This is a genomic window from Colwellia piezophila ATCC BAA-637 (genome assembly GCF_000378625.1).
Classification (GTDB): Bacteria; Pseudomonadota; Gammaproteobacteria; order Enterobacterales; family Alteromonadaceae; genus Colwellia; species Colwellia piezophila.
In genome coordinates, this window is the sequence record NZ_KB905168.1 from 115,343 (window position 1) to 173,013 (window position 57,671).

At 39.7% G+C, this 57,671-nt stretch carries 37 protein-coding genes (2 of these 37 running past the window's edge); 23 read left to right on the forward strand and 14 right to left on the reverse strand.

Annotation, left to right across the window (positions count from 1 at the left end; all coding sequences use genetic code 11):
• The 9 genes from F580_RS0115655 to F580_RS0115695 form a co-directional block, all read left to right on the forward strand.
• Positions 1-208 carry the final stretch of an exonuclease domain-containing protein gene (locus F580_RS0115655; RefSeq protein WP_019028690.1) on the forward strand. It extends 509 nt beyond the left edge of the window, so the window shows 208 of its 717 coding nt (coding positions 510-717); the start codon falls outside the window, past its left edge; it ends in the stop codon at positions 206-208.
• Positions 209-485: 277 nt separating this feature from the next.
• A complete protein-coding gene (locus tag F580_RS0115660) occupies positions 486-1,859 on the forward strand; it encodes a leucyl aminopeptidase family protein (RefSeq protein ID WP_019028691.1) in 1,374 nt (457 codons plus the stop codon).
• A 533-nt stretch (positions 1,860-2,392) separates the two neighbouring features.
• Entirely contained in the window at positions 2,393-4,471 is a 2,079-nt protein-coding gene (locus tag F580_RS0115665) for a S9 family peptidase (protein ID WP_019028692.1), read from the forward strand.
• A gap of 411 nt (positions 4,472-4,882) precedes the next feature.
• On the forward strand, positions 4,883-7,069 hold the full coding sequence (locus tag F580_RS0115670; protein WP_019028693.1) for a TonB-dependent siderophore receptor: 2,187 nt from the start codon (positions 4,883-4,885) through the stop codon (positions 7,067-7,069).
• Positions 7,070-7,352: 283 nt separating this feature from the next.
• Positions 7,353-8,930 carry a methyl-accepting chemotaxis protein gene (locus F580_RS0115675; RefSeq protein ID WP_026301477.1) on the forward strand — a complete coding sequence of 526 codons (1,578 nt, stop codon included), beginning with the start codon at positions 7,353-7,355 and terminating at the stop codon, positions 8,928-8,930.
• Positions 8,931-9,174: 244 nt separating this feature from the next.
• On the forward strand, positions 9,175-10,272 hold the full coding sequence (locus tag F580_RS0115680) for a DcaP family trimeric outer membrane transporter (protein ID WP_019028695.1): 1,098 nt from the start codon (positions 9,175-9,177) through the stop codon (positions 10,270-10,272).
• A gap of 226 nt (positions 10,273-10,498) precedes the next feature.
• The gene (locus tag F580_RS0115685) at positions 10,499-10,717 is read left to right on the forward strand and encodes a hypothetical protein (RefSeq protein ID WP_019028696.1); all 219 of its coding nucleotides are present in this window, start codon (positions 10,499-10,501) and stop codon (positions 10,715-10,717) included.
• The gene (locus F580_RS0115690; protein ID WP_019028697.1) at positions 10,718-13,654 is read left to right on the forward strand and encodes an ATP-binding protein; all 2,937 of its coding nucleotides are present in this window, start codon (positions 10,718-10,720) and stop codon (positions 13,652-13,654) included.
• A gap of 130 nt (positions 13,655-13,784) precedes the next feature.
• Positions 13,785-15,419, forward strand: a complete 1,635-nt coding sequence (locus F580_RS0115695; protein ID WP_019028698.1) for a methyl-accepting chemotaxis protein — start codon at positions 13,785-13,787, stop codon at positions 15,417-15,419.
• Between the two features lie 287 nt (positions 15,420-15,706).
• Here F580_RS0115695 and F580_RS0115700 read toward each other — a convergent pair whose 3' ends face one another.
• Both F580_RS0115700 and F580_RS27150 read right to left on the reverse strand, forming a co-directional pair.
• Positions 15,707-18,094, reverse strand: a complete 2,388-nt coding sequence (locus F580_RS0115700) for a Tex family protein (protein WP_019028699.1) — start codon at positions 18,092-18,094, stop codon at positions 15,707-15,709.
• A 297-nt stretch (positions 18,095-18,391) separates the two neighbouring features.
• Positions 18,392-18,514 (reverse strand): hypothetical protein, encoded by a 123-nt coding sequence (locus F580_RS27150; protein WP_281167229.1) that lies wholly within the window; start codon positions 18,512-18,514, stop codon positions 18,392-18,394.
• A 352-nt stretch (positions 18,515-18,866) separates the two neighbouring features.
• Here F580_RS27150 and greB point away from each other — a divergent pair, with 352 nt between their 5' ends.
• Positions 18,867-19,352 (forward strand): transcription elongation factor GreB, encoded by a 486-nt coding sequence (gene greB / locus F580_RS0115705; protein ID WP_019028700.1) that lies wholly within the window; start codon positions 18,867-18,869, stop codon positions 19,350-19,352.
• A gap of 42 nt (positions 19,353-19,394) precedes the next feature.
• Here greB and traF read toward each other — a convergent pair whose 3' ends face one another.
• Together traF and F580_RS0115715 are read right to left on the reverse strand one after the other, a co-directional pair.
• Positions 19,395-20,924, reverse strand: a complete 1,530-nt coding sequence (gene traF, locus F580_RS0115710) for a conjugal transfer protein TraF (RefSeq protein WP_019028701.1) — start codon at positions 20,922-20,924, stop codon at positions 19,395-19,397.
• A 222-nt stretch (positions 20,925-21,146) separates the two neighbouring features.
• Positions 21,147-22,019: a peptidylprolyl isomerase gene (locus tag F580_RS0115715; RefSeq protein ID WP_019028702.1), complete on the reverse strand. Its 873-nt coding sequence runs from the start codon at positions 22,017-22,019 to the stop codon at positions 21,147-21,149.
• Between the two features lie 90 nt (positions 22,020-22,109).
• On the opposite strand from F580_RS0115715, the gene F580_RS0115720 reads away from it, so the two are divergent.
• The 10 genes from F580_RS0115720 to F580_RS0115765 all read left to right on the forward strand — a co-directional run bounded on the left by F580_RS0115720 (position 22,110) and on the right by F580_RS0115765 (position 34,420).
• The gene (locus F580_RS0115720; RefSeq protein ID WP_019028703.1) at positions 22,110-22,820 is read left to right on the forward strand and encodes a DUF445 domain-containing protein; all 711 of its coding nucleotides are present in this window, start codon (positions 22,110-22,112) and stop codon (positions 22,818-22,820) included.
• Between the two features lie 243 nt (positions 22,821-23,063).
• Positions 23,064-24,254, forward strand: coding sequence for an amino acid aminotransferase (locus F580_RS0115725; protein WP_019028704.1), 1,191 nt, complete (start codon positions 23,064-23,066; stop codon positions 24,252-24,254).
• 258 nt (positions 24,255-24,512) lie between these two features.
• Positions 24,513-25,169 carry a guanylate kinase gene (gene gmk / locus F580_RS0115730; RefSeq protein WP_026301478.1) on the forward strand — a complete coding sequence of 219 codons (657 nt, stop codon included), beginning with the start codon at positions 24,513-24,515 and terminating at the stop codon, positions 25,167-25,169.
• A gap of 376 nt (positions 25,170-25,545) precedes the next feature.
• Positions 25,546-25,833 (forward strand): DNA-directed RNA polymerase subunit omega, encoded by a 288-nt coding sequence (gene rpoZ, locus F580_RS0115735; RefSeq protein ID WP_019028706.1) that lies wholly within the window; start codon positions 25,546-25,548, stop codon positions 25,831-25,833.
• A gap of 376 nt (positions 25,834-26,209) precedes the next feature.
• Positions 26,210-28,318 carry a bifunctional GTP diphosphokinase/guanosine-3',5'-bis pyrophosphate 3'-pyrophosphohydrolase gene (spoT, locus tag F580_RS0115740; RefSeq protein ID WP_019028707.1) on the forward strand — a complete coding sequence of 703 codons (2,109 nt, stop codon included), beginning with the start codon at positions 26,210-26,212 and terminating at the stop codon, positions 28,316-28,318.
• Positions 28,319-28,434: 116 nt separating this feature from the next.
• Positions 28,435-28,824 (forward strand): RidA family protein, encoded by a 390-nt coding sequence (locus F580_RS0115745; RefSeq protein WP_019028708.1) that lies wholly within the window; start codon positions 28,435-28,437, stop codon positions 28,822-28,824.
• 187 nt (positions 28,825-29,011) lie between these two features.
• A complete protein-coding gene (trmH, locus tag F580_RS0115750) occupies positions 29,012-29,719 on the forward strand; it encodes a tRNA (guanosine(18)-2'-O)-methyltransferase TrmH (protein ID WP_026301479.1) in 708 nt (235 codons plus the stop codon).
• 16 nt (positions 29,720-29,735) lie between these two features.
• Positions 29,736-31,829 (forward strand): ATP-dependent DNA helicase RecG, encoded by a 2,094-nt coding sequence (gene recG / locus F580_RS0115755; protein WP_019028710.1) that lies wholly within the window; start codon positions 29,736-29,738, stop codon positions 31,827-31,829.
• A gap of 94 nt (positions 31,830-31,923) precedes the next feature.
• The gene (locus tag F580_RS0115760; protein WP_019028711.1) at positions 31,924-33,300 is read left to right on the forward strand and encodes an SLC13 family permease; all 1,377 of its coding nucleotides are present in this window, start codon (positions 31,924-31,926) and stop codon (positions 33,298-33,300) included.
• Between the two features lie 202 nt (positions 33,301-33,502).
• Positions 33,503-34,420, forward strand: coding sequence for a substrate-binding periplasmic protein (locus tag F580_RS0115765; protein WP_157443138.1), 918 nt, complete (start codon positions 33,503-33,505; stop codon positions 34,418-34,420).
• A 51-nt stretch (positions 34,421-34,471) separates the two neighbouring features.
• Here F580_RS0115765 and polA read toward each other — a convergent pair whose 3' ends face one another.
• The 4 genes from polA to F580_RS0115785 form a co-directional block, all read right to left on the reverse strand.
• Positions 34,472-37,261, reverse strand: coding sequence for a DNA polymerase I (gene polA / locus F580_RS0115770; protein WP_051092100.1), 2,790 nt, complete (start codon positions 37,259-37,261; stop codon positions 34,472-34,474).
• 651 nt (positions 37,262-37,912) lie between these two features.
• A complete protein-coding gene (locus tag F580_RS0115775; protein ID WP_019028714.1) occupies positions 37,913-41,137 on the reverse strand; it encodes an efflux RND transporter permease subunit in 3,225 nt (1,074 codons plus the stop codon).
• A 15-nt stretch (positions 41,138-41,152) separates the two neighbouring features.
• Positions 41,153-42,484, reverse strand: coding sequence for an efflux RND transporter periplasmic adaptor subunit (locus F580_RS0115780; RefSeq protein WP_019028715.1), 1,332 nt, complete (start codon positions 42,482-42,484; stop codon positions 41,153-41,155).
• A gap of 296 nt (positions 42,485-42,780) precedes the next feature.
• Positions 42,781-43,128, reverse strand: a complete 348-nt coding sequence (locus tag F580_RS0115785; protein ID WP_019028716.1) for a DUF2946 domain-containing protein — start codon at positions 43,126-43,128, stop codon at positions 42,781-42,783.
• Positions 43,129-43,439: 311 nt separating this feature from the next.
• Between F580_RS0115785 and F580_RS0115790 the strand changes: the two genes are divergently transcribed.
• The gene (locus tag F580_RS0115790; RefSeq protein WP_019028717.1) at positions 43,440-43,880 is read left to right on the forward strand and encodes a DUF4399 domain-containing protein; all 441 of its coding nucleotides are present in this window, start codon (positions 43,440-43,442) and stop codon (positions 43,878-43,880) included.
• An 89-nt stretch (positions 43,881-43,969) separates the two neighbouring features.
• On the opposite strand, the gene gorA is transcribed toward F580_RS0115790, so the two are convergent.
• The gene (gene gorA, locus F580_RS0115795) at positions 43,970-45,334 is read right to left on the reverse strand and encodes a glutathione-disulfide reductase (RefSeq protein WP_026301482.1); all 1,365 of its coding nucleotides are present in this window, start codon (positions 45,332-45,334) and stop codon (positions 43,970-43,972) included.
• A 258-nt stretch (positions 45,335-45,592) separates the two neighbouring features.
• A complete protein-coding gene (locus F580_RS0115800) occupies positions 45,593-50,179 on the reverse strand; it encodes an EAL domain-containing protein (protein ID WP_040357472.1) in 4,587 nt (1,528 codons plus the stop codon).
• Positions 50,180-50,475: 296 nt separating this feature from the next.
• Between F580_RS0115800 and prlC the strand changes: the two genes are divergently transcribed.
• Both prlC and F580_RS0115810 read left to right on the forward strand, forming a co-directional pair.
• Positions 50,476-52,527 (forward strand): oligopeptidase A, encoded by a 2,052-nt coding sequence (gene prlC / locus F580_RS0115805; RefSeq protein ID WP_019028720.1) that lies wholly within the window; start codon positions 50,476-50,478, stop codon positions 52,525-52,527.
• 80 nt (positions 52,528-52,607) lie between these two features.
• A complete protein-coding gene (locus F580_RS0115810; RefSeq protein WP_019028721.1) occupies positions 52,608-53,339 on the forward strand; it encodes a DNA-3-methyladenine glycosylase I in 732 nt (243 codons plus the stop codon).
• A 156-nt stretch (positions 53,340-53,495) separates the two neighbouring features.
• On the opposite strand, the gene F580_RS0115815 is transcribed toward F580_RS0115810, so the two are convergent.
• The 4 genes from F580_RS0115815 to F580_RS0115835 form a co-directional block, all read right to left on the reverse strand.
• Complete coding sequence (locus tag F580_RS0115815) at positions 53,496-54,977, reverse strand: ArnT family glycosyltransferase (RefSeq protein WP_019028722.1); 1,482 nt, start codon at positions 54,975-54,977, stop codon at positions 53,496-53,498.
• Positions 54,978-55,415, reverse strand: a complete 438-nt coding sequence (locus F580_RS0115820; RefSeq protein WP_019028723.1) for a GtrA family protein — start codon at positions 55,413-55,415, stop codon at positions 54,978-54,980.
• Positions 55,408-56,385 carry a glycosyltransferase family 2 protein gene (locus F580_RS0115825; RefSeq protein ID WP_019028724.1) on the reverse strand — a complete coding sequence of 326 codons (978 nt, stop codon included), beginning with the start codon at positions 56,383-56,385 and terminating at the stop codon, positions 55,408-55,410. The genes F580_RS0115820 and F580_RS0115825 overlap by 8 nt, the downstream gene beginning before the upstream one ends.
• Positions 56,386-56,509: 124 nt before the next feature.
• Positions 56,510-57,671, reverse strand: partial view of a mannose-1-phosphate guanylyltransferase/mannose-6-phosphate isomerase gene (locus F580_RS0115835; protein WP_026301483.1) — the 3' portion only. It continues 260 nt past the right edge of the window; only the last 1,162 of its 1,422 coding nucleotides appear in the window; its start codon lies off the right edge, out of view — the gene reads right to left on this strand; the stop codon is at positions 56,510-56,512.

Below are 57,671 nucleotides of genomic sequence, written 5' to 3' on the forward strand. Positions count from 1 at the left end.
ACTGGCTAAACGTCGTCTGGATAAGCGCGATGTTGCCTACGACCCTTCTGAGCTTCGTCTAACAAATTTACGCCATAAGTTTCACTTACCTGAGCACCATGCCCACAATGCTCTTAATGATGCTATTGCCACCGCAGAACTATTTCTAGCACAAATGAGTAAAACGAATAAAGACGGTAAAACCACCTTGAAAGAAGTATTGTTGTAAATTCCCAACCAACCAACCAACCAACCAACCAACCAACCAACCAACCAACCAACCAACCAACCAACCAACCAACCAACCGTTAACCCATGCGATAGAAAAGTAAAATCAGTCGATTTAATTGATTCGGCATTACTGGTCTCTCTTTAATCGCATTGACACCTTCGATGATAATTGTCCATAAATCGATAAAGAATTGACCTTATATAGCTTTTTCTGTAGCCGTCTTGGGTTACAATCTTGGTATTATCAAGATGGCCAATAGATTTAAAGGATACTCATGAATAACTTACTGAATGCGGAAAACAGCGGCACACCGTTACACATCATTGAAAAATCTACTTACCCAACTTGGCTTGCCGGCCAAGATAATCATAGCCAAACTTGGTTAGAAAACACCCAATTTAGTGGCACTGGTTTAAGCCTAATTCCGAATAACCAAGGCGAATTGAGCCAAGTATTATTCGTCGTTGCCGATGCCAGTGATTATTTTGCTTGTGGCGATTTAATAAAACAGTTGCCACACGGAAAGTTTTTATTACAAGCTGAGCCTGAGCATGTTGAAGCAATTAGTTTCGGTTGGTTAGTGGGTGCTTACCAATATGATAGATATATCACTAACAAGTCAGCTAAAACCTTAGCTGGCTTGTCTATTTCCGATGCGGAAGGTAATAGCGATATTGTTGCCAGTGCCATTAAATTTGCCCAAGCAACCGCTTTAACTCGCGATTTAATCAATACACCTGCTGCCGATATGATGCCGGAAGATATAGCCCAAGCATCGTTAGCGCTAGCTGAACAGTTTGGCGGTGAAGTTAAACAAATTATTGGTGATGAATTGCTTGTTCAAAATTACCCAACTATTCATGCGGTTGGTCGCGCCAGTATTCATACCCCACGTTTAGTCGATTTAACTTGGGGTGATAGTAAAAACCCACAAGTGACTTTAGTCGGTAAAGGGGTTTGTTTTGATAGTGGTGGTTTAGACATGAAACCGGCTGCTGGCATGCGTAATATGAAAAAAGATATGGGCGGTGCTGCGCATGTTTTAGGCTTAGCCCAGTTGATTATGGCGTTTAACTTACCGATTAATTTACGTGTACTCATTCCAGCAGTAGAAAATGCAGTCTCTAGCAATGCACTTCGTCCAGGTGATGTCGTAACAACGCGTAAAGGCCTTACGGTTGAGATTCATAATACTGATGCCGAAGGGCGTTTGGTGTTATGTGATGCCTTAGCTGAAGCTGAAAACGATGAACCTGAATTAATTATCGATTTCGCTACCTTAACTGGCGCTATGCGTATTGCCTTGGGCACTGAATTACCGGGTTTCTTCTCAAATAGCGATAAAGTAGCCGCTGATATTACTGCCGCCGGCCTGAAAAATAGCGATCCGGTATGGCGTATGCCATTGCATAGTCCTTATGACGATTTATTCAAAAGTACTATTGCCGACATGACCAACTGCCCAACGCAACCGTTTGGTGCTGCCATTGCCGCTGCTCTATATTTACAGCGTTTTGTCGACAAAACAGACTGGGTTCATTTTGATGTCATGGCCTTTAACGTTCGTCATTTATCAGGTCGCCCATTAGGTGGTGAAGCGTTTGGTATTCGCACGGTGTTTGATTATTTACAAGCTAGATTTAAGTAGCATTGAATCGGTAAATTAAATTATTAATTAGACGCCATTAATAGGCGTCGTTACTTAAGTTACCTCTAGGCGCCCCTTAAATAGTGAAGTCTTTGGTATTCGCACTTAACTCCTATGGGATTAGTGATTATTTAGCAGCTAGATTTAAGTAATACTGACTCGTTAGTTTAAACGAAATGTAGACGTTTTATCTTTGTGCCGAATACTACCTTTAGTATTCGGCACTATTCACTTGTTACTCACTGCTTGCGGTAATTCTACCCCCCATGCTTTATCTGGATCATAAAAAAAACGGCCTTTGTTGACGCAAGTATTATCAGACTGTTCACTCGCCTTTTAATTAGCTGATGTTACTTTTTATACGATTTGTGCTTGTTATAACCTATGCAGTACATCATACGATTAGATTAACTCTATTTAATCTCGATTTTTGCTCTTTTCATCGAATTTAATACTCTTTCCATTGGTTTCACGCTCAAAAAAACATAAACTCGAAGGGTTAAAATTTTTCGAATAGACCTCTAGGACTAGAAATGAAACTAAAAATAAACTCGTTAAAACAAGCCTTAGCGATCAGCTTAGGTTTGCTTACTTGTTCGGTAGCTACCGCTGCACAGACAAGCAAAGTCATTACCGCTGAAAACCTCGCGACACTGCAATCAGTTAGCAGTGCACAAGTCAGCCCAAGTGGTGAGCATATTGCTTACACTCGCTCAGTTCCTCGTGAGATCTATGTTGAAAAAGATGGTAAAAATTGGGGTGAACTTTACCTAGTTAATGATAAAGGCGAAGAGCGTGCTTTTATTACCGGTAAAGTAAATGTTAGCAGTATTCAGTGGTCTGCTGATGGTTCATTGATTTATTTCTTAGCGAAAATGAACGACGATAAATACACTAACCTTTATCAAATCCCTGCCAACGGTGGCCAAGCGCAAAAAGCCGTGGTATTAAAAGACACTAGCATTGGCAGTTATTCACTTAGCAGTGATAATAAACAAATTGCTATCCTAGCGAAAAAAGCCAAAGACAAGTCAGTAAAAACACTGAGCGGTTTAGGTTTTAAAGCCGAAGTTTTTGAAGAGCAACTGACTAATCAGCTTTTATATGTAACCGAGCTTACTCAGTCTGATAAAGCCATTACTCCTGAAGCATGGGATATCAACGGTTATGTATCTGATGTACATTTTTCACCTACCGGTAAAGAGTTATTAGTTAAAACTCAACCGACTGCGTTAATTGATGACAAATACATGAAGTCACAATGGCACATTGTCGATATCGCTAAAAAATCAGTGAAAATCTCTTTTGCCACTGAAGGAAAATTAGGTGCGGCTGAATTCTCTTACGATGGTAAATATGTTGCCCTACACGGTGCTCAAGACAAACATGATCCAGCAACAGGTCGTTTATTTATTGCCAATGTTAGCACGGGTAAAGTTGCTAACTGGTTACCAGACTTTAACGGTCACGTAAGTGATTTTGAATGGTCTAATAAACGTAATGAATTATATTTCATCGCCAACATTGGTACCCAGTCTGTTGTTGCCAAAATCAAACCTGGCTCTAATAAATATAAAACTGTGGTTACCGGTGGTAAATTCATCGCAGGTAACTTAAGTATTTCTGACTCAGACAAAACGATTGTCGTTAAAGCTAACACCGCTCAGCACCCTAACGAAGTATTTATGGTGCGTGGTAAAAAGCAAACGCGTTTAACTGACTCAAATACTTGGTTAAATGAGGTAGCACTAGCTAAACAAGAAAGCCTTACCATAAAAGCCCGTGACGGCGTTGAGATTGGTGGTATTTTAATTTATCCACTTGATTACAAAAAAGGTCAACGTTACCCGTTAATTATGTCTGTTCATGGCGGTCCAGAAAGCCATGATAAAGATGGTTGGTTAACCGCTTACTCTCGTCCTGGCCAATTAGCGGCGGCACAAGGTTACGCAGTATTTCACCCTAACTATCGTGGTAGCACAGGTAAAGGCGTAGATTACTCTAAATTAGGTCAAAACGATTACGCCGGTAAAGAGTTTGATGATTTAGTAGATCTTAAAAACCATCTTGTTAACATTGGTTTAGTGAATGAGCAGAAAGTTGGTATCACCGGTGGTTCATACGGTGGTTATGCTTCAGCTTGGGGCGCAACCAAATTAACTAAGCATTTTGCTGCCAGTGTTATGTTTGTGGGTATTTCTAACCAGTTATCAAAATTTGGTACTACCGATATTTCTAACGAAATGAACTTAGTTCATGCTCGTTCATATCCTTGGGACAAATGGCAATGGTACTTAGAGCGCAGCCCGATTTATTGGGTAGAGCAATCTGAAACACCACTCCTGATTATGCACGGTAAAGCCGATCCTCGCGTACATCCAGCACAATCGATGGAAATGTACCGTTATATGAAAGTTCATGGCAAGGTGGTGCGTTTAGTTTATTATCCGGGTGAAGGCCATGGTAATAAACGTGCTGCTGCTAAGTACGATTACAGCTTACGTTTAATGCGTTGGATGGATAACTACCTAAAGCATGACAATAAGCCAATGCCTGCACATGACTTACCTCATGCCGCTAACTTAACAGCACAAAAAAAAGCTGATAAGTAACCTCAACTATGGATAAGCAATATTACACAACAAAGCTATTTTAACCGCTTTCAGCGTTATTTTTCCTACCAATAGCCAGCTATTGGGTACGTAAAAATGCCTTGATAACGACTAAACTAACATCATTGTGTATAACGTGTAATTTACTATCTAAATTTCATAGTGTTATAACATTCATTAACCAGTGTTCAGGTTAAGTAATAAAAAAGCAGACGCTTTAGTTACGCACATACATTTGAAAAGGTCAGCTTAGCTGGCCTTTTTTATTGCCATAAAAACCCCCTTAAATAATCTAAATCTACTACCTGACAAATAAAAACAAAACAATTATTGCAAATGATAATGATTCTCATTAGAATTCGTACTTATTTTATTTCCCTGTTATTTTATTCATTAAGGTTTTAGTTATTTATGAAGTTTTCTCCAATTTTTTTAGCCGTAAGTGCGGTTCTTTCCTCAACGGCAGCTTTTGCCAATACCGCTGCTAATCCCGCTGAGGATCCAACAGACCCGGTCGTAGAAAAAATTACTAAAAACGCTGCACAGAGTCAGTCTTCAGAAGCTAAGGCCCTTAAAGACATTGAAGTTATTCAAGTAAAGGGCAGCTATTTCAATGGTTATAAAGTGGATAATGCCAATGGTGCCATGCGCGCAAATATCTCCTTATTAGAAACAGCCCAATCGGTCACCGTTATTCCAGCTACCGTTATTAACGAACAATTAGCCACAACGTTAGGTGAAGTACTTGCCAATGACGCCAGCTTAACCGCAGGTTCAAAGCAACGTAACCGCGAAGTATTCAATTTGCGTGGTTTTGAGCTAAGTTCTTCAAATGGTTACCTCCGCGACGGTCATCAGCATTGGTCACATTACCAACAACCGATTGAAACGCTAGAGAGCATTGAAGTCATCAAAGGGCCATCAAGTATTTTATACGGCCAGTCAGGCCCGGGTGGTTTAGTAAATATGGTCACTAAAAAACCAACGACTAACAGTATTTTCAACTTAGGCGTAGATGTTGATCAAGAAGGTTCGTCCCGATTAACACTTGATGCTGGCGGCGCAATTACGGCAGATGAATCTCTGCGTTATAGAGCTAACTTAGTTAAGCAAGATGTCATTTATCAACGTGAATACCAAAACGGTGAACAAAGAGAGCGTGAACGTTTCCTTGGCGCTTTGGTTGTTGATTATGATATCAGTGACGATTTATTAGTGAGTCTTCATTATGATAGAACCAATGATAAAGCAGGCTTAGATACCGGGGCTTGGCTTGATGATGAAGGCAATATTATTGGCGATGATAAAACCATTCGTGATATGTCATGGGCCTTTACTGACATTACCGTAGAAAACTATGGTGTTGATGCCAATTATATTTTAAGTGATTCATGGCAAGTAAAGTTTGGCTATAACGAACAAACATTTGAACGCCAACGTTTTGAGTCTGCGCCTAAAAAACCGAGTGGTTTTGTTGAAGGTGATTCGTATACCTCAAAGCCTTATGATCGCTATGATGATTGGCAATTTACTACCACGTTTATCGACTTTACCGGTGAATTTGAACTGGCCGGTGTAGAGCATAACTTACTTGTCGGTGCTAACTACCTTGATTATTACTACGGCCAATTGAAAGTAAAGGGTGACTCGTTTGAATATTCAGCAGGTCAAGGTGAGCCACCTCGCCCAGACATTAGCTACACCACCGATGACAGCCTTTATACTAGCGAATATGATTATTATGGTATTTATATCCAAGACTTGATCACCATTAACCAAGAGTGGCAAGTGATGATCGGTGGCCGTTACGATAAACAAAGCAAAACCGGTGCTGACAATGAATCACTACTGCCGAAAGCCGGTGTACTTTACCACCCAAATGACAATACAACTTTTTACGGCAGTTACAGCGAAGGCTTTGAACCACAAAGCAGTGAAACCATCCATAATGATCAAGACTTAAACGATGGCATGGAGATAGATGCCATGACCTCAAAACAATATGAAGTAGGCGCTAAGTGGCAGCTATTAGATGACCGGTTATTACTAACGACGGCTTTATTTGATATTACCAAGTCGGGTGTTTTGGTGACCGAAGACTATCAAGGTGAAAATGAAAATATCACCACGGTTACCACTCAAGTAGGCGAACAACGTCATAAAGGCTTTGAAATGGCAGCACAAGGTGCAGTAACCGATAAGCTTTTTGTTATGACCTCGATGATGTATTTAGATGCTGCTTATGGAAAAAATCAAGATGGAAATAAGAACTATACCGGCATGACCCCTGTTGATGCCCCCGAATGGTCAGCGTCAATTTGGTCACGTTATGAACTTACCGAAGACCTAGCAATTAATGCTGGTGCTTTTTATCAAGGTGAGCGTTTTGCTGATGGAAATAACACCATAGTCAAAGATGCTTATACCCGTATTGATATTGGCGCGACTTATAAAATTAACGTTAGTAATACCGACATTAACTTACGTTTTAATGTGCAAAACTTATTTGATACTGACTACCTCGCGGGTGGCGGTACTTCTAATGTGACCGTTGGTGATGGCAGAAGCTACCGCCTTGCCATGCAAGTAGCCTTTTAATCAACCTGAAAATAACAAACCAATGAATAGCCAAGGATAAACAGATCATGACTGTTTGCCCCTTGGCTTTTTTGTCAAATCTCTCCTCTAAATACTTCAACGCAGTTTCCTATTCAACACTAAAGTCTAATGCCCGCACCATTGTTTTTACTCTACTTAGTGTTAATCTGATTTACTAGTTATCGCTATATTTTCAAAAAAAACAGGGAAGTTAACATGTATATGGAGTTTATTTAACCCGACTTTGTTTCGTTTAAAGCGCATGGTCATTAGTGAGAGTAAAATGAATAAAAAACTGTACCCTACCATTGTTTTATTATCTACTTTAATAACCTTGTTGGCTTATTTGAGCCATATCTATATAGCCTCCGCACTCATTACGGCACTTTTTATCTTCACTGTTAGCTGTATTACGTTCTTAGTTATGTCCAACATTATAATAAAAAAAAACCAACGTTCTACTGAAAAATTAGCAGAAACAACACATAGCAACATTGAGCTAGGCGTAATTGGCGGGAAAATTAATAATAAAGCCAGTGAGCTTGCGATTAATTCTGCCGAAATTAGCTTTTTCTTAACCCTGCTAAGTGGTGCAATAAATAACTCCAGTGAAGATGTTGACCGTCTCGCCACTGCAGCTGAGCAAATGTCAGCAAACAGTAAACAAATTAACGATAATGCCGTACTGGCTTCTCAACAGGCCAGTCATGCTATGACGGCAAGCACCACGATCTCCGCTCAGTTAGGTGACAATATCAACATTGTCAATCAGCTAAGTTTATCGGTAAATAATGCCGCAGATAAAATACATTCCTTGCAAAAAAAAGCACAAGCTATTCAAAGTATTACTGATGTAATTGATGGTATTTCATCACAAACCAATTTACTTGCGCTTAATGCCGCAATCGAAGCTGCTCGTGCTGGGGAGCAAGGTCGTGGTTTTGCGGTTGTCGCTGATGAAGTCAGAGCACTAGCAGGAAAAACAGCCGACGCTACCGCACAAATAGGTGAAATGCTTAAGAAAACCAGTGACGAAACCAGTGAAACAACTCAAGTGATGGAAAAAATTGTTGAACAAACAAATAGTGTCGTCACCACCATGACAGAGTTGGCGCACGGTTTTGCGGAAATTGATCAACTAATGACAGACTCTTCTGCCGCAAGCGATCAAATTAGTCATGCGTTAAAGGAACAAGACTTTGCTGCTGAAGAAATTTCAACGTCCGTAGTTCGTTTGCATGATTTTTTATTAAGCAAAGGTAGTGAGACACAAGCGGCATCCGTGCAAGCGCAAACGTTGTCCAATAGTACCGAGTCAATTTTCGTCCATATTTCGTCTTTTGAAAGCAACTCTCTTATTGCTAACATGTGTCAACAAGCACAGCTTGCTGCCAGTCAAGTAAGTCAATTATTTGAGCTAAGTATTGAAAAGAGCCTTATTGCTCAGCAACAGTTATTTAACTTCAATTACCAACAAATAGGTAACAGTGACCCGAAAAAATACAGTACCACTTTTGATAAATTTACCGATCAACACCTACCTAAAATTCAAGAGCCTTTGTTAGTACAGTTTCCTGAGATGATTTACGCAGGTGCTGTTGATATCAATGGTTACTTTCCTACCCATAATAAATGCTTCTCTAAACCACTTACCGGTAATACAGCAACAGATGTTATCAATAACCGTACAAAACGCATATTTGATGACCCAACGGGTATTCGCTGTGGCAAACATACCGATAAATTCCTATTGCAAACTTATAAGCGTGATACGGGAGAAATTATGCATGACGTGTCCGCGCCAATATTTGTTCAAGGTAAACATTGGGGTGGCTTTAGAATTGGCTTTAAAGCCAAATAAGCATCTCAAAAGGTTAGAACTCATTAGAAATCGACTAATGTCTACCCAAATTTTTAACAATGTAGACTTAGGTCTAATTCCTTTTGTTCACTTTACACACTAAGTTATCATTCAATAACAAAAAGTAACAACCAAACGAGTTATAAAGTAAAACGATAAGAGGCATTTAAGATCTCAACAAAGTCTAAACACTTAAAACATATAATAAGTCATATTAAAATAAATAAATAAAATGGGGAATACCATGTTTAAAAATTCATTATTTAAGGTTAAAAAACTAGTACTAGCAACCAGTTTATTAGCAGTTACAGGTGCCGCGAACGCCGGTTATACCATTACATTAGATGACGGTGACAGCATCACTTTTGGTGGTTACATAAAAGTTGATGCTCGTTATACCAGTGGTAATATTGCTGCAAACGATTACTGGTACGGTGGTGGTACTGTGCTAGATAGCGACATCTCTAACTTTGGTTTTGCCGCCAATGAAACCCGCTTTAACACTAAATATGTGCATGGTGATGTCACTGGTTTTATTGAAATGGATTTTTACGGTGATGCCGTCTCTGGTGGTGGTAATGAAATTATCTCCAACTCTTCCAAGCCACGTTTACGTCATGCCTTTGTTAAGTACAAAAATGTATTAGTTGGTCAAACCTGGACCACTTTTCAAAACACCAGTTCTCTTGCTGAAGCCGCCGACTTTGGTGGCCCGTTAGTAGCTTCTGCCTTTATTCGTCAAGGTCAGGTTCGATATACCAATGGCGGTTTACAACTATCTATCGAAAACCCTGAAACCTACAAAGGTGTTCATGGCGATGATTCTGTGCCCGACTTTATTGGTAAATATACCTTTAAAGGCGACTGGGGTAATGTTTCTGTTTCAGGTTTAGCTCGACAATTACAAACCCTTGATGGCTCAGAATCTGCGATAGGTTTTGGTATTGCCGGTCGTATTAATACCTTTGGTAAAGATGATTTTCGCTTTCAAGTACATGGTGGTCATGTCGGCCGTTACGTGGGTGTTACCGCTTCTACAGACGTAGCCAAAAATAGTAACGGTAGTTGGGCAGCAGAAGAGACTACCTCTATCATGGTCGCTTATCGTCACTTCTGGACAGACGATATGCGTAGTACAGCATTTTATGGTAATACCACAACTGATCTTCGTGATACAGATCGGTCTCATTGGGGAGTCAACATCTTTAAAAACGTAACTAAGCAATTATCTTTTGGTTTAGAAGTGGGTAATTTTGAGATGGCAAATACCACATCTGGCTCAGGTAATACTATGGGTGGTGACTCTAATTACGTACAATTCTCAACTAAATACGTATTATAGTTTTATCGTCTGAGTCATAAAGACAAGAATAAGACATTTACCTTTTGATATAACACCTTGCGTTAGTTAACCTCTTTGAGGTTATTTTATAGGGAAGCATATGCTTCCCTTTTTTTATACTAAAAATAACCTTGGCTATTTAATATCGCGGAAATATTAAAAGTCCCCGTTGAAACGAGTTTTATACCTATACTAAAGTAATATCCTCACCCTAAAGACAAATAATATGCCGACCAATATAGTAAAAAGTGGCTTTCTGGCGATACTCACCTTCCTTACCTTTATTCTGCCCTTGCTGCTAGCTGATGAAGTATCTTTGTTAGCAAACTGGTTATTCATTTTTATTAGCTGGTCATTAGTCATTTTGTTATCTGCATTGAGTCCCGCACAGATCGATAATAAAACCAGCGAGAAAACTGATTTAGCGCTAAAGGAATCACCTTAATTGATTTCATCTAGCCAGGTAGTCATCTTATTAGCCATTTATATGATCTCGCTCTTTTTCTTGGCTCAATGGGGTCAATCGGACAGTAAAGCCGCGAAACGAATACGTAACTCTGCCAACACTTACGCCTTAAGTCTGGCTGTTTTTTGTACTTCCTGGACGTTTTTTGGAAATATTGCCGTCTCGACTAAACAAGGCCTTTTTCCTATTTCCTTATATCTGGGTACTACGCTAACTTTTATTTTTATGACTCCCCTATTAAAAAAAATGGTGCTGCTAAAAAATGAGTTTCACTCAACCAGTATTGCCGATTTCATCTCGGTTCGTTATCGCAGATCTCAAGGGTTAGCGGCCTTAATTAGCTTACTTTGCTTAGTCGGTATCATCCCCTATTTAACCATCCAATTAAAATCGGTTATTGATAGCTTTCTAATACTGACAGCGAACTCCGAACAATCATTAGCCTTTATTGATTATTTAGATGTAATTATTGTCTTGATGATGGCATTTTTCACCATTGTTTTTGGTGTTCGTCATATAGATCCAACAGAAAAACATCCAGGAATGATGGTAGCACTGGCCGGTGAAAGTATTCTAAAGTTATTAGCGATGCTTATTGGCACCCTGTGGATTTGTTATATCATCAACCCTGGGGTGTTTAGTATCTTTGAAAAACTTTCCACCCAAGCACAACTCAACCCTAACGTACTGACTATATCTACCCAGCAATGGCTCAGTTTTATGTTAATTGGCGCTGTGGGCGTAATTACCCTACCCAGACAATTTCATGTCGGTATCGTCGAATGCCGTGATGCTAAGTTTTTAGATAGAGCTAAATGGCTTTTTCCACTGTATTTATTACTGATCAATTTATTCACTTTCCCTGTTGCACTCGCGGGTTTAATTACACCAGGAGCACTTGAGTCGTCAGGTATATTATTGTTAACTCAACCGTTAGCAAATCATGCACCTTTTATTGCTCTCATTACCTTTCTCGGCGGTTTTGCCGCCGCTACGGGCATGATAATGATTAGTGCGATGACGCTTTCAACCATGTTAACCAATCATATATTAATGCCTGTTATCATGCAGACCCCTAGTTTGTCGGCTTTTAAGCGCCAGATTTTACCTTTACGTTGGTTAATGGTCTTCGCAATACTTTTTTTAAGCCTATTTTATTATCGCGTCATTGGTGACTCCCAACTGATTGTTAATATCGGTAGCATAAGTTTTGTTGCCACCGCGCAATTTGCACCGATATTGATAGGCGGATTAATTTGGCGTAAAGGTAATTTAGCCGGAGCATATAGCGGACTTACCGTCGGTGCTTGTTTTTGGTTTTATTGTTCATTATTACCATCTTTAATTCGTTCTGGCTGGTTAGACTGGACAATACTCTCTCAAGACAGTGGTTTCTTTTATTGGTTTAATCCAGAGCAACTTTTTGCCATACAAGGAATTAGTACCTTAACCAATGGCTTGCTGTGGAGCTTGCTCGCTAATATTCTTTGTTACGTCGGGGTTTCTTTATTTACTAAAATGTCAGAAGAAGAACAAAAAATTTCCCATCAATTTGTTGATATTAAAAATATTTATTTCAAAAACGACTTTGACGACACAACCCCTGCCACTATTGAGCTGCACAGTAAGAAACGCCTGATCACAAAAGTTTTCCAGCAATATCTTCCTGAAGATTTAGCTAAATTAAAATTACAACAATCATTAACCAAAGCTGAAATACGCGACCAAGACCACATCAACATTGTCGAACTGTCATCATTAAAAAATTCGGCACTGAATAGTTTAGCGGGTGCTATTGGTATGGCTTCCGCCTACAAAGCTTTTAATAACATTAATTTAATTAATATCGATGAAGAGCAACAATTAGCCAGTTATTTCTCACAGTTTTTCGCGCAATTACAACTATCTCCTAAAGAAATGTTTGAACAAGTGAATTTTCATCAACAAAAACGCGAGCTACTCGAGAGCCATGCTAAACAGCAACTCGACACTATAATAAAATTAGAAACTGAGATAAAACAGCGTTTAAAAGCAGAGCAAATAGCTAAGTCATTGAACGAAGATTTAGAGCTCAGAGTAACAGAAAGAACCCAAGCGTTAAGCCAGAGTAATAACGAGCTGAATAATACCCTCGAAGAATTAAAACTTACCCAAGGACAACTACTAGAAAATGAAAAAATGGCATCACTTGGCGGGCTTGTCGCAGGCGTTGCTCATGAAGTGAATACCCCTATTGGTATAGTCCTTACTTCTATCAGTTTTATGAAAGATAAATGCTTCACTATTATTAACGCGATGGATGACCAAACGCTAAGTGTAAAACAATTATCAAAATTTACTGATGATTTAAATCAGGGTTTTGACCTTTCACTGCGCAATATTAGCCGTGCGGTCAAGTTAATTGAGGGTTTTAAACTCATTGCTGTTGATAGTGTTGTTGATGATGAGCGCATGATCAATGTGCATGATTATTTAGCAGACGTTATTCGATCATTACGACCAAAAGCGAAACAGGCACAGGTGAATATAAAGCTCACTTGCGCTCAAGATGTATTAATTACCTCATACCCTGGCGCCATAGCCCAAATCACTAATAACCTGATTATCAATAGCTTAGTACATGCCTTTACTGATGTGACTGATGGCAGTGGTGAAATAACCATTGACGTTAAGCGCTTAGCTCAAAGTATTGAATTGAACTTCTCTGATAACGGTTGCAAGTTAAATGAAGAGACTAAATCTAAGTTATTTGAACCCTTTTATACTACCAAAAGAGGTCAAGGAGGCTCAGGCTTAGGGGCACATATTGTCTACAACTTAGTTACCCAAAAGTTAAAGGGCACCATAGAACTGATAACTGACCAAGCTCACGGGAAAACCTTTAAGATATCTATCCCTGACTCTATTAATCCATAACTAATGAAAACCTGTAGGAATGTCATGCGTGTTTTTTTTAAACGGTCATCTCTTTATATTTTATTTTGCGTGATTATGAGAATAATTGAACTAAACTGTTAAATAGTGAAGCAATTTTAAAGGGTAACCTATGGGTTTTTTGCGAAAATTTACCATACAGCAAAGATTAGCCATGCTGGTGGTATTAATCATTATTGGCCTTAGCACACTAAATGTCATGAACTTGTTCGAAGAGTATAAATCCTTAATTTCCCAAAAAAAAATCACTACTAACGAGTTAGTCGATAATACTTACGGCATCATTGAACACCACTATGCATTACAGCAACAAGGCGATCTCAGTGAAGTGAAAGCAAAAGAGCAGGCGCTGAGCATCATTGCCAACTTGCGCTACGATACCAACAATTATTTTTGGGTTAACGACTTTACCCCTAATATGATAATGCACCCAATAAAACCGCAACTCAACGGTAAAAATATTGCAGGTGTAAAAGACCCTGATGGTAAAGCACTCTTTGTAGAAATGGTAAATATTGTCCAAGCAACAGGAGAGGGCTTTATTAACTATAAATGGGCAAAACCAGGCTTTGATGACCCCGTAGACAAAATTGGTTTTGTAAAAGGTTTTATTCCTTGGCAGTGGATTATTGGCACAGGCACCTACCTAGATGATATTGATGCTACCTTTGCCGAGCACCGCAATAGAGTGATATTAGATAGTGTAATTATAACCTTAATTATTGTTGGGCTAAGTTACATTATTGGTAAAAGTATCTTAGTTCCAACCCGCTCAGCGGCAGAATTAATGAAAGATATCGCCCAGGGTGAAGGTGATCTGACCAAATCTTTAGATGCCAGTGGACAAGATGAGATATCTCGGCTATCGACCTTTTTCAATGAATTTACCGGTAAGATGCGCCAGTTATTACAAGATGTCGCCGATAATACCTCACAAGTTTTAGACCATGCAGAAGCAGTTTCTGGTGCTAGTAATACCACTCAGTCATTAATACAAAACCAAAACGACATTACCGCGCAAGTTGCCACGGCAATGGAAGAAATGACCTCACAAATTAAGGAAGTTAGTGATAATGCTAGCTCTGCTGAACAAGCCGCAAATGATGCCAGAAATAATACCTCTGAAGGTAAAGAAATCATCTCTCATACCATTGCCCAAATGCAATCTCTGTCGAGCAACATTGATGATGTTAGCCAAGTGGTCGCTAGCCTCGCTTCTGAAAGTGACAATATAGGCTCAGTGCTTGATGTGATTAGAGGTATTGCTGAGCAAACGAACTTATTAGCGTTAAATGCAGCGATAGAAGCAGCACGCGCCGGCGAGCAAGGCCGTGGTTTTGCCGTAGTGGCTGATGAAGTACGTACTTTAGCCAACCGTACGGAGCAAAGTACCAATGAAATTCAACAAATGATTCAAAAATTACAAGCGGGTGCTCAAGAAGCCGTTGCCGCGGTGAAAGTCAGCCAAGATATCTCCTTGAAAACCGTTGAACAAACAGCAAAAGCAGATGATTCTCTTTCTGAAATTGATCGATTGATGGAAGTCATCTCTGATATGAACACACAAATAGCAAGAGCTACCGAGCAACAAAGCCAGGCGGCTGACGAGGTTAATTTACGTATTAATGATCTAGCGGGTATGACTGATCAATCACTGGCAACAACCGAACAACTTAGTGAAACTAGCCAGCAATTAAAAGTCAGCAGTAATGCTATGTCAGAGGTTGTTGGTCGCTTTAAAATTTAGCGATACTTTCATCGACATAAAAAAGCCAGTAACACATTGCCATCAAGAAAATGTTACTGGCTAAACCATCAAAAATTTTAACGTGAATTGAACTGAGCAGAACTCTGTAGAACTCCAAAGTGGTCACTTAGTGGTTATGTGTCCTGGAGCATAACCACTAAGTTCCGTACCTTTCTGTTACCTATTTAGTGAGAGAGCATTCACTGCCTAAGCAACGAAATGAATGATAATCATTCTCATTAAGATAGTCAACGTTATTTTAACAATTAATTTGAATTAACTGTTTTTTATTTCTTCAACTTGGCAAAAGCATCGGCGAAGGCGTTACCCATAACGGCGTTGTCTACCTTTTTAGCTTTTGCTTTATTATGTTGATTAGATGACTGTCCTTGCTGGTTTTTATTATTCGGCTTTGCTGGCTTATGTTTAGCCTTGCTATCACGATTGTGCGCTTGAGTAGGCCTTTGAGCTTGAGCAACCGCTTGTTCATCTAAGCGCATTGTTAAACTAATACGTTTACGAGCAGCATCTACTTCTAATACCTTCACTTTAACTATATCGCCAGCCTTAACGACTTCTCTTGGATCACTAACAAACTTATCTGTTATTGATGAAATGTGTACTAAACCATCTTGATGCACACCAATATCAACGAAGGCACCGAAATTAGCGACATTTGACACCACTCCCTCAAGAATCATACCCAAGGTTAAGTCGGCCATGGTAGTAACGCCTTCGGCAAAATTAGCACTTTTAAAGGCCGGCCTAGGATCTCGACTCGGTTTTGCTAGCTCCTTAATAATGCCTTTTATGGTAATTTCACCGATATCATTATTCGTTAACTGACTAATATCTAGTGACTTCAATTGCTCATCATTATTAAGGATTTTGTTAACATCGAGCTTTAATTGACTGATGATCTGCTCGACAATAGGGTAACTTTCAGGGTGCAGTGCTGATTGATCCAAAGGGTTATCACCATCGCTAATACGTAAGAAACCGGCCGCTTGCTCAAACGCTTTTGGCCCTAGACGAGCGACTTTTTTCAATTGCTTTCTATTGGTAAAGCGACCTTGGCTATCTCGAAAAGCGACAATGTTATTAGCCATCGTTTTGTTTAACCCTGAAACACGGGTTAATAACGCAGCTGAAGCACTATTTAAGTCCACACCCACCGCATTGACACAATCTTCGACCACATCATCGAGCGTTTTACTGAGCTGGCTTTGGCTAACATCATGCTGATATTGGCCAACACCGATAGCTTTCGGATCAATTTTAACTAATTCTGCTAATGGATCTTGTAGTCGCCTAGCAATAGAAACCGCGCCACGTATAGACACATCTAGATCTGGAAATTCATTCGCGGCAAATTCCGAGGCAGAATAAACAGAGGCCCCTGCTTCACTGACAATCACTTTAGTTAATTGCAACTTAGTTTCATCGGTTTTAAAGGTTTGGATAACCTCAGCAAGCAACTTGTCACTTTCACGTGAGCCGGTACCATTACCAATAGCGACTAACTCGACTTTATATTGGCGACAAATATTAACCAAAGTTCGAACCGACTTATCCCAATGATTTTGTGGCGCATGAGGGAATATAGTAGTGGTGTGTAATAGCTTACCAGTGCCATCAACAATGGCAAGTTTACAACCGGTTCTTAAGCCTGGATCTAAACCCAAGGTGACTAATGCCCCCGCTGGTGCTGCCATTAACAAGTCGGTAAGATTATTAGAGAATACATCTATTGCTTTGGTCTCGGCTTGCTCACGCAAGCTAGTTAGCAATTCAGTCGTTAAACTGATACTGAATTTAGCTTTCCAAGTTAATTGTACTACCTTGGTTAAAAACTCAGCGCCTGCCTGTTTCTTACCTTCTGAAAAGCACCGCAACGTTAAGTGCTCACTAATAATTTGTTCAGCACTACTGCTTGTTTTTACCTCTTGCCCTGGGTCAACATCAATATGAAGCTGTAAGAAACCTTCATTTCTACCGCGCAACATAGCCAGCATTCGATGAGAAGGCACTGTTCTTAGTTTTTCACTATGTGCAAAGTAATCACGAAACTTAGCTGCCGCTTTATCTTGGCCTTTAACCAATTTACTAGTCAAATGAGCTTGTTTAAGTATATGACGGCGTAATTTGGCGATTAAGTTGGCATCTTCACTAAAGCGTTCGGCTAAAATATAACTAGCCCCATCAAGCACTGACTTAACATCCTCGAAACCTGCCGCTTTATTAATAAACGCTTTCGCTTCTTCTGTGGGAACAAGTTGCCAGTTATTAAATAATTTATTCGCTAGCGGTGCCAAGCCTGCTTCTGTGGCTACTTTACCTTTAGTGCGACGCTTGGGTTTAAAGGGCAAATAGAGATCTTCAAGTCGAGTTTTACTATCAGCTTGCTGAATTGACTTTTCTAATGCTGCGCTCAGTTTATCTTGCTGCTTTATGCTCACTAAAATAACTTGTCTGCGGTCTTCTAACTCACGTAAATAACTTAAACGCTGAGCTAAATGACGAAGATGGTTATCATCTAAACCTTGGGTCGCTTCTTTACGATAACGCGCAATAAATGGCACCGTGGCACCACCATCAAGTAAGGTAATAGCGGCATGAATTTGTACCGCGTTAACATTGAGTTCTTGAGCGATTTGCTCGGCAATAGTTAACATTAAATTGAGATTCCAGCAGGGTAATAAATAGCTTGGCATAATAACAGAAAACTATTGTGACTAACATTGTCGCGCGTTAGCCAACAATATTACCCGGAGCAAGTTCATTTTAACTTTACGGTTTTTCTATATTTCATTGTTGCTAATGTAAGGTAACTATGCGACCACAAGTAATTCAGCATTACTGAGTAAACAAGCGAGACGTATATACCGTCATGCTTGTGATACTCGCTTTTATCACCTCCGCAACTCCCTACATTACCTAGATGTTCGTAACTGCTAATACTTTCAAATACGTCAATTAAGCACCAAAGTAGCCAAAATCACCGAATCTGCGTGGTAAAACCCTGAAATGATTGAAAGTGTGCAGGTGTTTTCATCAGGGATGATGAAAAAGCGGCGTTGGACAGGGATGTTCATTAACGCGGCTCCTCGAAACACTTGATTGAATGAAAGATTAGGTTTTGTTCGCAGCGCCGGGAGAGTCCAGAGAGGGCTCGGCGATAGCCCTCTCTGGGTGTAGTCGCCACCGCGACGCGAAAGAAGTTATGAATCCAGCCGTATTTTAAAGACCATATGACATCAAGATATATACAATAAGGGCCTAAAATTCGCTTGCCCTTCATTATTACCTTAATAAGTGCTCGAGTTCATAGCCAACAAATACTATTTACTAACTAAAAAGCTGGGTTGTTGAATAACAGGAATAACAAAGTAGTGACTATTTTTGATATTATCAGTAAAACTAGTCTTTTATTATTAAAAATATCCGATGAAAAAATCAAACTATATAACCCGCGCGGGCTGGGATCGCTTAGATAAAGAATTAAAATACTTATGGAGGGTTGAGCGCCCCCAAGTTACTCGCACGGTAAGTGAAGCGGCTGCGCAAGGTGATCGCAGTGAAAATGCCGAATACCAATACGGTAAGAAACGTTTACGTGAAATTGATCGCCGCGTTCGATTTTTAATGAAACGCACTGAAGATCTCAATATTGTTTACCCTGATCCCCAGCAAGAAGGGCGAGTCTTTTTTGGTGCTTGGGTTACGTTAATCAATGAAGAGGATATTGAAGTCGTTTATCGCTTAGTTGGCCCGGATGAATGGGATGTTAAACGCGGAGAAATAAGTATCGACTCCCCCATGGCCCGAGCATTATTAGGTAAAACCGTTGATGATGAAGTCGTAGTGAAAACCCCGGAAGGTGAACGTATATTTGATATTATAGCTATTCGTTATAAGGCGATAGCGAAATAATAGTTCCAGATTTTGAACTTTCAGAGCTAAATTTTGAGCAGGTTAATAATCGAATTGTACCCCTAAGCGCAGGTTTAGGCCTCGGCGCATCTCATTTCCATCTAAGGTGACTGTATCTAGGGTAGTAGCGACATCAAGATTAATAAACTTCATGACGGTAACACCCGCATTGATATAACCTAAGCCGGTGCCCGCTAAATTTCTGCTGATACCTAAACGTGCACTAGGTAACCACCAACTATCCGCAGCATAACCCGCGGTTAGCGTAAACCACTGATATTCATCATGCATGGGGTCAACGACGGGGTTGGCATCAAATTCAACACCCAAGCTCCAATGACGTTGGTCGGTGAAAATCCCCGCCTCAATTTTTAACTGCCGCTCCATGGTATAGACTTCATGTTGGTTTAATTGACTGAGGATGTTTTCTGAGCTAAATCTGTTTCTATCCAACTCTGGAAATTCATAGGTATGCTCGAACACGCTCGTCAGTGACGCACCGAGTTGATAATGTTCCGCCGCCCAGACAAGTCCCACATCCATATCGAAGCCGTTTTCATAAATAAAGTCAGCATTTTTTATATCATCAAATAAAGCTTCGGTATCGGTAATATCGCCAATACGGGTGCCAACATTGGTTAAGCCAACGCGGTAAAAGTTCGGTTTAACGCCCCAATATAAATTGCCAACATCACTTTCCAGAGCAATATGGCTGTAAGATAAAGAAAATTGGGTGACTTTTGCGGCTTTAATTAATAGCAGGCTGTCATTATTCACGGTCATTTTGACTTTATTATTGGCCGGATTATAAAACAAGGTAATGCCTCCGGAAAGGTCGAGTTCTTGCACCGGATCATGCTCATCAAAGCCGGGAATAGTTTTTAATTGCGCTTTAGCTTGGTCTGAGTCAAAGTTAATATCCTCAAAAATCCCCACCGCTTTAGAATTTCCCTTAAAGGATGCGCCAAATAATAAAGTGCCGCCAAATAAATCTTCACTGACAACAAAACTAGCATTACTCGTTGCTTCAGCTTTACCATAACCCTCGGTGGCAATAAGTGCTAAAAGCCCAGCGGTAGTGGCTACTTTGCGTTTCACCAGATCGAGACGGTCTTCTAATTCAGGGTACTCGGCAAAGAGATCTTGCCAAGTATAATCTCTAATTGGATTTTCTGGAGAGGGTGGTGGCACGACACCATCACTACCGTCGACACCATCACTACCGTCGTCGCCTTCACTGGGTGGATTGAACAATAAAGATAATTCATCTATCTTAGTAAATAGTTCATCGAGATCACCGTATTCAATACCGCCACCCAGCTCAATTGAACCTCCGGTCATAACATGAGGGTCTTTCCTTGCAACAATGAGTGCTGCAGCCGCCGGATTGCCCGCATTTGATAATGCTTTTTGTGAATAGTTGAGACTAGCACTACGGGGCTGAATATCGGCCCAAGCATTACCACTTAGCGCTGATAAACTAAAACCAAGAACCAAAGCAGCGAAGACATGGTAGTTAGCTAATATGTTAAGCAAGCCTGTTTTGAATAAAAGTAATAATGAAAAAGGCAAAATGTCGCCCCTAATTAGCTGTTAATGAAAGGTGATGTGTACAATTTACCACCTATATTAACATATCGACCACATACGAACACCTACAACAAGCTTAAAATTACAAAGTCATTACAAGTTTGTACACTTGGGCGTTATTCATATTCACCACGCAATTGTTATACCAATTCCAATAAGTTTCTTCACTCTGAGTGGGAACTAACTTAATGGACTTGGTATTAATTAATTAATTAACCGACTTCTAATTGGAATTTGACAGACATCAAGTACAGGTGGTGGTTTTTTATAGAAAAAGTCATTATCACGATCACGACGTTTTACTAAGCGCTCAGCAAATGCCGTCGCTTCAGTATTTTCTACTTCCAGATGAATTTGATCTACTTTTGCGACATCACTCATCAACTGCATACTCATTATCTGAGTGAAGCGACTAGGATCCACCGCATCATCGCCCTCAATCACGGCTGTGCGCTGTATCGCTTGAATATGCTGCATGCCATACACCACACGACCAAAAATTGACATAATGCCATCTAAATAACGCGGCGCTTGACCAATAACAAAATAAAAATGACTTGAGGCAGAGTCCGCTTCATTATTTCTCGCCATGGCTAAAGTCCCCGGACAATGGGTTAACCACGCCTTACTCTCATGGGTATTTTTAGCTTTTTTATAGGCCAGAGCAAAGCTATCTTTAAAGCCCGTATGCTCGGCAAATAAATCTTGATTTTGTACTGGCGTATAGGTCCAATTTTCAGTGACTTTAAATTCTGCTTCCATGGCAAGTAAAGCTACCGATTGGTCTTTTTTACTGCCGTCTTTAGGTCCAGCCTGAGCAACAAAACCGTCAATGACCCGATAAAATTTAGTGCCATCATAAAAGCCTTGTTTGGTTAATTCTCTAAACTGACTGACATGCTTAGGGGCAAACTGCGGCGCTAATTCAATAACCACTTTTCCGTGCGGCAGGGTTAATAGCACGGAATTATTGAGCGCGACTTTTCGCCATGCCAATTCAGTGGCACTTTGCGCTCCGCAAGCACCGATAAAAAATAACGCGGTTACTGTAAGTATGGTTTTTAAATAAACTCTCATGGCAATTCATTTTTCTATTTTAAAGGTGAGTAAATTAAATGCTATCATAGCCACCGGTAAAATTTAACTATATCCACCTTGGAGTATTTCGTGAACAAAAGCCTTATCACCAACCTTATTGCATTAGCTTTGACTTTAGGGGGCTATTTTAGCGAACATCATATTCTTTTTACGCTAGGCCTTTTTGCTTTATCTGGTGCCATCACTAACTGGCTTGCCGTACATATGCTCTTTGAGAAAGTACCGCTACTTTATGGCTCAGGGGTGATCCCAGCGCGTTTTGAAGAATTCAAAGTGGCTATTCGTCAATTAATGATGGAACAATTTTTTACTGAACAAAATATTGACCGTTTCCTTTCTGACAGCTCAGGTAAAGCCAGCACCATTAATTTATCGCCGGTTATCGATAAAGTCGATCTTAGTCCTGCGTTCAAGAGTTTAGTGGAAGTGATTGAAGAATCATCATTTGGGCCAATGCTTGCCATGGTTGGCGGTAGTGAAGCAATACAGCCAATGAAAGAACCCTTTATTGAGAAAATGAAACTCGCCATGCAAGATATCGTGCAAAGTGAGCAATTTAATACTCTGCTGAGAGAGGAATTAGAGCAGCCGGATATAATTTCCGGCATGCGGGATAAAGTCAGCGACATTATTGAAAAACGTCTCGAGGAATTAACCCCTCAGTTAGTTAAAGAGATCATCCAAAAAATGATCAAAAAACATTTAGGCTGGTTAGTGGTGTGGGGTGGTATATTTGGTGGTGTTATTGGCGTAGTTGCCGCACTCACTAATAACTTTTAGCTATATGACTCCTCTGGCAAGTGTAATTTACAATATTTGATAAATAAATTTACACTTATAAACTAATCACAAAAAATCCTAAAAATTAATCTTAGTTTTGTCACTATATGGCATAAAAATATCTTTAATTACGCCCTACGTTTACGTTATGCTTGAGTGATTAAAAATTAGAGAGTTTAGACTCATAAGCGCGATGATGCCTTATTGAGGTAACTCTCCTCTAACATAAGGTAAACTTCTGTCATGTTTGGTAGTTTAAAGGCTTTGCCTGCCGATCCAATTCTTGGATTATTGGCTAAATATAGAAAAGATAACAACCCAAATAAAATCGATTTAGGTGTTGGCGTATACAAAAACGAAGCAGGTCACACTGCGATACTTAATTGTGTAAAAAAAGCCGAACAACATCGCTTAACGACAGAAGACACCAAAGTTTATATTGGTCCTACTGGCTCAGAGTTATTCAACGATGAAATGGCTAAGCTTATTTTTACCGCTGAGCATAAAGTCTTAAACCAAAATCGTGCTCGTACCGTATCTACCCCTGGTGGTACTGGTGCTTTACGTGTTGCAGCTGAGTTTATCAAGTCTTGTAAAGCCGGCGCGACCATTTGGGTAAGCAATCCAACCTGGGCAAATCACACCGGTTTATTCCAAGCTGCCGGTTTAAACGTTAAAACTTACCCTTATTACGATCATGAGAACAAAAGCTTAGACTTTGATGGCATGTTAACTGCGCTTAAAGCAGTTAGCAGTGATGATGTAGTGTTATTACACGCTTGTTGTCATAACCCAAGTGGTATGGATTTAAACAAAGAACAATGGCAACAAGTTGCTGAAGTCGCTAAAAGTGTTGGTTTCACGCCGTTAATAGATATGGCTTACCAAGGTTTTGGTTCTGGTTTAGACGAAGATGCTTACGGTTTACGTTTAATGGCGGAAACAGTTAAAGAAATGATCGTCTGTAGTTCATGTTCTAAAAACTTCGGTCTATACCGTGACCGTATTGGTGCTTGTACCATCATTGGTGAATCAAGCACAGCGGTTGATATCGCTAAGTCGGTCTTACTTTATGTGATACGTGTTATTTATTCTATGCCTCCAGCACATGGCGCGGCTATTGTAGAAACCATCCTAAGTTCAGATGAATTACGTAATGAATGGTATGGCGAATTAAAAGAAATGCGTGATCGCATTAATGGCAACCGCAAATTAATCGTTGATAAGCTTGTAGAAAATGGCGTAACTCGCGACTTTAGCTTTATTCAACGTCAAAATGGTATGTTCTCTTTCTTAGGTATTACCCCTGAGCAAGTGCAACAGTTACAAGATGAATACAGCATTTATATGGTCGGTTCTAGCCGTATGAGTATCGCTGGCATTGCCAATAGTAATGTTGATTACTTAGCGAAATCTATTGCTAAAATATTGTAAAGAGCGCGAACAAGTTCCCGCCTACTGGCAATAACGGTAGGCGGCTTATTTTTAAGAAAAGTAATCGCGCAAATACGAAAATTAATATGGATTACCGTCAGACAGGCTGAGCTTTTTTTATTCTAATAGAGTAAAATATGCTTCAGCCTTTTTTATTGGCAAAATTTATAAGCAGTGGACTAATACCCAAAGGTATCGTTAATGACTCCACTTGTTACTACTTATATGAGATTCAAGTTTGTTTTAAAGGAAAAACCTGTGACTGTTCCCGGTAATTTATTTATTCTTTCTGCGCCAAGTGGTGCCGGAAAATCAAGCCTTATCAATGCGTTACTAAAGCAAGAAAATCAAGCATCTAGCAGAGCTATGCAAGTATCCGTTTCTCATACCACCCGAGATATTCGTCCCGGCGAAAATAATGGTGAACATTATCATTTTGTTAGTGTTACCGAGTTTAAAAAACAAATCGATCTCGGCGCCTTTTATGAATATGCTGAAGTCTTTGGTAATTATTATGGTACTTCTGCAGCCGCTATCGATGCACAACTTGCTCAAGGCATTGATGTATTCCTTGATATTGATTGGCAAGGTGCCCAACAAGTTCGGATGAAAAAGCCAAGTGTAACTACTATATTCATTAGTCCCCCCTCTAAAGAGGAACTAGAAAATCGCTTACGCGGTCGAGGTCAAGACAGTGATGAAGTGATTGCCAGCCGCATGGCACAAGCGCAAGCTGAATGCTCTCACTACAAAGAATTTGATTACATTATCGTCAATGATGATTTCGACCAAGCTTTGCTCGACCTGACTACTATCGTAAATAATCAGCGCCTGAAGTGCCGTCAGCAAAGCATTGCTCAGCAAGAATTGTTTAGCAAACTGCTAAACAATGACGCAACAGCGTCTGCGGAATAAGTGGTATACCCAAACCACTTGAAGATGTGTGTTTCAGGACGCTTGAACAATTCATGATTAAGTGGCCTCTTTTTATTAAGGGTTATTCCCTTAAAAAAGGAGATAACGAAGAACATGGTTTGCTCAGACGTCCCCACAGGGCTGGTTTAGAAACGCTTTATACTACGTTATCGATTTCGACAATAGAATAACTATTCTCTTCAATCAATGCCTTGCCTAAAGGCATTTCTAATTCCAGCTGAAACCTGCATCTTCATGTAGTTTGGGTATATACTAAGATATTACCTCGGTTGTGTGGTATTGCTTGCTTAATTAGTGAGTGGGCAGTAAAATACGCAACTATTTTGTAAATTGATTTATTTGTTGGAGTGACCTAATGGCTCGCGTAACTGTTGAAGAGGCCGTAGAAAAAGTCGGTAATCGTTTTGATTTGGTGCTAGTTGCATCACGTCGTGCTCGTCAAATTGCAACGGGCGGAAAAGAACCATTGGTTGATGTCGAAAACGACAAACCAACGGTCATCGCTTTGCGTGAAATCGAAGCAGGTTTAATTACTACAGAAATTATGAACAGTTATGATCGCGTACAGCAAATCCAGCAAGATACTGCTGAATTAGATGCTGTTGCAGCGATTGTTGGTGGTCAACAAGACGAATTAAGCTAAGACACCTCTTTTCTATCCTTAGAAAGGTTAAGTTTTAAGCGACTAAAAACGCGTAACCTATTTTCTGGCTGATGTCAGAAAATAGGTTACGCGTTTTTTATTGCCTTTTTTTTAGCTTAGCCTGCTTCTGCTTGTAGATAGAAAGCATCACCGCGCATGCTATATTTACTCATGATTACGCTCTTAATAAATAGACATGGATATAACATATTAGAGAATGCAGGAGCATATTCTCCTGAATAACCATTCTCTGCAATCAATGCCTTGCCGCCAACCTTTTAATGCTCGCTGAATCGTGCATTTCGAGGTAACATAAGTATATTAATAGGGTATCTACTCGAATTACCCCTTTTTTCCCCTTAATTTGGAGTATTAGGTGTACCTATTTGAACCTTTAAAAGAACTTAGCTCTACTTATCTGTCAAAAGTACAAGTTGATTTACTTAAACACGCTTATATCGTTGCGCGTGATGCCCACGATGGCCAAATGCGCTCTAGCGGTGACCCTTATATTACCCACCCAGTTGCGGTAGCCCTTAATTTAGCACAGATGAACTTGGACCATGAAACCCTCATGGCCGCGTTATTACACGATGTTATTGAAGATACCGAAGTTACTAAAGATGAATTAGCTGAACTTTTTGGTCATACCGTAGCTGAACTCGTTGAAGGCGTTAGTAAACTTGATAAATTAAAGTTTACTAACAAAGAAGAGATGCAAGCGGAAAATTTCCGTAAGATGGTACTTGCCATGGTGCAAGACATTCGTGTTATTTTAATCAAACTCGCCGATCGTACTCATAATATGCGCACCCTTGGTTCTTTACGTCCTGATAAACGTCGCCGTATCGCCCGAGAAACCCTAGAAATTTATGCGCCAATAGCCAATCGCTTAGGTATTCATGATATAAAAAATGAACTCGAGCTATTGGGTTTTGAAGCACTTTACCCTATGCGTTCACGTGCGTTGAAATCAGCGGTAAAAAGCGCCCGCGGCAATCGTAAAGCAATTATTGATAACATAGAAAAAGAAATCGCTGCCCGCTTAAAAGAAAGCGGTATTGATGCACAGATAATTGGTCGAGAAAAGCACCTTTATTCCATTTACCGTAAAATGCTTAATAAAGAGTTGATGTTCAACGAAGTCATGGATATTTATGCCTTTCGCGTTATCGTCAATGAAAAAATAGACAACTGCTACCGTGCTTTAGGTGCTATGCACAACCTATTCAAGCCTATTGAATCGCGTTTCAAAGATTACATCGCTATTCCAAAAACTAACGGCTACCAATCGCTGCATACCTCATTAATTGGCCCTCATGGTATTCCGGTAGAAATTCAAATTCGTACCCAAGATATGGACCAAATGGCCGACAAAGGCGTGGCCGCGCATTGGCTCTATAAGCAAGACGGCGACAATGCGGGCACTACCGCACAAATGAAAGCCCGCCGCTGGATGCAAAGTTTATTAGAGCTGCAACAAAGTGCCGGTAGCTCTTTTGAATTTATTGAAAACGTTAAATCTGATTTATTCCCTGAAGAAATTTATGTCTTCACTCCTGATGGTCGTATTATTGAACTGCCCATGGGCGCTACCGCAATCGACTTTGCTTATGCAGTGCACACTGACGTAGGTAATTCTTGTGTCGGCGTAAAAGTAGACCGCAAGCCATACCCAATGAGCCAACCGCTCGATTCTGGTCAAACTATTGAAGTGATTACTTCAGCGTCAGCAAGACCTAACGCTACCTGGCTTAACTTTGTGGTAACCGCCAAAGCTCGTTTGCAAATACGGACTTACCTGAGAAGTTGTGAAAAAGATGAATCTCATGCACTAGGGTTACGTTTATTAAGTCACGCGCTTGGTAAAACGAAGATCGAAGATTTAGCACAAGAGAAAATTGATGAAGTGGTACAACAAAGTGGTAATGATAGTTTTGAGGGATTACTGACCAATATTGGTTTAGGTAATGCATTAAGTATAGGTATTGCCAGACAACTGACCGATGGTTTTACTGAAGATAACAACTTAACCTCAACAGGCACTGGCGCCAAAATGCCGATAATGGGCACAGAAGGCATGTTAGTCAATTATGGTAAATGCTGCCGTCCTATTCCGGGCGATGGTATCCTAGCCTATTTAAGCCCAGGTAAAGGTTTAATGGTCCATCAGCAAGGCTGTCGTAATATTAAAGGCCATGATCAAGGTAGCTTGTTCCCAGTAAAATGGGACAATGATATCGACAAAGAGTTTATTGCCAAATTACGCGTTGAGATTATTAATCATCAAGGTGCATTGGCGCTATTAACCAATGTTATCGCTAAATGTGGCTCTAATGTGCACAGCTTAAATTCCGGTGAAAAAGAAGCAGGTTTATACGTAATAGACATGGAAATAACCTGTCGAGACCGTATTCATTTAGCCGATATTATTCGCAAAATTAAAGTAATGATTGATGTTCAACGCGTCATTCGAAATAAATAATGATCTCGCTTTACGCAACAATAACGGCAAGGTCTACGACTGAACTCACAAAGATTAGCAAATAGAGCGATAAGCTCAAGTAATAGCAATCAGACTAAGTAACAACAGGAAGTTTTATGAAAAGCATTATCAGTACAGACAAAGCACCTAGCGCCATTGGCACTTATAGCCAAGCGGTAAAAGTAAACAATACTGTGTACTTATCAGGACAAATTCCTCTTATTGCCGAAACCATGGAAGTGGTTGAAGGTGACTTTTCCGCACAAGCCGAGCAAGTATTTAAAAACTTAGTTGCTGTCTGTGAAGCTGCCGGTGGTGAAATTAACGACATGGTAAAAGTTAATATTTTCCTAACGGACTTGAGTAACTTTGCCACTGTTAATGAAATTATGAGCCGTTACTTTACTCAGCCTTATCCAGCTAGAGCTGCAGTACAAGTATCTAGATTGCCTAAAGATGTGGCCATCGAAATTGACGGTATCTTAGAACTTCCTAGCGTTAACTAAAATAGGCATTATTAATACTATTGAATCGGCATTGTCTACGCTATATATTCAAGTCACTTATAGACATAAGCTCCCTGAATTCATAGCTTGACGGCTTTGCTTAAATAGCATTACTTTTGCCTATTGACACTGCTGTACCCGAGCTTTGATAAAGAGCCAAGCTAAAATTATTTAAAAGATTAAGAAAATGACTCCAGAAAGATTAGCACGCATCAATTCCATGTTAGACAAACGCCAGCCAGATTTAACGATTTGCATGGAAGGTCTACATAAAAGCCATAATTTAGCCGCAGTTGTACGTACTTGTGATGCCATTGGTATTAGTGATGTTCATGCAGTCTGGAAAAGTGAAGCTGCTGAAGTACGTGGTGGCAGCGCTGCCGGCAGCCAGAACTGGATTGACGTGCATAACTATCATAAAACAGCGGATGCTATTGCCGCCCTAAAAGCACAGGGCATGCAAATATTGGTGACCAATTTGTCTGATACTGCGGTTAATTTTACCGAAATTGATTATACCAAACCAACCGCGATTATTTTAGGGCAAGAAAAATTTGGTACCTCTGATATTGCGCTAGAGCTTGCCGACCAAGACATTATGATTCCTATGGTTGGCATGGTGCAATCATTAAATGTATCTGTTGCTTGTTCGGTTGTTTTATACGAGGCACAGCGCCAACGTCAATTAGCCGGTATGTATGATCAACCTCGCTTGAGTCATGAGCGTCGTCAGCGTACTTTATTTGAAGGTGGTCATCCTATCTTTGCCGAAGCCTGTCAGCGTAAAGGTTTACCTTACCCTGAAATTGATGAAGCCGGTCAAATTGTCGCGGATGAGCTATGGTGGCAAAAAATGCAAATGAACAAAAAAGCTTGGCAACATATTGATGATTAAGCACTAGGATCCTAGCATGCCATTGGAAGCGTTAAGCCAATTATCACAAGTACCTTTGAGTTCACTCAAAGGTGTCGGACCTAGTCTCACTGAAAAATTAGAGAAAATAGGCTTGCTGTCAGTGCAAGATATGCTCTTTCATTTACCGCTACGTTATGAAGATAAAACCCGCATTACCACAGTGCGTGATTTATTAGTCGGTACTTCAACCAATATCATTGGTGAAATTACCGATAGCCAGATCACTCACGGTAAACGCCGCATGCTAGTGGTAACACTTCATGATGGCACTGGTAGTATTCAACTGTGTTTTTTCAGCTTCTCCGCCAGTCAAAAAAATAGCTTAGCCATTGGTAAAAATATTCGCTGTTATGGTGAAGTCAAACGCGGTCCCCGTGGTTATCAAATTGTGCACCCTGAATACAAAGCTCTGGATGACGATAGAGCCTTAACATCCGTTGAAGAAACGCTCACGCCTGTTTATCCAAGTACTGATGGCCTTAGACAAGTTTCCTTACGAAGCTTAACCGAGCAAGCCTTAATTCGATTACAACGCGGCCAAGTAGAAGAATTACTGCCCAACAATATTTTTAACGAAAAGTACTCTCTTAGTGATGCCTTAGCGATTATCCATCGCCCGCCACCTGATGTTTCAATAGAACAATTAGAGCAAGGTCGTCATCCCGCCCAGCAACGATTAATTAAAGAAGAGTTACTAGCCCACAACTTGAGCATGTTAAAGCTCAGACAAAATAGTGATGTTCATGATGCCATAGCATTATTGGGTGATGAGCAAGTTAGCAAAAAATTTCTTGCTGCATTGCCCTTTTCGCCAACGAACGCGCAAGCGCGTGTTGTTGATGAAATAAAAACTGACTTGGCTAAAAGCCAACCGATGATGCGTTTAGTGCAAGGCGATGTTGGCTCAGGAAAAACGTTAGTGGCAGCCTTGGCGGCCTTAACCTCCATTAGTGACGGCTATCAAGTTGCCCTGATGGCGCCTACTGAAATCCTTGCCGAGCAACATGCTATTAATTTTGCTAACTGGTTTACTCCGCTAGGTATCAATGTTGGTTGGTTAGCTGGAAAAACTAAAGTCAAAGCCAAAAGAGAAGCCCTTGAGAAAATGGCTAGTGGCGAAATGCAAATGGTGATTGGCACCCATGCGCTCTTTCAAGCCGATGTAGTCTTTAAAAATATGGCTTTGGTTATTATTGATGAGCAACACAAATTTGGTGTCCATCAACGTTTAACGTTACGTGAAAAAGGTGTTTTTGATAATAAATATCCGCACCAATTGATCATGACAGCAACACCAATTCCACGTACTTTATCGATGACTGCCTATGCGGATTTAGACTCCTCAATTATTGATGAATTACCTCCTGGTCGAACACCAATAAACACTGTGGCTCTCCCTGATTCACGCCGTGGAGACGTTATTGAACGTATTCGACAAGGTTGTGTTAATGATGGCAGGCAGGCGTATTGGGTTTGTACCTTAATTGAAGAGTCAGAAGTACTTCAATGCCAAGCCGCTGAAGACACAGCAATTTTATTAGCAGAACAATTACCTGAATTGAACATTGGCTTAGTCCATGGCCGTATGAAGGCTGTTGAAAAACAAGCCGTGATGGATGCCTTCAAAGCCGGTGATTTACACTTATTGATTGCCACTACAGTGATTGAAGTTGGCGTTGATGTACCTAACGCCAGCTTAATGGTGATTGAGAACCCCGAGCGTTTAGGTTTAGCGCAACTACACCAGTTACGTGGCCGTGTTGGTCGTGGCTCGGTTGCCTCTTTTTGCGTGTTATTATATAAAGCACCACTGTCAAAGACCGCCGTCAAACGCTTAAAAGTATTACGTGAAAGTAATGATGGTTTTGTGATTGCCGAAAAAGATCTTGAAATTCGTGGTCCGGGTGAATTATTAGGCACTAGGCAAACGGGTCTTGCTGATCTTAAAATTGCCGACCTAGTACGTGACGGTTACTTAATCCCCGAAATAAAACAACAGGCGTACCTCTTATCACGCCAATATCCTGAATGTGCGCAAGCACTCATTCAACGTTGGTTAGGCAATAAAGAGCGCTACTCCAACGCTTAATAGGTAAAAATTAAGACAAAGTACTAAACAAGCAAATTAACAATAACAAAAGCACCGCCATTTGAGTGCTACTAATAATAGAGTTTGCAAAATCATGAAAATTACCCGACAACATTTTATTCCACTAGGCCCAGCTATTGCTTTTGGCTGTTATTTATTACTCGGTCACTTTGGTTTAGCAGATAAACCTGCCATAGCGGCAGCAATTACGTTGTTGACGGTAATATGGTGGGTAACTGAAGCGATCCCAATTCCTGCCACCTCGTTAGTACCCTTTGCCTTGTTGCCCTTGTTTGGTGTTGTCGATCACAAAACAGTGGCCTCCGCATTAGGCAGCCATGTCATCCTATTATTGATGGGCGCTTTTATGCTTTCAACGGCATTAGTCAAAAGTGGTGCTCATGAACGTATGGCGGTTTACATGGTGCGTCTGGTCGGTGTTTCCAGTGGCAGGCGTTTAGTATTTGGCTTTATGTTGGCAACCGCTACTTTAAGCATGTGGATTTCTAACACCGCTTCAACGTTAATAATGCTACCTATTGCGCTAGCGATTTTAAGCCATGTGAATAATAGAAAACTAAAAGTAGCCCTGATACTGGGTATTGCCTATTCCGCTTCGGTTGGTGGTATTGGTACTCCTATTGGTACACCGCCTAATGTCATTTTTATGGGTATTTATGAAGAAACTACCGGTCGTGAGTTTGGTTTTTTAGAGTGGATGAAAATTGGCGTACCTGTAGTATTAATTTCTATTCCATTAATGGCGCTTTGGTTAACACGTTCAATCACTTTAGATGAAAAAATTGAATTACCGACCTTGCCTAAGTGGCGCAGTGAAGAAAAGCGCACCTTAATTATATTTGGCCTCACTGCCCTTGCCTGGATCACTCGCGGCGCACCATTTGGCGGTTGGAGTGGCTTTTTTGAGGTCTCTATTGCCGGTGACAGCACAGTGGCACTGTCTGCTGTAGTCATTATGTTTATGACACCTAATGGGAAAGGTGGCCGTATTCTAGACTGGCATACCGCTAAAGAAATACCTTGGGGCATGTTATTACTCTTTGCTGGCGGCATTGCCCTGGCCAAAGGTTTTACCGCTTCAGGCTTAAGCACCATGCTCGGCCAATGGCTATCATCACTGGCCAATTTACCTATGATAGCAATGGTGTTAATTATTTGCTTAGTGGTGACCTATGTAACCGAGATCACCAGCAATACCGCCACAGCAACGCTATTAATGCCGATATTAGCCGTTGTTGGTATCAGTGTCGGTGTTGATCCTGCCATCTTTATGATTCCAGCTGCTATGGCTGCCAGTTGTGCCTTTATGCTGCCAGTGGCGACAGCGCCTAATGCTATTGCTTATGGCACGGGTGAAATAGAGATCAAAGATATGGTGATTGAAGGCGCACTGTTAAGTTTGGTAGTTTCATGCGTTGTTGCCGGGGTAACTTTTTTGTTCTTACATTAACGCTATCAAGGCACTTAATCGATGACAGATTAATTAAGTTAAATAGGGGAAAAAAATCCAACTAGCGGCTAAAGTTAAAGGTAATAAGTAGCAAGATGAGATGACTTACTATGTTATCTATTAGACGTTCAAGCACACTAATATCCTTTGCCTTATGACAAGGTCAAATGCACAGAACAAAATTATTTATGTTATTGTTTTTATGACATATTTAATATTTACTTCTGTGGTACAAGCTGACAATAATGTAGAAAAATTAAGCGTTAGTTATTACCTCGAAGGCCAAAAACACATCGTTTATGGTGAAAAAACACCTCAGGGTTATCGCTTCAATGCTGATTCGGAAAAAGTATTACATCTAGCAAGCTCAAATTGGCCACCTTACATTAGTGAAGATCTTTGCAATAGAGGTTGGATATTTCAATTTGCTGTCGCCATACTCGCCAGTAAAGGCTACCAGGTAAATATTCACTTTTTTCCTTGGGCACGATCGGTAAAAATCGTTGAACAGGGAGAAATGGACATATTATTCCCTGCCTATTACATAGACAAAAAGGCCCCTTCTGATTATGACTTAGGAAAAACTCGTCGAGAACTTTTGGCCTTGTCCAATGCCTTTTCTGGTGGCAGTGTCGCGTTAGTACAACGTAAAGGCGGACAGTTAACTTTAGATGCCGGCTTATCTGTGCTCAATGGCAAAATGATTGGCGTGATACGCGGCTATCAAAATACTCAAGAATTTGATGCCATGATGGCTGCGAAAATGTTTTCAATTGCACAAGCTGCTGATGAATTACAGTTAGTTAAATTACTAGTCGCCAATCGTGTTGATCTTATTATTGGCGATCCTAAAGTTTTTACCTTTAGCGTGAACGTGGCTAACTTATCAACGCTTGAAAAACAGCATTTACTTGAGGGAATGGAACTGGTGCAGCCCGCTTTACAATACCATCCGTTATATTTTGTTATCAGTAAGAAGTCAGCTGGGCACCAGCAAATACTCCGTGATATCAATATAGCCATTAGCCTATTTGAGAAAAGTGGTGAAATAGATCGATTAATCAGTGCTGGCTATCAATGCTCAAAAAATAATGAGGAGCACAATGAAAAAAGCCATTAGGCGAATTAACGCTTAATGGCTTAGTTTACTAAGTCTAATTATTTTTACTAATTAATGCGCTTCATCCCAGTTATCGCCAATGCCATATTCGGCAATTAACGGTACATTAAGCTCTACGGCATCATTCATTAGAGTCACTAGTTTCGCAGTAGTTTCTTCAACAATATCTTGGTGTATTTCAAAAATCAGTTCATCGTGTACCTGCATGGTCATTTTGATGCGGTCATCATTTTGTTCAAGTAACCATGAGTCTACTGCTAACATCGCCTTTTTAATGATATCTGCTGCTGTGCCTTGCATTGGCGCATTGATTGCTGCGCGCTCAGCGGCTTTTTTACGCATACCGTTTTTAGCATTGATGTCAGGTAAATATAAGCGACGACCATATAATGTTTCCACATAGCCCTGTTCACTCGCTAGTTGTCGAGTATCTTCCATGTAAGTTAGTACACCAGGGTAACGTTGGAAATACTTATCTTGATACTCTTGTGCTTGTTGGCGGCCAATATTTAGTTGTTTGGCTAAACCAAAGGCTGACATGCCATAAATCAAACCGAAGTTAATCGCTTTAGCACTACGACGTTGCTCAGTGGTCACTTCATCAAGTTCAACAGCAAATATTTCAGCCGCTGTTGCTCTATGAATATCTTTACCTTCGCTAAAGGCGGTCACTAAACCTTTATCATTTGATAAGTGCGCCATGATACGTAATTCAATTTGCGAGTAATCTATCGCCACTATTTTATAATCTTTAGGGGCAATAAAGGCTTGGCGAATTTTACGACCTTGCTCACTACGAATTGGAATATTTTGTAAGTTTGGATCGGTTGAAGATAAACGTCCGGTTGCGGTTACCGCTTGATGATACGAAGTATGTAAACGTCCGGTTTTATCACTAACCATTAACGGTAACTTGTCTGTATAGGTCGATTTAAGCTTACTTAAACCTCTATTCTCTAAAATAACTTTAGGTAATGGATAATCAAGGGCTAACTCTTGCAACACGTCTTCTGCTGTTGAAGGCGCACCTTTTGGCGTCTTTTTGATGACCGGAATTTTTAACTCTTCAAAAAGAATTTGCTGTAATTGCTTCGGTGATGCCAAGTTAAAACTTTTGCCAGCTAAATTATGCGCTTCAATTTCCAGCTCATCTAAGCGCTGCCCTAAGGTTCTGCTTTGATCGGCTAAAATATCACTATCAATCAATACCCCTGTTTGCTCCATACGTGCAAGCACAGGTAATAATGGCATTTCGATATCATTAAAAACACTTAGCAGCGATGCTGATTGCGCTAGTGCAGGGAAAATAGCGTGGTGTAAACGCAAAGTGATATCAGCATCTTCCGCGGCATAGTGAGCGGCTTTTTCTAGATCAATTTGATTGAAGGTAAGCTGTTTCGCACCTTTGCCAGCAATATCTTCAAACTTTACCGTTTTATAATCAAGGTATTTCAGTGCCAGCGCATCCATATTGTGACGCGTAGAAATACTGTTGTAACAGTAAGATTCGATCATGGTATCAAACTCAATACCTTGCAAAGCGATATCATAATGGCTTAATACGTTGGCATCATACTTAAGGTTTTGACCAATCTTTTTAATGGTCTTACTTTCTAGTAGTGGTTTTAACTGCGCTAATACCCAGTCTTTATCAAGTTGCTCTGGAGCACCTTCATAATCGTGAGTTAATGGTACATAAGCGGCTTTACCTACTTCAATGGCAAAAGATACGCCGACTATTTCAGCCTTCATGTAATCAACACTAGTGGTTTCAGTATCAAAGGCAAACTTTTCACACCCTTGTAACTTTTCAAGCCACTGGCTAAAGAGTGCTTTGTCTAATATTGTATCGTATTGGCATTGTGCAACTTCTACCGCGGTAACTGTCGCAGCTTGCTCACCTGCTGAACCTGTCGACTTAGATCCTTTAGTAGCAGCACTTTCTTCACCGCCTTTACCTAAGTCAGCTAATAGACGTTTTAATTCAAATTTTTGATAAAGCTTAGTTAGCGCCTCAACATCGGGTGCACTGGCCGCTAATTCAGCTGCGGTTTGCTCTAATTCAACATCACATTTAATAGTGGCTAATTTATATGACAAAGGTAGCTGCACTAGCGCATCACGTAGGTACTCGCCTATTTTTCCTTTTACTTTATCAGCATTAGCAATAACTTCAGCCATAGTGCCATGCTCTGCTAACCATTTAACCGCCGTTTTTGGCCCACACTTGACTACACCAGGAATGTTATCAACTTTATCACCCATCAAGGCAAGGTAGTCGATAATCTGATCAGGGCGAACACCAAATTTTTCACTAACACCAGCAACATCCATTTCTACATCTGTCATGGTATTAATCAAACGCACATGTTTAGTAACTAGCTGTGCCATATCTTTATCGCCAGTCGAAATAACGGTTTCTATGCCTAATTCATCGGCTTGTTTTGCCAAGGTGCCAATAACATCATCGGCCTCTACACCAGGGATGACTAATAAGGGTAAACCCATAGCGGTAATAATCTCATGCAATGGCGCTATTTGTGTACGTAGATCATCGGGCATAGGTGGACGATTGGCTTTGTATTCTGGATACATATCATTGCGAAAGGTTTTACCTTTTGCATCAAAAATAGCGATGATATTGCCATTGGGGTAGTCTTTTTTCAAACTACGCAGCATATTCAATACACCGGTGATGGCTCCTGTTGGTTGGCCATCTGCGGTTGAAAGTGCTTGTAAATATGGCACGTGATAGGCTCGAAATAAATACGAAGAGCCATCGACTAATATCAAGGGTGATTGCGTGTTATTAGCATCAGGTGAGGTTGCAGAAGTTGTCATAAGAAATACGCGAAGTGAGTAAAATAAGCTAAAGGTAGCTAAGCATGCCATAAAGTGCAGATATGCTCCACTTTATCAGTGTGCTTAATTGACTAGATCGTTGATCCTCTTGTGGATAACCTTGTGATCAAGTACGAAAAACAGCCAGAAAAATGCGCAGAGCAAATCTGAAAGTTAAAATATAAGGAATTGATTTAATTGATAAATTAATGCTTTCTAAAGCCATCCAAGGCGCATTTTATTTATTTTCATACTATGTGGATAAATTTATTATTAAGTTATTTTTTAGTTGTACAAAAAAACAACTAGGGGAAATAACGAGGTAAGAGATTATCAGAAACTGGCGTGATTACCAGTGTATTATTAAACTTTTTTTACAGTTTATTTACACTTTTACCTAACAAAAAAACATAAGGCAGGAACAGCAAGAGCTAGCAACAGATCAACCAGCTGAATAACGATATATATTAAAAAAATTATCAAAAAAAACCAAATTCCGGCTAAGTTTTACCGGGGATTTTATCCCTATGAAACGTAAAAATATGAATTGATCATTCAATCTACAATTTTAGATAACATATGAATATACCCGTTATTAATCGAGATGCAGGTTTCAGAGTGCACGTTGAATGGTAACGGGTATATATTTGACTATCGCGTTAGTTGAGCAATTTTTGTTTTAGAAAACCATGGATATAATACCGGTAAAACAAATAAGGTTAATAACGTCGCGGTTACTAAGCCGCCAACAATAACACTGGCAAGTGGTCGTTGAATTTCAGCGCCAACACCATTGGACATCAGCATAGGGATTAGACCTAATGCCGAGGTGATAGCCGTCATCAATACCGGACGTAAACGTGATATTGCGCCATCAAAAACCGCTTTTGATGTGTCAATGCCATCTTTAACCAGTTGATTTATGCTTTCTACCATCACCACACCATTAAGTACCGCGACACCAAACAAGGTGATAAAACCAACCGAGCTTGGCACCGATAAGTATTGCTCTGAAATATAGAGCGAGAAAATACCACCAATAACCGCCAATGGCACATTCACTAATATCAGCATCGCTTGACCGACAGAGCCAAAGGCAAAGTAAAGTAGCAAGGCAATTAACGCCAGTGATAACGGCACTACCACAGCAAGGCGCTGCTGGGCGCGTTGTTGGTTTTCAAATTGGCCACCAATAACCACAGAATAACCTGCTGGCAAGTCCACTTTACTCGCAATGGCTGCACGAATATCCGCGACTACACTGCCCATGTCTCGGCCCTGTACATTCGCCTGAATAACCACACGTCTTTGCACGTCATCACGGCGTACTTGTGGCGGTCCAGATTCAAAGCTAACGGTAGCGATATCACCTAAACGCACCCAAGCACCAGTCGGTGATTGTATTCTCAGGTCGGCAATCGCTGCTTGGTTATCACGATACTTTTCCTCAAAACGCACATAAATATCGTAGCGCTCATTACCATTGATTATTTGGCCAGCACTAACGCCGCCAATACCATCTTTAACCACAGCCATAACATCACCAACGGATAACCCATATCGTGATAGCTGTTGTCTTTTCGGTTTAATCACTAGTTGTGCTTCACCAACTATTTGCTCTAGCGCAACATCTCTAGCACCGTCAATTTGTTTGATAGCCGCTTCAATTTCTCGACCTTTACTCGCCAGTATATCTAACTCAGGACCAAACAGCTTAATCGCAAGTTGCGCTTTAACGCCAGAGAGTAACTCATCAACACGGGTAGCAATTGGCTGTGAAAAGTTAAGTAATAAACCCGGAAACTGTGCAAGTTTCTCTGCCATTAAACCCTGTAACTCAAACCGATTTTCTGCGCTGCTCCACTCTGATACAGGTTTTAAGCCAATGTATATTTCAATATTATTGACTGGCTCAGGATCACCACCGATTTCAGCACGACCAATTCGGCTTAGGGTGTACTCTACTTCAGGGAATTCCATTAACATTTTTTCAAGAATGGGGGCCACTGACAAAGCAGTTTCCAAACTTGATGAAGGCGCCAAAGTCGCTCTTAGGTTAATCGTACCTTCTTCAAGCTCAGGCACAAACTCGGTACCAATTTGAGGAACTAAAGCGGCAGCACCAACAAACAATAAAACTGAAGCAGCAATGACTACTTTTGTGTGCTTCATTGCTGCAGTAAGCCCTTTGCGATAAAGCTTGTCTAATGGTTTTAAGACAAAGCTCTCTTTTTCTTTAATACCTTTTTTAAACATATAAGTCGCTAGAGCCGGTACCACAATTAATGCCACTAAAATTGCCGAAACAACCGCTAAAATAATACTGATAGCCATAGGTTGAAACAATTTGGCTTCAACCCCTTCAAAACTAAACAGCGGCATAAAGACCACTAAAATGATGGCAGCAGCAAAGAATACCGGACGGGCGACTTCTTTACCGGCTTCTTTTAACCGCAAAGCAATACCTTCATCATCGTTTTCGGCCTTATAGGGAACAAGAGACTGTGGGTCGAACGTACCTGCATCTGTGCCTAAATTTCTCTGTTGGGCATTTTTATAATGCGTTGCATCAGGTCTATTGAGATGTTTAACCATGTTTTCAACCATCACTACAGAGCCATCAACTAGCATACCAATAGCAACAGCAATACCGCCTAACGACATTAAGTTAGCGGATAAACCTAACCAAGACATCACCATTAACGCGATAGCGATAGAAATAGGAATTGAAATGAGCACTAAAAACGTGGCGCGTAGGTTCATTAAAAACAGCGCGAGCACGATGGCAATGAAAATAAACGCTAAGGCTAAGGCGTCCACCACGGTATCAACCGCTTTAGTAATTAAATCCGCCTGGTCATAAAACGGCTCAAAACGAACGCCTTCGGGTAACGCTTGGTTGATCATTGGAATGCGCGCCCTAATACCATCAATGGTCGCTTTGGTATTTGCGCCCATACGTTTTAGGACAATGCCGGTAACCACTTCACCTAAGCTGTCAATGTTACCCTCTGCGTCTCTGCGCGTCATAGTAACCGCACCTTGGCGAATCTCACTGCCCAATGAAACTTTAGCAACATCATCAATAGTAACGACAGTACCCGCAACCGTTTTCACTGGTACTTGTCTAATATCGGCTAAACCAGCTTCGCCACTATTAAACCAACCCGTACCACGAATCACTAATTGCTCTTGCCCACGGTTCATATACCAACCACCAACATTGGCATTATTATTCTCAAGTGCCCTAACAATATCGTTTTGCGTTAACTGATATGACAATAATTTGCTTGGTTCAATGTTTACCTGATACTGCCTAACATTACCGCCAAAAGACAAGACATCGGTAACACCATCTACCGGCATAACCAATAACTTCACTATCCAGTCGTTCAAACTTCTTAACGTCATTGAGTCATAACCAGAATCTTTGTCAGCAATTAATAAATACTGAAAGATTTGACCCAAGCCCGAGGTATTAGGTCCCATGGCCGGTGTACCTACACCTTGAGGAATTAATTCTTTCGCCGCTTGCAAACGTTCAAAGACCAGCTGGCGAGCAAAATAGATGTCGGTGCCTTCTTTAAAAACTACCGTTACGCCCGACAAACCTGTTTTTGAAATTGAACGTACTTGTTCGACATCAGGCAGTGCATACATGACAGCTTCAATAGGATAAGTAATTAGCTGCTCAACTTCTTCAGCGGCTAAGCCAGGTGCTTCGGTATTTATGGCTACCTGAACATTGGTTACGTCAGGAAAAGCATCTAAATTTAACTTGGGGATCACCATAATAGCTGCCGCCATCGTGGCGATCAGTGCGATAACTACCAATAGTCGATTATTGATCGACCAATCAATCATTTTATTAAACATAATTTCATTCCTTACCTAGTGGCCGTGCGGATCAAATCCGCCTTTTGCTATTTCTGAAGCAACAAAGAATGCACCTTTGATCACTACTCGCGTATTAGGGGCAATACCGATAATTTGACGGTAATGACCTAACGGTTGACCCAGTTCAACTTCAACGGCTTTAAACTCACCAGGGTTGCCTTCAACAAATACCGTCCAATCACCATCTGCGCCACGCATTAGTGCCGTTTCTGGTACCGCCATTACCGGGGTTTGGGTATCAAACTGAAAATTAACATTAACGAACATGCCGGAATGTAAGGTGTCATCTTTATTTTCCACAGACAAGCGCACAATTCGAGTACGGGTAATGGGGTCTATGGTGTGCGCTTCTTGGATCACTTTAGCGAAATGCACTTGGCCAGAAAATTCAATCTTAGCGAGGGTTCCTACGGGTAAGTTCAGTTTCTTATTGGGTGAAACGCGCGCTTCTACCCATAAATTTTCTTCATTGGCCAAGATCATTATTTTATCCCCCGGCATCACCCGCTGTCCTTGGGAAAAATCATCACTTAATACCGCACCAGCGCGTTGAGCTACCAAGGTATACTCACCAAGATTTGATGAATTATTTTTAACGATATCTTCAATGGCTGCTTTGGTTAAACCAAAGGCTGTCAATCGACCATAGGCAGAAATATAATCGGTTTCACTGGCTAATAAACGGCTTTCACTGACCGTACCAAGACCCAATTTTTTAGTGCGCTGCCACTCACTATAAGCAACACGATATTGGCCCTGCGCATCAGCCATTGACTCACTGAATAAAGTCACTAGCGCTTGGCCTTTTTCGACATGCTCTCCCAAAATAGCGTGACGACTGATCACTACCGACTCGGTACGTGGCGAGACAATATAACTGGTGTAACCGTTCGCTTTGATTTCTCCGGGGGCATAAACGCTTTTAGCGAAAATTTTGGCGGTTAAAGTAGACACTTTGATATTGGCTATGGCCATTTTTTCAGGACTGAAGCTGATACCTTCGTCATGATGTTCTTCATTAGCACTTTCACTGCCATTTTGGTTAGTACTTTTGTTAGCATGGCCGTGAGGGTCATCGGCTTTAGTTTCATCCGAGTGTTCGTCTGTTTTATTTTCGCTGGCATGATCATGACCGGCTTCTTCTACTGCTTCATGAGCATGTTCAGCTTTCATCACTACTGCTGGTGTTACCGTCAGTGGGCTGGCAAGCTCGGCATCGTTGTAAGCAAATACTGCGCTAGATACCACAGCTAAGCCAGTAAACAGACTACTCAAGCTAATGAGCTTTATTTTTTTAGATACTTTATCAATGATTATATTTTTCATTTTTAATTCCAAATTCTTTGACAACTTACCGACATCGTTGCCGAGTAGCTAATGAATAAGGCTACGCCAGCAGATTTCACCGATAAGAATTTATTAATAATCTCGTATACCAATCCGTATAAGAAAGTGTTCGCTTAGCGAAAGTTCTTTATGCGGAATGGTATGAATTTATTAATAAAATGTCGCAACTAAGCCAGCTAAAGCTAAATCAAATTCAGCTTTAGTTCGGCTTTAGTTCGGCTTTAGTTAAGCTTTAGCTAAAGATAAGGTTTGTTGCGGGTAATTTTTAAATTAAATTAAGAAATAGGGGGGCGTATAAGTGCTTCAATGAAGCTCTTATCAAGATTGTTAGTATAAAAATATTGATTGGTGATTATAAATTGAGGTGTTGGTAAAGCAGATTTGTTACTGGCAACCCATTGGGTATGAGTGCCTTGACAATGACCACAATGGTGGCAATCTTTAATATTGTGTTCGCTGTCAGATGATCCATCGAGAAGTTCAATGTCATCAACATCATGAGAATGTTCTGTTAGAAGATGTTGCGAATCAACGAGATGATTTTCATCCGAATTAGCCACAGCAGCATACGATTGCAAGGCAATCAATAATACTAATACTAAGCCAATCCAAGTGTTTTTCATCGATATTACATTTACCCTATTATAAGAACTTGCGAAGAGCGATACTAATTAATAAAATTAACCTAGTCAATAAGACTCAGTAAAATCATATCACCTACCTCGCGATACAGCAGTATTACAAGTTGTCTAAAAATATGAAAGTGCTATTGGGTAATTAAATGTAATCAAGCAATAACAACTTAGTCGGACAAAACAAGGGGATATTGGTTATCAATGCTAATAAACATTGACTGAAGTAATGAGTCCCGCTATTTTTAGCTAAATCTAAAAAATTAATTAAAACTATTTACTTGAAATAAGCGAGTTATGTTATGAAAAAATTTATCCAATTATCACTGTTAACTTTGGCATTAAGCCCTGTACTACTAACATCGGCATTAGCCAACGCAAGCAGTATGCCGCAATCTGAGTCTCCAAAGAATGCCAACGTTTATATTATTTCACCTGCTGACGGTGCAACGGTAAAGAGTACATTTACGGTAACTTTTGGTTTAAAAGATATGGGTGTTTCGCCTGCAGGTATGGAGAAAAAACATACCGGCCATCATCATTTATTAATTGATAAAGCTTCACTGCCTGCTTTTGATATGCCGATGGGTGGTGACGTTAAGCACTTCGGTGGCGGTCAAACACAAACCACATTAACCTTACCTAAAGGCAAACATACTTTGCAGTTGATTATGGGTGATCATCACCATATCCCTCACAAACCGGCAGTGGTTTCGAAGAAGATCACCATCACTGTTAAGTAAAGAACGTTAAATAAAATAGCGCTACAAAAAAGGCTAGTTATACAAGATAAACTAGCCTTTTAAAAACACACTGCTTTTCCAAGAGATGGCTACAAAGTAACAAACTCTTCTGCTGAAGTCGGGTGGATAGCAACCGTATTATCAAAGTCGGCTTTGGTTGCGCCCATTTTCATCGCTACCGCAAAACCTTGTAATAACTCATCACTACCAAAGCCAATACTATGTAAACCAACTACTTTCTCATCCTTACCAGCACAAATTAGTTTCATACGCGTTGGATCGCGATAATCATCGGTGATCGCTTGATAAAGCGCGGTAAATTGTGAGTTATATACGGTAATATTACCTTCGCCGTATTCAGCTTTAGCTTCGTCTTCGGTTAAACCGACAGTGCCGATCACCGGGTGACTAAATACCACAGTGGCAATGCCTGAATAATCTAAATGCTCATCCGGTTTGTTATTAAATAACCGTTCACATAAACGGCGACCCGCAGCAACCGCAACAGGGGTTAACTGTGCGCGACCAGTGTTATCACCAACTGCATAAATACCGTCAACATTGGTGTTTTGATATTTATCGGTAACAATAAAACCACGCTCATTAGTTTCGACGCCTGTAGCCGCTAAATTAATATTATCGGTAGCTGGCTCACGGCCAATTGCCCAAACTAAAGAATCTACTGGCTCTAATGATTGACCATTAGTAAAATGCACAACTAATTTTCCGTCACTCAGTTTTTCAATACGCTCGGGGGTGCTGTGATTATGTAACCTTGGGCCGTGTTTTGCCATTTGCTCAACTAAGGTATCACTTAACATGTCATCAAAGCCGCGCAATGGTTTTTCTTTACGCACTACTAAGTGAGACTCAGTGCCTAAGGCTTGAAAGACACCGGCTAATTCAACGGCAATATAACCCGCGCCAATAACAGCAACACTTTTAGGTTGCTCTGTTAAAGCAAAAAAGCCATCGGAGTCGATACCGTACTCAGCACCTTCGATAGTAGGGATAGCGGGACGTCCACCGGTGGCAATGGTAATATGGTCAGCAGTGATCAGCTCACCGTTTACTTCCACAGTATTTTTATCAACAAATTTGGCAAAGCCATTAATCACAGTGACATCATTAGCATCAAAACCACGCTGATAGGCTGCATGAATTCGTTTAATATAAGCTTCACGGTTGGCAACTAACGTCGCCCAATCAAACTGCTTCCCCTGCTGAGAGACATAATCGCCAAAACCATAATCAGGAGCATATTTTAAGGCATCGGCTATTTGTCCGGCATACCACATGGCTTTTTTAGGCACACAACCAACATTGACACAGGTACCACCAATATACTTTGCTTCAATAACGGCTGCTTTTTTACCTAGTTTTGCTGCGCGGTTAGCCGATGCTATGCCGCCACTACCACCGCCAATAGCCAGGTAATCAAAATGTTGTGTCATGGTATCACTCATTAGTTAGTGTATTGTTTAAATTAGTCAATGTATTACTTAAGTAGGATGTGGGCGCAAAAAAGGCTTTATTCAAGGATAAAATAATAATATTTATAGCCGTTTGCATTCAAAGTGTAGAATTTCAGTGAAAATTAAAATCATTTTAGCTAAGGAAAATAATCAAAGCATATACCCGTTACCATTCAAAGTGCAGGATTTCAGTGGGAGTTAAAAGGGCTTTAGGCAAGGGAAATACTTTAATCATAATCATTCTATGCTTTGATTATTTAACGCGGTAGAGATAATCTCAGTTTTATCTAACAATAGATTGTGCATGATTTGCTCCGCGGGGATTGGCTTACTATATAAATACCCTTGTATATAATGGCATTTTTTGGCAACTAAATAGTGCAGCTGTTCCGTTGTTTCCACACCCTCGGCAATACAATGCATATTAAGTCTCTGCGCTAAGACTAACGTGGTATCAACAATCGCTTCATCGGCATCATTAATACCAATACCCGCAACAAAGCTACGATCTATTTTTATAATATCTAAAGGCAATTGTTTTAAGTAAGATAATGACGAAAATCCTGTGCCAAAATCATCTAGTGCTAAAATCACACCAAGTGCCGATAACTTGCGCATAGTGGTAATAGCATTCTCAGGTTGTAAAATTAGCGAGCTCTCTGTTACTTCAACACGTAGTATTTCTGCCGGTAATTGGTAACGCACTAATAATTCGCTAATATATGAGACTATGTCTGCTTCAACAAAGTGTTGTACTGATAGGTTTATCGACACATAAAACTCAGAGCGTATGCTGTGCCATACTTTTAAATCTTTACAAGCCTGTTCAAGTGCAGACTCTGTCATAGTGATAATTAAATTTAGCTCCTCTGATAAAGGAATAAAGTCATTAGGTGGTACTAAACCCGTCGGCGTTTGCCAACGCATTAACATCTCTACACCGACAGCCTTGCCAGTATGCGCATCAATAATTGGCTGGTAGTGATTAATAAACTCATTATTTTTTACTGCTAGTTTTAGCGCTGATTCCTTACTTAAACGCTCCATTGCTTCAACGTTCATTTGTGCAGTATAAAACTTACAGTTATTTTTCCCTGTTTGTTTCGCGTGATACATAGCGACATCGGCGTGGCGCAATAATTCGTCTGAGTTGTTGCCATCATTGGGATATACCGCAATGCCAATACTCGCGCCAACACTGACTAAATTGTTGCCTAAATCAATGGGTTTACCAATAGCTTCAATAACTTCACTGGCGATTCGGCTAAGTTGATTATCATTAGAAAAGCTCTCCAGCAAGACAACAAACTCATCACCACCAATACGCGATACCGTATCATCTATCCGCAATACACTTTCTAAGCGCTTAGCAACGTCTTGCAATAACAAATCACCACTATCGTGACCTAGCGAATCATTTACTTGTTTAAATCGATCAAGATCAATAAAAAAAAGTGCTATCGATTTAGTTTGTCGGTTGGACAAGTCTATTGCATGTTTAATACGTTCAAGCAATAAAGTACGATTTGGTAATCCCGTTAAATGATCATAATTTGCCAATAACCTTAATTCATTTTCAGCACTTTTTTGTGCGCTAATATCGGTTAGTACAAATAAATAATGTAAAGCGTTACTCACGGAGTTTCGGCCTACCGTCACATTGATAATAACGTGGTACTCACCCTTATTAGGGGTAACGATCAACTCCTCGCCACGCCAATGTTCGCCTTCTTTCAGTGACAGCATTAATTTATGATAAAAACTACGGCGTTTTTGGCTAATACCTAATAATGTTGCGCTAAAATCAAACTCTTCTTCTGGCCATTCAAAAACAGCACGCATTGATTGATTTGCGGTGACCCTTGATATTTTTTCATCAATTATAAAGACCCAATCTTGTGTTTGCTGAAAAGCATCGCCGTAATACTGCGCACGCTCTTCATTAGCACGAGACTCGGTAATATTAGTATACGAACCAGTAACTCTAGTCGGCTTATTATTAGCGTCTACAGCAACAATTTTCCCTAAATCTTTATACCAAAGCCACTTTTTATCCGCAGTTTTCAAACGATAAGTACAGGAAAAATTATCCTCTAAATTAGCGCTGCTAATAAATAATTGCCAACAGCGAAGAAAGTCATCATGATCTTCTGGATGAATCAGTGCAACATGTTCTTCAAAGTTATAAAATAGCGCTTCTTCTACGTAACCTAACTCTAAAGCAATACGCTTACCAAACATTAAATTTTCATCGGCTTGCCAGTCCCATACCTCACTGTTACTACCCGTTAAGGCCAGTTGCAAACGATGTTCCCGATACTTTACTTGCTCATGAGCATCAAGTAACAACTGTTGCTGGGCTTTACGATAACGATACCAAGACACAGTAATTATCAGTAATACAATGAAATATATAGCTAATGCTAAAGGTGAACGCCAAGGGGCAAAGCTGACATTGAATTTAATATGCACAGGAGCCGAGTATTCCCCCGTATAGGGTGATTTCGCCTGAATAGTTAAGGTATGTTTGCCGGAAGCCAAACTAGGAAAGGTAATATGACCTTCTCTCGTTGCGGGATAATCAACGTTGCTTTTACCAGTCAAATGATATTTATAAATTATGCTTTTCTCATTGCCATAAGAGAAAGTGGAAAAATCAATGCTAATACCTACATCATCATAATTGAGATTAATCACGGCATCATCTTCAATGGCCAAAGGTAGCGCTAACTTTCGGGATAACAATGCTACAGCGGTAACTTTGACTTTAAATCTTTCGCTATGGTGTACTTTTTTTAGTTTTAACGGCTCGAAAATACTAATGCCTTCCATTGAACCATAGACAAAACGACCATTAGGTAATTTTGCATAAGCCCTACCATTAAATTCAGTAGCACCAAGGCCATTTTCACGGGTAAAGTGGCTAAGATGTTGACTATCGGAGTCCAGCATAAATAAACCATTATGACTAGAAAACCAGATATCACCTGCTTCATCGGTCATTACACCGTAAACATAATTATCAATAATAGAATTAGCTTTATGGTAAAAATATTTCTCTTTAAAATCAGGTAAGGTTAAACCAATTAAACCTTTACCGGTAAAACTCAACCACAAAATTTGATTTTTATCTATTGCCCAATTATCAATAGAGGTATATTCACCAGCCAACACACCTTGCAACTTATACAGTTGGACTAATTCTCGTGTATTAGCATTAAAGCCCCATAAACCATCATTGCTTGTTAGTAAAAACCAATCACTATTGGGTAATGTGCCTAAGAAATATAACAACCTTTCAGGGGGGAATTGTTCGGTGATTTCACTTAAAACATCTATTTCATAAGTAATTAAATTTACTTTAAATACGCCTTTTTCATTCACTAACCAGAGAAATCCGTCTTCTTTTAATACGTCGTACTGATCTAAGGCAAATAGTTGATTAATTTCATCATTAAAAGGTAACGCCACTGTTTTTTCTTGCTTTTTATCAAATAAAAGCACACCTTTAGCCGTATAAAGAAGTAAGTGTTCTGAATTAAGCTCATAGATGCTGTTAATGTAGTTTGTGGTATAAATACTTTTAGAATCATCATTCACTAAAAATTGAGTCACCTGCTGCTTTGCCACATCAATTAAATTCAAACCATTTGAGCTAGCAACCCAGAGTAAATCATCATTTAGGTTATCCGGTAGCGCATGCCAAACTTCGTTATAACTTAAACTAGCTGCATTATTTTTTTTATAACCATAATTTATAATGAGTTCTTTTTTGGGATCCCATTGATATGCACCAACTGCATTGGAGCCTAACCAAAACACACCCTGACGATCTTTAATCAATGCGGTTATATTGTTATTCGAAGTATTGTCAAAATAATCACTAAAGCCAAACATAAACTCACTGTTATTATTGACGGTATTGACCGAATACAAACCTTTATCTGAAGCGATATAAAGCATTTCCCCATCAGACAAGGTTTGCCATGCGGCCATATTTTTAATAAGCCGTTGGTAGCTAGCTAATGTTGATTCACCTTCAATGTATGCCTTAATATTTGCTACCTTTATAGCAAAAAAACCATCTGATGAGCCTAGGTATAAGGTCTGATTTATATCCACATGTACGGTATATATTTTATTAAGTTTTTCAATGTTAGACTGTTGGCTGATATCAGCGGGGATTTCAGGTAGCTTTTTCCAATGCTTATTCTTAATGTTATAAGCAAAAACACCTGCCTTAGAACCCAAAAACATGACTCCGTCATGCAAAGACATTTCAAATAACACCAGATCACCAACTAACTCGGATTCAAGATCAAGAACTTGTTTATATTCACTAGTAACTTGGTTATAAAAGCCTAATGTTTTAGAGGTTAATACCCATATTTTATTGTCGTTATCATGCATTAAATCCATAATATAATAATCAAAACCTTGGGCAAGTTTGATTGGAATATGCTGGTAACTATCGGTTCTAGGGTTATAATTATAAAGTTTTTTGCCATCTATATTTAACCAAATCAAACCATTTTTATCTTCAACTAAATCAAATATTCCTGCATTTTCAAAGCTATTATCAGGCCCAGGTAATTGCCTGACCTTATTACCATCATAAATATTGAGCCCCTGCTCTGTGGCTAGCCAAATGAAACCGGTTTTATCTTGGATAATTGCATGAATGCTACCCTGTGATAAACCATCATCAACAGATAAATGGTCTAAGGACAGATTTTTTACTACGGCATGACTATTAGGCACCATGATAAGAGTAAGCAAAACACTTAGCATTAATCGTAACGGAACAGGAAACCTCTTAAACATAATCACTCAACAACAGACTTAACAAAAAAAACACAAAGAAGTTACAAACTATAACTTCTTTGTGTTTTTGTGCAAATGAAAAGTTAACTAAAAAACGCCTGTTAACAGTAGGTTAACTTATCCAACACAATGTAACAACATCAGTAAAGTAGACTCAACAAATGTATTGATAATGTACAAAAAAATGTTTTATCTAGATGATTTTAGTAAAAATTAATAACTATCGACTCATATACCTTGAATAAAGCCTCTCTAGGTCTTACATCACTAATAACATAAACTAATTTTTAAGCATCATGACTAATCCATTATTAGTATCTAGTGAACTGCCTGCCTTTTCAAAAATAAAACCTGAGCACGTAAAACCTGCTGTAGAACAAGCCATTGACGATTGTAAAAAAGTTATTAAAAAAGTTCTCGCTGCCAATGATGCCTTTACTTGGCAAAATTTAGTGATGCCCATAGATGACATTGACGATGTGTTATCAAAACTGTGGTCGCCGGTTTCTCATATGAATTCGGTAATGAGCAGTGATGAATTGCGCGAGGCTTATGAATCGTGTTTACCACTTTTATCTGAATACGGCACTTTTGTCGGTCAACACCAGGGGTTATATCAAGCCTACCTTAGTATTAAGAATGGCAATGAATTTGCACATCTCGATATCGCTCAACAAAAAGTAATTACCAATGCGCTACGCGATTTTAAATTATCAGGCATCGCGCTAAATGATGAAAATAAAAAACGTTATGGTGAAATTAAGACGCGCTTATCAGAGCTCAGTTCAAGTTTTAGCAATAACGTGCTCGATGCGACCCAAGCTTTTAGTGTCAACATCGAAAACAAAGATGAATTAACCGGCTTACCTGAAAGCGCCTTAGCGGCAGCAAAAGAGTTAGCTCATAGCAAAGATAAAACGGGTTATACATTCACCCTTGATATTCCAAGCTATCTACCGGTAATGATGTATTGTGACAATGCTAGTCTACGTGAGCAGCTTTATACTGCCTTTGTTACCCGCGCATCAGATCAGGGCCCTAATGCTAATGAATTTGATAACAGCGGCATTATGAATGAGTTACTTAGTTTAAGACATGAACTGGCTAATTTGCTCGACTTTGACAACTATGCGCAGCATTCATTAGCAACAAAAATGGCAAATTCTACTAATGAAGTCATGGCGTTTCTTGAAAACTTAGCGATAAAGTCACAGCATCAAGGTAGACAAGACTTTAAAGAGCTTAGCGACTTTGCCGCCAGTGAATTTAAACAAAAAGATTTACAAGCTTGGGATCTGGCTTATTACAGCGAGAAGTTAAAACAAAGTCGTTACGCCATTTCAGATGAACAATTACGCCCTTATTTCCCTAAAGACAAAGTGGTTGCTGGTTTATTTGCCGTTGTTGATAAATTATTTGGGCTGACAATCAAACAGCGCACAGCTATTGATGTTTGGCATGACGATGTTAATTTTTATGACATTGTTGATAAAGCCGGTAACAAGCGTGGCAGTTTTTATTTAGATCTTTACGCGCGCGAGAAAAAACGTGGTGGCGCTTGGATGGATGTGTGTGTAGGTCGTAGTCAAAAGTCTGATGGCTCTATTCAATATCCTGTTGCCTACTTAACCTGTAATTTTAACGGCCCTGTAGGCAATAATCCGGCATTATTTACTCATAATGAAGTAGTGACCTTGTTCCATGAATTTGGTCATGGTATTCACCATATGTTAAGCCAAATTAATGCCAGCAGTGTTGCCTGTATTAATGGCGTTCCTTGGGATGCGGTTGAGTTGCCTAGTCAATTTTTAGAAAATTGGTGCTGGCAACCAGAAGCTTTAGCCTTTATTTCTGGCCACTTTGAAACTGGCGAGCCACTGCCTGAAGAAATGTTAACTAAAATGTTAGCGGCTAAAAACTTCCAATCGGCAATGCAAATGTTACGTCAACTCGAGTTCAGCATCTTCGATTTTACTATGCATGAAAGCTTTGACCCGAAAGCCCCGAACAATGAACAGCATATTCAACAAGTGTTAGATAAGGTAAGAACTCAGTACTCTGTGGTAAAAGCACCTGAGTTTAATCGTTTTCAACATGGTTTTAGCCATATCTTTGGTGGTGGTTATTCGGCAGGATATTACAGCTACAAATGGGCAGAAGTATTATCGGCTGATGCTTTTGGTTTATTTGAAGAGCAAGGTATCTTTAACGAAGCGACTGGACAATCGTTCTTAACCAACATTCTCGAGAAAGGTGGCAGTGAAGAGCCGAGTGAATTATTCCAAAAATTCCGTGGTCGCGCCCCTGAGATTGATGCCTTGTTACGCCATTGCGGTATTGAAGCATAAAGACACGCTTGATTCCCGCTCACTGATGCGGGAATCACTATTTTTAAAGCACCTATTTTACTTTCTACATAAGCAAAGCTATGACTCACGAATCATTTAAATCACTATTGCAACGCGCTGCCCAAAGAAAAGGTGGCGTACCAGCACTAGAGGCATTACTCGGCAAAAGAATTCTTGGTAAGAAGTTGCTTGATGATACAGCCGCACAACAAAGTGTCGCCGAGTTAAGTGACGATCGTATCCTCGCCGCTTTCACCAAACAAATATTTAAATCAGGTTTTGTCTGGCGGGTAGTCGAAAATAAATGGCCAGATTTTGAAGAGCACTTTTTTAACTTTAATATTGAAAAAATATTGATGATGCCGGAAGAAATGCTGGAACGAAAAGCCGCCGATCCTAAAATTATTCGTAATTACAATAAAGTAAAAACCATTAAAGCCAATGCACAGATGATATTTGACATCACCTTGGATAAAAACATCAGCTTTGCGCAATTTATTAATGATTGGCCAAGTGACGACATTATCGGTTTATGGGCGTTTTTGAAGAAGAATGGCCAACGCTTAGGGGGTAATACCGGTCCCTATGCGCTGAGACTATTAGGGAAAGACACTTTCCTGTTAAGTAGTGATGTAGAAGGCTATTTAAGGGCGCAACAGATCATTGATGGTGGCCTGCAAAGTAAAAAAAGCCTCACCGCTATTCAAAATTACTTTAATAATCTACAAAAAGACAGTGGTTATAGCTTAACGCAATTAAGTCGCTTAATTGCCTTTGCCAGTGGTGATAATTATGTGCAGGTTGGAGAGTAAACTCAATAAGCTCCAACCTTGTTTATCTCCATTTGCCTTTAGATAGCTATTCTCCTTATTTATGCCCTCTAATCAACACCTATAATAATTTAATTATTATAGGTGTTTGGATCACCTTATTACGCCTAAACGGCTTAAAGAGCATTTAATAACCTATTAATTTTCAATTCTATATATTTCAACTCCCTCATGCTGAATATATACATTGTCCCAAAGACTTACAGGTATGAAAGGTTTTAAATTAAAAAACAAGATCCATTGTCCTAGTAACTTAGGCTCTGGAGTGATTTTATCCACTAAAATCCAAGACTCTTTTGGCTTGTAGAATTTTATTTCATCTTTTTTCATCAACCAATTTGAATTCAATGCTCTAGCTGGATTAAAGACATACATTCCCTCCAGCTGGTTTTTATCTGTTTTTATGGAATCATCAAGATCTTTCCATTGAAGAAGCAAACGTGCTCGGTATTTTGTCATAGGGTCAGTATAAAAAATTTTCCCACGATTGCTTTCAACAAGCTCCATCATAGCTTTTTCACCAAAAAGCAATGATTTGTTTTCAACATATAAACTCAATAAGTTAATTAAAACCACAGCTGCAACGATAGTAATAACCGACTTTCTCTTACCAATAGAATAAAGCTTAACTACACCTATTCCTAAAAAAATTATAGCTACAAGACTTGATACCATAAAATACCGAGGGTTCAACGGCAGCAATGTTGTAACTAAAGAGCCACAAACAAACCAAACAATAGCAAATAGTCCAAAAATAAAAATAAAGCTTTTAGCTTGCTTATTTTCTGCTTGTTTATACAGCCAAATACCTAAAGGTATTGCAAACCAGAAAAGTAAACCAAACTCTTGATTGAGCAGTAACACAAAAATAGGGTCAACTAATGGGTGAATTAACACGTTACCAGCTTTGTCTACAGTTCGATCTATTGCGCTATCATGATTCAAAGAAATATTCACACGGTATAAAGGGTCACCCGTCATGATTGTTAAATACAAAAGTTCAATAGCCCAAACGGAAAAAAATCCAGCGGCAATTAATAAATAATATTTCCTTGGGATTTTATAACCGAACAAAAAAATCAAAGCAAAAAATGGAGCTATAAATATAGCAGTTTCACGAGTTAGAAAACCTAATCCACATAAAACCCCTGATAAAAAAAGGCCTTTACATGATATTTTTTCTTTAATGGAAAAATAAAAAACTGTCATTGCAGAAAAAATAAAAAAGGCTTCAACTATATCAATTGAGGCGATGCTAGACCAAATAACGAGTATGGGAGAAGTTATAAAAAAGAGAAGAACTGCCGCCATATATTTAATAGAAAACTCGCGGTTTATCAGATAAGCGATTACTAACATTAAACCTAAACAATATAATATTGTTGGCAGAGCCATGGATACTTCATTTTCACCAAAAGATGAAAGCGCCAAAGCCATAGGTATTGTAATAGTGTAACGAATGGTGCCATGACCACCTACAAATGGAAATTCATTTATCCAGCCATAAGCACCATTAGCGTATGTCACATCATCAGAGCCAAGATAACCTACCCAACTAAGCGAAATTAACACTATGAAAATTAGTGTGCTTATTAAAAACACACGGTTAAAACTAACCATTTATAATTCCTTTTTAAAAATAACCGACCGAGAAATAACAAAAGCCAACAAGATAACAAAAGCATCTACAATAATTTTACACGGTATGGCAGGCCAATTTTCAACACTAACTAGAATAAATATGAAAAAAGTAGATAGAGCTGTATTAGCAAAAGCTAATAAAATATATTCAACAACCTTTTGTTTAGAATGTTTTTTACTTCCCCAGCTAAAGGTATAATAATAGTGTAAAAAATAACCTAATGTCGCGCCTAATGATTTTGAGATAATATTTGCTGTTGCTACAGAGTTTTCAAATATATCGAAAAACAAAAAAAAGACTAATACATCAAATAAAAAAACCGCCCCTCCTGCAATTAAATACCGAATAGCATGAGCAAGTTTACTTTGACTTTGACCATTAATCGCAAAGAATAAAACCGAAAATAAGTTACTCATTATGAGTATAAAATTTCTGTAATGGTACTTTGGGCTCATTGCCAACATCATAGTTTAAAAATGCCAACAACATCTGAACCCCTAATAAAATAGGTAAAGTGGCTAACATCACTGTTCCCGTACTTGCAACCTCATTGTTTACAATTGAAAGTACCCAGTTCACTGAACCATAAAGAAAACCAAAAATGGTGAAACATAACCCTAAAAACAACTCTGCTGAGGCTATATTAAAATCTCTCATGTAATAGGAGTATATTATTCTACGAATACTGGCTTTAATGTTGCCAGTTATAAACTGTCGAAATATATTTGATATTTTCAAGTTGCTTTCTTCATCTCCATATATTGCTTCCATTGGAACATCCATGATCACAGCTCTTGAATCACCTAACTTAATCAACATATCCGTTTCAAAAAAATAACGTTCACTGACGTTTTGTAACTCTATCTTCTCCAATGCTGCTCGGTGTATAGCAGTGTAACCATTGGTTGGGTCAAAAAGGCTCCAATAGCCACTTGATATCTTTGTTAAAAATGAAAGACAAGCGTTCCCAAAGAGACGAAACTTAGGCATTTCCCTGACATTATAAAAAGAGTGAAACCTATTTCCTTTTGTGTAATCTGCCAGACCAGAAAGTATAGGTGCTATTATAGATGGCATAATTTTAGGGTCCATTTGACCATCACCATCAATTTTTACAAAAATTGTAGCGCCCAATTCAAGTGCTGCGTTATAGCCTGAAATAACAGCCCCACCAACACCTTTATTTTCATCATGGAAAATTACACTTAATCGCTTATCGTCACATGATTTTTGAATAAACTCACCAGAATTCTCCGGACATTTATCATCAACGGCAATAATAAAGTCCACTTCTGCCCCAATCTTTTTTATAACATCAAGTACAAATGCTTTAACTCGATAACACGGTATTATAACCGCTATCTTTTGATTAACATTTAGATTCATTATCTATATACCCTATCAACAATATCAAGAAAAAAGCAAAACTGGTTGCAAGTTTTACAGCTGTTAACCAATACTCTTTTAGCTTATCCATGCCTGGTACTTACCTTGCAATATTTATATGAATTTACGAATCAACTCTACCGTAGCGGTCTTCAAAACGAACGATGTCATCTTCACCTAAATAGCTACCTGATTGCACTTCAATCATCTCTAAAGGTAGTATTCCAGGGTTTTCTAATGCGTGCACTGCACCAACGGGGATATACGCCGATTGGTTCTCAGTTAATAACACTGTTTTTTCATCTATCGTTACTTTTGCAGTGCCTGAAACAATGATCCAATGTTCGGCTCTATGATGATGCATTTGCACCGATAACTTAGCGCCTGGCTTTACCGTAATACGTTTTACTTGAAAACGTTCACCGCTATCAACACTGTCGTATTTACCCCAAGGTCGATAAACCTCTCGGTGTATTACAGCTTCTGAGCGTTGCTCTCTTTTCAACTGCTCAACAATTTGTTTAACTTCTTGTACTTTGTCTTTATTGGCAACCAAAATAGCATCAGGTGTCTCAATAATAACTAAATTATCAACGCCAACGGTAGCAATAAGTTTATTTTGACTATGGATATAACTATTAGTGGTGGTCTGTGCAATGACATCACCTTTAAGAACATTTTTATTGTTATCTTGCTGACAAACTTCCCACAATGCCGAATAAGAGCCAACATCACTCCAGCCAGCATCAAGTGGGATAACTACAGCTGAATCTGTTTTCTCCATTACTGCATAATCAATAGACTCACTAGCACAAGCTAAAAAGGCCGCTTTATTTGGTCTTAAAAAGTCTAAATCATGCTCAACGTCTGTCATTGCTTGTTGGCAGTTTTCAAGGATATCAGCGCGATACTTAGCTAACTCTTCTAAATAACGAGAGGCTTTAAATAAAAACATACCGCTATTCCACAGATAATCACCAGAGGCTAGATACTCATCTGCCACATTTTGATTAGGTTTTTCGACAAATTGTGCGACATCAAAAGTATTTGTAGTTTGCTCAGTGCCTTTTTTAATATAGCCATAACCTGTTTCTGCATGTGTGGGCACAATACCAAAGGTCACTAACTTACCTTGCTGTGCCGCAATAGTTGCTTGCGCAACCGCTTGATGAAAAGCGACAGAGTCTTGAATAACATGATCGGCTGCTAACACTAGTAACAATGCATTTTTATCTTTTTCTAAGGCATTAATTGCTGCTAAAGCAACAGCAGGGGCGGTATTTCGC

What these genes read in the sequence shown, in the direction of transcription:
- F580_RS0115820 (WP_019028723.1), bottom strand. Translation starts at nt 55,415, where the DNA reads ATGAGTAACTTATTTTCGGTTTTATTCTTTGCGATTAATGGTCAAAGT.
- F580_RS0115800 (WP_040357472.1), bottom strand. Translation starts at nt 50,179, where the DNA reads ATGTTTAAGAGGTTTCCTGTTCCGTTACGATTAATGCTAAGTGTTTTG.
- F580_RS0115715 (WP_019028702.1), bottom strand. Translation starts at nt 22,019, where the DNA reads ATGAGAGTTTATTTAAAAACCATACTTACAGTAACCGCGTTATTTTTT.
- F580_RS0115670 (WP_019028693.1), top strand. Translation starts at nt 4,883, where the DNA reads ATGAAGTTTTCTCCAATTTTTTTAGCCGTAAGTGCGGTTCTTTCCTCA.
- F580_RS0115725 (WP_019028704.1), top strand. Translation starts at nt 23,064, where the DNA reads ATGTTTGGTAGTTTAAAGGCTTTGCCTGCCGATCCAATTCTTGGATTA.
- F580_RS0115785 (WP_019028716.1), bottom strand. Translation starts at nt 43,128, where the DNA reads ATGAAAAACACTTGGATTGGCTTAGTATTAGTATTATTGATTGCCTTG.
- F580_RS0115790 (WP_019028717.1), top strand. Translation starts at nt 43,440, where the DNA reads ATGAAAAAATTTATCCAATTATCACTGTTAACTTTGGCATTAAGCCCT.
- F580_RS0115675 (WP_026301477.1), top strand. Translation starts at nt 7,353, where the DNA reads ATGAATAAAAAACTGTACCCTACCATTGTTTTATTATCTACTTTAATA.
- F580_RS0115765 (WP_157443138.1), top strand. Translation starts at nt 33,503, where the DNA reads ATGACATATTTAATATTTACTTCTGTGGTACAAGCTGACAATAATGTA.
- F580_RS0115745 (WP_019028708.1), top strand. Translation starts at nt 28,435, where the DNA reads ATGAAAAGCATTATCAGTACAGACAAAGCACCTAGCGCCATTGGCACT.
- polA (WP_051092100.1), bottom strand. Translation starts at nt 37,261, where the DNA reads ATGACAACTTCTGCAACCTCACCTGATGCTAATAACACGCAATCACCC.
- trmH (WP_026301479.1), top strand. Translation starts at nt 29,012, where the DNA reads ATGACTCCAGAAAGATTAGCACGCATCAATTCCATGTTAGACAAACGC.
- F580_RS0115810 (WP_019028721.1), top strand. Translation starts at nt 52,608, where the DNA reads ATGACTCACGAATCATTTAAATCACTATTGCAACGCGCTGCCCAAAGA.
- F580_RS0115685 (WP_019028696.1), top strand. Translation starts at nt 10,499, where the DNA reads ATGCCGACCAATATAGTAAAAAGTGGCTTTCTGGCGATACTCACCTTC.
- F580_RS0115780 (WP_019028715.1), bottom strand. Translation starts at nt 42,484, where the DNA reads ATGAAAAATATAATCATTGATAAAGTATCTAAAAAAATAAAGCTCATT.
- F580_RS0115760 (WP_019028711.1), top strand. Translation starts at nt 31,924, where the DNA reads ATGAAAATTACCCGACAACATTTTATTCCACTAGGCCCAGCTATTGCT.
- F580_RS0115825 (WP_019028724.1), bottom strand. Translation starts at nt 56,385, where the DNA reads ATGAATCTAAATGTTAATCAAAAGATAGCGGTTATAATACCGTGTTAT.
- F580_RS27150 (WP_281167229.1), bottom strand. Translation starts at nt 18,514, where the DNA reads ATGAACATCCCTGTCCAACGCCGCTTTTTCATCATCCCTGATGAAAAC.
- F580_RS0115680 (WP_019028695.1), top strand. Translation starts at nt 9,175, where the DNA reads ATGTTTAAAAATTCATTATTTAAGGTTAAAAAACTAGTACTAGCAACC.
- gorA (WP_026301482.1), bottom strand. Translation starts at nt 45,334, where the DNA reads ATGACACAACATTTTGATTACCTGGCTATTGGCGGTGGTAGTGGCGGC.
- F580_RS0115660 (WP_019028691.1), top strand. Translation starts at nt 486, where the DNA reads ATGAATAACTTACTGAATGCGGAAAACAGCGGCACACCGTTACACATC.
- greB (WP_019028700.1), top strand. Translation starts at nt 18,867, where the DNA reads ATGAAAAAATCAAACTATATAACCCGCGCGGGCTGGGATCGCTTAGAT.
- rpoZ (WP_019028706.1), top strand. Translation starts at nt 25,546, where the DNA reads ATGGCTCGCGTAACTGTTGAAGAGGCCGTAGAAAAAGTCGGTAATCGT.
- F580_RS0115665 (WP_019028692.1), top strand. Translation starts at nt 2,393, where the DNA reads ATGAAACTAAAAATAAACTCGTTAAAACAAGCCTTAGCGATCAGCTTA.
- prlC (WP_019028720.1), top strand. Translation starts at nt 50,476, where the DNA reads ATGACTAATCCATTATTAGTATCTAGTGAACTGCCTGCCTTTTCAAAA.
- F580_RS0115700 (WP_019028699.1), bottom strand. Translation starts at nt 18,094, where the DNA reads ATGTTAACTATTGCCGAGCAAATCGCTCAAGAACTCAATGTTAACGCG.
- F580_RS0115815 (WP_019028722.1), bottom strand. Translation starts at nt 54,977, where the DNA reads ATGGTTAGTTTTAACCGTGTGTTTTTAATAAGCACACTAATTTTCATA.
- F580_RS0115775 (WP_019028714.1), bottom strand. Translation starts at nt 41,137, where the DNA reads ATGTTTAATAAAATGATTGATTGGTCGATCAATAATCGACTATTGGTA.
- F580_RS0115695 (WP_019028698.1), top strand. Translation starts at nt 13,785, where the DNA reads ATGGGTTTTTTGCGAAAATTTACCATACAGCAAAGATTAGCCATGCTG.
- recG (WP_019028710.1), top strand. Translation starts at nt 29,736, where the DNA reads ATGCCATTGGAAGCGTTAAGCCAATTATCACAAGTACCTTTGAGTTCA.